This window comes from Halobacillus aidingensis (assembly GCF_900104185.1).
Classification (GTDB): Bacteria; Bacillota; Bacilli; order Bacillales; family Halobacillaceae; genus Halobacillus; species Halobacillus aidingensis.
In genome coordinates this window covers 57,672-115,342 of the sequence record NZ_FNIZ01000010.1, presented here as the reverse complement: position 1 = coordinate 115,342, position 57,671 = coordinate 57,672, and the positions used below count along the sequence as shown (strand labels likewise).

Here is a 57,671-nt window from a genome sequence, read left to right as displayed (position 1 = left end):
TCAACCGTACTCCGGAGGGATTGCTTGATTTCCGTCGCTTTGGTGGAACGCAGCACCACCGTACAGCATTTGCCGGAGCAACAACCGGTCAACAGCTTCTTTACGCTCTTGATGAACAAGTGCGTCGCCATGAAGTGAATGGCCTTGTAACGAAATATGAAAACTGGGAATTCCTATCCGCCATTGTCGATGATAAAGGTGTAGGTCGAGGTATTATTGGTCAGAACCTTAGTGACCACGAAATTAAAGCCTTCCCAGCAGATGCTGTCATCATGGCAACAGGCGGACCTGGAATCATTTTCGGTAAGTCAACGAACTCTGTCATCAACACAGGATCCGCAGCAGGTGCCCTTTATCAGCAAGGCGTAGACTATGCAAACGGAGAATTCATTCAAATTCACCCGACAGCGATTCCTGGGGATGACAAATTGCGCCTTATGAGTGAATCGGCTCGTGGTGAAGGTGGACGTGTATGGACATATAAAGATGGGGAGCCATGGTATTTCTTAGAGGAAAAATATCCGGCTTATGGAAACCTCGTACCACGTGACATTGCGACACGCGAAATCTTTGATGTTTGTGTCAATCAAAAGCTAGGGATCAATGGTGAAAACATGGTGTATCTTGACCTTTCCCATAAAGATCCGAAGGAATTGGACGTCAAGCTTGGCGGAATCATTGAAATCTATGAAAAATTCGTAGGAGATGATCCGCGTAAAGTACCGATGAAGATTTTCCCTGCGGTGCACTACTCCATGGGTGGAATGTGGGTCGATTATGACCAGATGACCAATATCCCAGGAATTTTCGCTGCCGGAGAATGTGATTATACTCAACACGGTGGGAACAGACTCGGGGCAAACTCACTTCTTTCTTCCATTTTTGGTGGAATGGTAGCTGGACCGAATGCTGTTAAATATATTGATGGATTAGAAACACTGGCGGATGATATGACATCCAAACTGTTTGAAGAGAAAGTAAAAGAAGAACAGGATAAATTCGAGGAAATTATGAATATGGATGGCGATGAAAATGCTTACCAAATTCATAAAGAGCTTGGGGAATGGATGACGGACAACGTTACGGTTGTCCGGGAAAACGAAAAGCTTCTGAAAACAGATGAAAAGATCGTAGAATTGATGGATCGTTACAAACGAATCAACATCAATGATACTTCTCGCTGGAGCAACCAGGGAGCCATGTTCACACGTCAGCTTTGGAACATGCTCCAGTTAGCGCGTGTTATTACTCAAGGCGCATACAACCGTAATGAAAGCCGTGGCGCCCACTATAAGCCAGAATTCCCTGAACGTAATGACGAAGATTGGCTGAAGACAACGGTTGCTAGCTTTGATAAAGAAAACAATAAGCCGGTATTCCGTTATGACGAAGTCGATACATCCTTAATCGAGCCTCGTAAACGTGACTACTCGAAAAGTAAATAAAGGAGGTAACGATCATGAGCGAAAATAAAACGGTCACGATGATCATTACTCGTCAGGACCACCCTGATGAATCATCTTATGAAGAGAAATTCGAGATTCCGTATCGTGAAAATATGAACGTCATCTCTGCGCTTATGGAAATTCGTCGTAACCCTGTCAATGCAGATGGTGAACCGACGACTCCTGTTTATTGGGATATGGGTTGTTTGGAAGAGGTATGTGGCGCTTGTTCCATGGTGATCAATGGCACACCTCGTCAATCCTGTACAGCACTTGTTGACCAACTCGAACAGCCGATCCGCTTGGCTCCTATGACGACATTCCCAGTCAACCGTGACCTGGCAGTTGATCGCAGCCGGATGTTCGATTCATTGAAGAAAGTTAAAGCCTGGATTCCAATTGATGGAACATACGATCTAGGTCCAGGACCTAAGATGCCAGAAAGTAAACGTCAGTGGGCTTATGAGTTATCCAAATGTATGACATGTGGAGTATGCTTGGAAGCTTGCCCGAACGTCAATAGTAAGTCGGACTTCATCGGACCTGCTCCATTGTCTCAAGTTCGTCTGTTCAACTCCCACCCTACAGGAGAGATGAATAAGAGTGAACGTTTGCAGACAATCATGGATGAAGAGGGTCTAATGGGTTGCGGAAACGCACAAAACTGTGTACAGTCATGTCCTAAAGGAATTCCTTTAACGACTTCCATTGCTGCCCTTAACCGTGACACAGCTATTGAATCTTTCAAAAGCTTCTTCGGAAGCGACCAACGCGTCTAATATTACTAAAGAAGTCTCCATTTTTTATGGAGACTTCTTTTTTTTTCATTTCTACTTCTTCCACAAACGCTCCCGCTTGTGGAAGACTCAGTTTCGAGACTTTTGTTGAGTGGATGGGGGCTGCGGGGAATAGCTCGCTTTCTTTAGGGGTGCAAGGAGCACCTAACAAAAATCCTTAAAGAAGGCCTTGCTTAGCTGAAATAATGAAAGACAAATCCTAGCCTTGGATACGGGGTCAGGGAAACGACGATTTGCAATGTTTTGAATCAGTCAGTAGAAAAACACACGCGTTTGTGTCTCCATTCTTTTTTCATGCGGACGTTTCCCAGACCCTGTTCCCACGCCTTATTCGTGCAGGATGTATGGTTGAAACAACTCTATAACGGCGTGGGTGAACAGGCTTTCGTTACAGAGATCGGCAGGTTACTGCTCAAGGGATTTCGAGAACCTCGTATGGCAAAGGGGCGGAGGGAAACGGTGAGACTCCTATGGGGTGTGCGGGACAGCTGAGACCCCGGAAGGCGTAGCCTGAGGAGGCTCAGCGCCCGCCCCATGGAAAGCGAACCTTTTCCCGTAGCCCCAAGAATTGCACAAACATCTCGAAATCAAGTCTTCAAGAATCCTGCCATATTGCTGAATAATATATGGAAAAAAGACTATGGGTTGTAGGCTGTAAGTTCCATAGTATAATAGACTTGGTTGAATAATGTACGAAGGTGGATTTATACATGTTTAATTTCAAATGGTCTCAGTGGTTGGTTCTATCCTTTTTCATTTTATCCGCTTGTTACATGATCGTATTATCCGTCACCCAGCCCTACCTTGGAATCGGCGTAAACGAAAGACAAGGAGAATGGGTGGTGACCTCTGTACACAGTGGAAGTTGGGGAGACCGTCATGGGTTTCCGCTTGGAGGAGAAATCCATTCGATAAATGATGAACCCCCAGAGGAACATCGTTCTGTTTCAATGTTCAATGAGCTGGAAGGAGCGAACTCATTTTCAATACAACATAATGGACAAGAGACTTTCTACAATGACATTGAAAATTCAAGTCCCATTCATTGGTTATTGTACATTGTCATTCCCGCTCTTTTCTTTTTAGTTATTCTGGGTATATCCTACCTTGTTCATAAACGAGTACCGAAGAGGTATTCAGCAGAACAGTTGATTTTGTTCTTTCTAGCTATTGCTACTGGATATTTAAGCAACAGTGGCGCGGTAAGGGATGATTTGTACGGTCTATTTTTAAACACAGGGTTATTTTTGTTTTCCCCTGTGATTTTAATCCATTTTTTATATAACTACTTTCAGGAATTGAACATTTATTGGTTTTCAAAAAAAATCGTGTATTCGCTATACCTCACTGTAGGGTTTGTATCGTTACTCGAAGGTTACTTCCTGACTATAGAATCTTATCCAGCATTCTTTGACCCGATCCCCGGCGGCTTGCTTTTGGTTTTGTATATTATCTCGTTTTTTATCATTTACCGGGGACTGTATATTCACAAGAGTGCAGCGGTGGGTCCCATTTTTAAATACATGGCCATAGGGATGACGATTGCGTTCTTTCCTTATATTTTTCTTTATTTGATTCCTGCCCTTGCTTTTGGAGTGAAGGTGATTTCACTTGAAGTTGGAGCTATGTTTCTTATCGCTCTACCGATTACCTTCATGTATTTGGTAACGAGAGAAAGATTGATTGATATTGACTTTGTCATGACGCGTGTCCGGTATTATATGATCCTGTCTGTCCTCCCGAGTTTAGCTCTGATGTTTACGATTGGCTGGCTAGTTGAAGAAGATTTATACGTGATCAGTTACATTCAAATGTTTTTGCTGTTCCAATCTGCTTTCGTCTTATTTTTATCAGTAAAAGAAGTGTTGGATTTCAAACTGCAGCGTTATTTGTTTTCTGCTCGTTATGGTTATCAGGAGAGTATGCACCGGATGGCTCAGGACATGAAGGACCAATCCAATGCGGTCGATTTAATGAAGGTCATGCGTGATGAAGTGAAAAATGTACTGAATGTTCGAGATATTTATATTTATTCCAAGCATAATAAACGCAATATGTACTGTGTGTATGACCAGATTCCCAGGGATATCATCGACCATTTTGATGAGCATCTGAACAATCACCATTATGATATCGGTTCAGTGATTGAAACGGAGAAAGGGTTTGGAGTCATTGTAGGCTACTCGTTAGAAAAGCTGACCATGATGTGGTGCAAAGGGAAGAAAGATTACACAACCTTGAACCGAGATGAGAAAACGTATTTGCAAACCATCTCTCATAATGCAAATATTGCGATTCAAAATATGAACACGATTGAAGATTTATTAAAAGAACTTCGTAAATTGAGAAGCGGCCAGACACAAAAATACCCAACATGGCTTTCAAGGTTATTGTTTACGATCGCTGAAAATCAAAGAAAGCAGCTTTCCATTGATTTGCATGATACGGTGCTGCAAGAGCAACTGTACCTTTATAGAAAGATGGATGATTTGATCAGGCACAGAAATGATTTAACCTCAAGTTTGCATGCAGAGTTGATGGTTTATAAAGAGTCTCTCCTTGACAGTATTCACTTGATTCGTGAGACATGTAATGAACTGCGTCCGGCATTCATTGAGGAAATGGGGCTTGTTCAATCATTAAAGAATTTGATTCATCAATATCAGCTTCGCTCGAACTTTACGGTCTATTTCTCGGATGAACGTTTTGATGCAGAACTGGATCAAGAGCGGATCTTAGCTATCTTTAGAGTTGTTCAAGAGCTTTTGACGAACGCTATGAAACACTCGGATGCAAAAATTGTCAAACTATCATTATCCAGCCAAGAGAATCAAGTGATGCTTTTATACTCAGATAACGGAAAAGGCATGGACTATTCCGTTCAACGTGATTTGTTCTCGCATATTGGGTTATCTGGGATCGAACAAAGGGTCAATGGTCTGAATGGACACCTGGAAATAGAAACCGCATTAGGCGAAGGGTTTAAAACCATGATTACGTTTCCAATTGAAATAAAAAGGGAGGTCCAAGTATGATGAATGTGTTAATCGTCGATGATCATCCTGCTGTAGGCGCAGGAACGAAATCGATGCTCGAGCAAGAAGGGGACATGCAAGTGGATGTCACTCATGAAAACCAAAAAGTAGAACCCCTTTTAAAAGAAAAAAATTATGATATCGTCCTATTGGATTTATACATGCCGGGGATAAACGGAATTGAGTTGGCGAAGAAAATCCGGAAGTCTTACCCTGATCTGAAGCTGCTTATTTATACAGGATTTGATTTGAACACCCATTTCAATATGTTGGTGGAAGCCGACATTAATGGTTTTGTCAGTAAAACGGCAACTAGTGAGCAACTGGTAACCGCGATTCGTTGTGCATGCAGGGATGAGGTGGTTATTCCTATTCATTTATTCAAACAGTTGAGAAGATCAGAGGCCAGTGTAAGCACTCCTTCTGAAACAGAAGAAGGCAACGGTTTTTCTTTGAATGAAAAAGAACAGTCAATTTTACAGGAAGTAGCGTCTGGTTATACGAACAGAGAAATTGCACAAACCCTTCACATGTCGCAGCGAAGTGTAGAATACACCTTAACTGGAATTTTTAATAAACTGAATGTAAGGTCGCGTACAGAAGCGCTCTTCAAAGCGCAAGAACTCGGGCTTGTGTCTAAATCATGAAAGCGTAGCACAGGGCGACCTTCCTGTTCATACGATACAGAGACTAAATAATTCCCCTCATATAAGCTCAGGGACAACAAGGAGGGGTACGCTTGTGAAGGAGGACGGCTATCGGCCAACACAAATTCTTACCAAGCGGGAGCGAGAAGTTTTCGAGCTTCTAGTACAGGATAAGACGACACGTGAGATCGCAAAAGAGCTCTTCATTTCAGAGAAAACTGTGCGGAATCACATCTCGAACGCAATGCAAAAGCTAGGGGTGAAAGGACGTTCCCAGGCAGTGGTAGAACTGCTGCGCATGGGAGAACTGGAATTGTGATCTCCATAGAACAGCTAACCATTGCTATTGAGATGGAGGGGGTCCTTTCAGGTAAGGTCGCGTTTAACGCAGCCATACCTGAAAGGGTTTTTCTTATAAAGAGAAGTTAGACCTTGAATTTTTCTGCTCAAACCATGAGAATGAGATTTATAAAGTATTTTCGTTAGGAGTGCTGAATGTGACAAAATCACAACAGACGACCATGATGGCTGATGTAGAGAAAGAGTTAAGATACATAGCCGGAATTATTAAACAAAGAGGACGAGTTATATTAAACCATTATCCAATTACAGCTCCACAATTCGTTGCTCTCCAGTGGCTTTTGGAGAAGGGAGACATGACGATAGGAGAGCTTTCCAACTATATCCACCTTGCCTGCAGCACGACGACAGACCTTGTAGACCGAATGGAAAAGAACGAGCTTGTAGAGAGAGTTCGTGACCCTAAAGACCGTCGTGTTGTCCGTATTCATGTCTTGGAAAAGGGAGAGAAAATCATCCATGAGGTGATTGAGAAACGGCAGAATTACCTCGAAGAAGTCTTGAAGGGCGTGCCGGAAGAGGATGTAGAAACACTCAACCGCTTACTCCACGTTCTCCATGAAAACATGAAAGAGACAGACAAGGAAACAGACAACTAAGAGATAAAAGAGGGATGCGAATTGAAACAACCGATAGGAGTCATAGATTCAGGCGTGGGCGGTTTAACGGTGGCAAGAGAGTTGATGCGGCAATTACCGAAAGAGACTTTTCTTTATCTAGGCGATACAAAAAGGTGTCCGTATGGTCCTCGCTCAGAGGAGGAAGTTCGAGCATTCACATGGCAAATGGTCAATTTCTTATTAGAGAAAAACATTAAGATGTTGGTGATTGCCTGTAATACAGCCACGGCCTATACGCTTACAGAACTTCAGGAGACGCTGAATATTCCTGTTATCGGTGTCATTGAACCCGGTGCACGTGCAGCGATTAAATTCAGTCGTAATAAACGAATTGGTGTGATCGGGACGGAAGGAACGATTGAAAGTAAAGCCTATCCGAATGCACTCGTAGTGATTGATCAAAACATCCGGGTCAATGGACTCGCCTGTCCTCCTTTTGTACCTATGGTGGAAGACGGAATTCTATCCGGACCAAAAGCTGAAGGAATCGTTTCCAATACCTTGCGGCCTCTGAAAGAAATGAATCATATCGACACTCTTATTTTAGGGTGTACCCACTATCCATTGATTAAGGATCTCGTGCAAAATGAGATGGGAAATCATATTCAAGTGATTAGTTCTGGTGAAGAAACGGCAAGGGAAGCTAGTTTGATCCTTGCTTACCATAAGCTTTTAGAAAAAGGGAACGCTTCTCCTGTTCATGAATTTTATACGACGGGAGATATCGAAAAGTTCCGCCTGGTCGCAAACAGTTGGTTTGAGGAACCCGTACAAATTCTTAAATCTGTTCGAATTGAACATGTTCCGAGCTCTGCTTACTAAAGCAGAGCTTTTTTAGAGTGTGTTATGTGAAATTGTGATCAAAAAGCCTGGTACCTCACAGAAATTTACCGGTGCCTGTCACTACTTTTAGAGCTAGGGTGCCAGGCACCGGTATACCATTTCGAGTGCCTGGCACAGATATTAAAAGTCAAAGATGAACCAGCCGGTGTTCACTTTTTTAAATAGAAGTCTCATTTTCATTCATAAAATTCTCTGGTCTAATCCTTCAGGGGGCTCGTATATATGGTAGTACAATCTATCTCAGGAGGGAAAACTATGAAGAATTACGGCTACAAACCCTTCATACTCGCGGTTTTATTACTGCTGAGTGTAGGGTTACTTTCAGGCTGCCTTTTTGAAGGAGAGCAATCATTAGAGAAAATGGATACACCTGAAGAGGCGGTTACAACAACGCCAGATCCGAGTAGTGATGAACCTCAACCTGAAGGAGAAGGTGAAAATACAGAAGGGGAAGAAGGAGAAGGGACAGAAGGTACAGAAGGTGATGCTTCTTCAGCCACAGTCGCTCGTGAAGTGTATTTAATGGACGCGAACGGCATGGTTGCCCCGCAGACACTAGAACTGCCGGCCTCAGAAGAGGTGGCAACACAGGCGCTTGAGTATATGGTAAAAGATGGTCCTGTGACGAACTTACTGCCAAATGGTTTTGAAGCGGTACTCCCTGCTGGAACAGAAATTCTTGGAGTTAACGCCAAAGAGGATGGAACGCTTGTTGTAGATGTGTCGGAAGAATTCAAAAATTATGCGGCTGAAGATGAAGAGAAAATTTTACAAGCCATGACCTATACACTGACTCAGTTCGAAAATGTGAAACGAATTAAGCTTTGGATCAACGGTCACGAACAGCAAGTGATGCCTGTCGACGGGACCCCGATTTCTAAAGGGGTCTCCCGTGCTGACGGGATCAACCACAGTGTCGGTAACAACACAGATATTATGAACAGTGAAGCAGTGACGGTATATTTCCCTGCCCAAAATGGGGAACAGGTTTATCAAGTTCCGGTGACTACTCGTGTAGCTAAAGGAAGTGACGAATATACCGCGATGGTACAGGCGTTATTGGAAGGTCCTGAACTCGGAAGTGCACTAATGAATCCTTTTAATGAAGGAGCGGAATTGGTTAACTCTAAGCTTGAAAACGGAGTGCTGACGGTTTCCTTCAATGAAAACATACTGACGAGTGTGGAGGAGCAGCCATCCTTATCTGATGCGGCGTTAGCGAGTCTTGTTATGAGCCTTACTGATCAAGCAGATATTGAATCAGTCGAAGTCCATGTAGATGGAACGGAGCATGTGTTCAATGAAGCTGGAGAGCCATTGGCTGAACCAGTTACAAGACAGGATATCAATGGCGCTGAAGCCATGTAGTCACAAAGTATAGTCAGGAAGCGCTTCAAAAGTGAAAAGCTTTTGAGGCGCTTTTCCATTTGAGCTTTAACTACCTCACGCATGTAATTTGTGTTAAGATGGGCAAGGATAATGGTGTAGGTAAAAGGAGGTCGTTACTGATGAGAAATGATCATCGGGAAGTCAACGAACTAAGAAAAGTAACAATCGAAACGGATTATGTGAAGCATCCAGAAGGGTCCGTGCTGATCAGTTTTGGAGATACGAAAGTAATTTGTAATGCCAGCGTAGAGGATCGTGTACCTCCTTTTTTACGTGGACAAGGAAAGGGCTGGATTACAGCTGAATATGCAATGCTGCCTCGTGCAACCGAACAAAGAAATATACGTGAGTCGTCAAAAGGAAAAGTTTCTGGGCGTACGATGGAAATCCAACGTTTGATCGGACGTTCTCTCCGGGCCGTTGTTGATTTAGATAAAATCGGCGAACGTACCATTTGGGTCGATTGTGATGTGATCCAGGCTGACGGAGGAACACGCACAGCTTCCATAACTGGTGCATTCGTTGCTGTCGTTATTGCTTTAGGCAAATTAGTGAATAAAAAAACGATCAAAGAGCTGCCTATAACAGATTTCTTGACTGCTATCTCTGTAGGTGTATTGCCTGATGGAAATGAGATCCTGGACCTTTGTTACGAAGAAGACAGCAAAGCACAGGTGGATATGAACGTCATCATGACTGGAAATGGTGAGTTTGTTGAATTACAGGGAACTGGAGAAGAAGCAACATTCTCCATGCAGCAGCTGCAAAAGATGTTGTCCCTCGCTGAGGAAGGCGTTACAGATCTAATCAAACTCCAGGAAGAAGCAATCGGAGAATGGTCAGACGTCATCCGTACAAAAGCGGAGGCGGCTAAGTAAAATGAAGGAACTAATAGTGGCGACGAAGAACCCAGGTAAAGTAAATGAGTTCCGCCAGATGTTTTCCAAGTACGACATTTCCGTAAAATCCCTATTAGATATTGATCGTTCCATAGACATAGAAGAAACAGGATCGACATTTGAAGAAAATGCGGTCATTAAAGCGGAAGCGATGGCAGAGCATTTTGAAGTTCCTGTGGTGGCTGACGATTCAGGCTTGGAAGTCGATGCATTGAATGGGGAACCGGGCGTTTATTCCGCCCGCTATGCAGGAATAGAAAAAGATGACGGCAAAAATACAGAAAAACTCTTAAAACAACTCTATGGCGTACCCGAAGAAAAGAGAACAGCACGCTTCGTATGTGCTGTAGCAGTTGCGAGGCCAGGAGAAAACACATTTGTTAGAAGAGGAACGTGTGAAGGCGTTATTGCTACCGAACCTCAAGGCACAAATGGTTTCGGTTATGATCCTGTATTCATACCGGAAGGGTCTTCCCGTACGATGGCTGAACACTCCTCTGAAGAGAAGAACGCAATCAGCCACCGTCACCACGCCATACAACAAATTGAAGAGTGGTTGAAAACTCAAAGCTAATCGAGGTGAGTCGTATGCCGAAAGTTTTAATTGTGAGTGATACCCATGGTTTGAAAAACGAAGTGATGGAAATCAAAGAGAGACATCAGGATGTCGATGCCATGATTCATTGCGGAGATTCTGAACTCGCTTATGATGCTGAAGAGCTTGAAGGCTTCACATATGCAAAAGGGAACTGTGATTTCGAACCAGAAATGGAGGAAGAGCAAACCCTTCAGGTAGGAGAAGTGAGGTTTTTGGTAGTTCATGGACATCTGCATCAGATCAAGTCAACGTTGATGCCCCTCTCTTATCGTGCAGAAGAAGTCGGTGCCCAAGTCGCCTGCTTCGGCCATTCTCATTTAGCAGGAGCAGAAAAAGTTGGCGACACACTTTTCATCAACCCAGGAAGCGCAAGGCTCCCGAGGGATCGAGAGGAACCGACTTATGCGATTATGGAATGGGAAGATATCAATGACATACACTTACAATTTTATCATGTGAATGGCGAACCTATGCCTGACTTACACATGACAACAGCACTTGCAGCGAAGAATTAATTTCTTTGCTGCAACCTGTTGACATTTCCCCGTATTCTTAATATAATAATTCTTGTCCGCTTCACAAGACAACAACAAAAACTTGTTTTCTTATAAACTAACTTTTTGATTATGCGGGTGTAGTTTAATGGTAAAACCTCAGCCTTCCAAGCTGATGACGAGGGTTCGATTCCCTTCACCCGCTCCATTACATATTTTAAACTTTAATGAGTATGTCCCAGTAGCTCAGCTGGATAGAGCAACAGCCTTCTAAGCTGTGGGTCGGGAGTTCGAATCTCTCCTGGGACGCTAAATGAAAAAAAGCTGCTACCTTTGCAAATGTAAAGGTAGCAGCTTTTTTATTCAAAATGTATAATAAACAGTGGAGTTCCTCTTTAGAAATAAGTAACAGAGAAAGCTTACAGTCCCAAACAATTTTAATATTGTAAGAGGGGAAGAAAGAAGAAATCCTTGGTAATTTTATATGAATCAGCTCTTTAGTCGTGTACTCAAAATTCTAATGGTAGGAAAGTGTTCCACTCTATCAATGGAACTCAAGCGTATGTAATTAAGTTCATGAATTCTAAGTGGATTATTGTTTTATATAACGAAGGAAGCGCCCTAAAAACAGGACGCTTCTTTTTTGTACCAAGAAGTTCATAAGAAGCGTTTCTTAATTTCTGGTGAAGGCAGTTCACAGGCTTCCAGTTTACCGAACCATTTGTAACGATTTTTAGCTATGAGATTGTAAGCCCGATCCCTTATCTTGTTAGGGACAATAATCAAGGCAAACCCGACCTTCCAAAAACCCTTCAAGGACTTACTTATTCTCAACGCAGCCGAGGATTGAAAGTAAGACTTTGAACCTTCAATCAGGACGATACTGTCCACTTCATTTGGAATTTTATATTTCATCATAAACGATTGTCCGACTTCGCTTTGTTGAGAAGCGAATTTGAAACGTCCTTTAGGATCTCTTTCAATAATGAACTGCACGCTTTGATTGCAAAAATTACATTCCCCGTCAAACAGGACAATCCGTTCCATATTCAATCACCTCTCCAAACATTTTATCATGTTTAGTATCAGAGGATCTAAAAAAGATTTGCCCAAGGTGAGGCACATATCATGTCTTCTTCATACGCTATGGTGTAGAGGAGTGATTCGTTTGATAGCCTTCGCTTATATCCTAATTGGTGTGTTTTTTTGCTTCCAACAAAAAGAACCGATAGACCAGAGTAGAGAAGAGCGGTCCTTATATATGTTTGTGTTATTAGGGTGGGTCATTCTTTGGCCGTTATTCTTATTCCATTTATTACTTAAAGGTAAATAAAGGATAGAGAACATGGTTTTAACTCACATACGTGGTCCTTCTCCCGCACACAATAGAAATGGCTATTAAGCCAAGCGATTTGAGGAGTGATCAGGATGGAGAAGAAGAATGTTCAGTGGTTGCCGATTGTCGCTTCTATCGGAATCGGTGCTGCCACCTACAGCATGATGACTGGTCAGGCAGGGCAGTTGCAGAACGTTATCCCAAGCATTGCTAAAATGTCTGGACAACGTCAAAGCAACCCAACCTCTAATCAATAAAAGAAAGGGTGTGCTTTTTCAGCACACCCTTTCTGTATTCCTCTATAATAACGTTCCCATTTCGAGCGAACGCTTGATGTCGATTCATGTAAGTTGGAGATTTTCTTTAGGCAATTCCATAGATCGCTTATCAATTTCTTTCGTCAATAAGTGGACGAATTCATCATCTAATTGAAGTTTCACGGACTCTATGTACGTTTCCAGCAATGTTTGATCATCTAGCAATGACAAAACGATACATCCCCTTAAATTTAATAATTCGGTGAAATTTTATTCACATTTATTTATTTTAGCAAAAAAAACGAAATCATCATGAGTATAAAGTCCTGTTTTTTGCTAATATGAAGCAAATTTGGATATTATATTGAGATAAAGTTCACGAATGCTTTTTGGAAGTGTTTTTTTGTGTCTGTCCATAACGAATGATGACGAATTTCCCTTTTAATTCAGATACAAAAGTGTTTTCTTTGTGTTTGTTGTGAATATACTTTAGTATATCCTAATAAGCTGAATGAATAGAGGTTTGAAAAATATACAATAAGGTTAAAATGAAGGAAGTATAAACTCTAGGGAAGGGTGTCTTATGGAAAATAAAAACGGGAACTTAGTGATGTTCCCAAAATGGAAAACCGCTCTGGAACGAGTGGGGTTGGAAGCATTGAAGGAAAAAAGGTATAAAGATGCTTCAGAAGCCTTGGAGCCCCTTGTTGAGTATGGCGTTGCAAATGCGGATGTCATTACAGGACTTCTGATGAGTTGGATTGAACTTGGATTGTTCGATGAAGCAGAAGAATTATGTCAAAAGCAAATGAAGGAAGATTACGAACAGTACTATCATTATTTACATATCTATATCACCATCTTATTTCAAAGTAACCAGTATGAAGAAATCATTAATCTTTTGGAAGAAGTATTCGAATCAGAGGATATTCCTCATCAAAGCCGTACTCAACTCTGGCAGATGTTTGAGGTGAGCCGGAAACTTTTGGAAGATCGTCATAAAGAAGAGGGTACGAAGTATTTTGATGAATTTATGCATGCATTGGATTCAGATGATATACATAAGCAGTGGCAAGCGATTGATCAATTGAAAAAACAATCCCCTGACCTTTTTGCAGATGAGTTTCAACGCGTCTTAATGAACGAAACGGTCCACCCGATCATTAAATCTTCCATTTTAGAATGGTTCAGAGATGCAGGTTGGAGTCAGGAGCTCACCATTAAGAAATTTGGCCAAACATCTACTGTCGTCCCTTCGGAATTAACACAGCTTCATTCTGATTACATCATTAAACAGATTCAAATGAGGCTCGGTCAAATTGAACAAAACAACCCGACGATGTATGAGATGATTAATCGTCTTTTATATCATTATTGCTATGTACGATATCCAATATTTCCTAATGAAAAGGAAGTCCCGATTCTTGTCGAAGCCCTTAAACAATTAGGGCATGAATATTTACAGCTTCCATTGTCTGTGAATGAAGAATTGGAAAACGTAGAGAAGTACAAATCTGAAATCGAACTATGTGAACAGCATTACGTATTGATCGTTGGGGAATAAATGAAAAAGGTCACGTCTTGAAAGGCTGTAGGATTATGTTATAATGTAGTGGTTGCAAACGAGATTCGTATGTAAAAAGAGTCATAGAATCATCAGATCATCGTCTTCGGACGAAAATGAATGAATAGATGTTGGAGGGAATTTTTTATGTCAGCAAAATGGGAAAAGCAAGAAGGCAATCAGGGGACTTTGACTGTAGAAGTACCTGCAAGTGAGTTCGATAAAGCACTTGACCAAGCCTTCAAAAAAGTAGTTCAACAGGTACAGGTACCTGGTTTCCGTAAAGGTAAAGTACCTCGTAAACTTTTCGAACAGCGTTTCGGAGTGGAGTCTCTTTATCAGGATGCACTTGATATTGTTCTTCCACAAGCTTACACAGAAGCTGTAGAAGAAACAGGAATCGAACCTGTCGATCGTCCAGAAGTAGACGTGAAACAAATCGAAAAAGGCCAAGACCTAGTATTCACAGCAGAAGTTACTGTGAAGCCTGAAGTTAAGCTTGGCGATTACAAAGGCCTTGTCGTAGAAGAGCAAGATACTGAAGTATCAGATGAAGATGTTGAAAACGAACTGAAGCAAATGCAAGAGCGTCAAGCAGAGCTCGTCGTTAAAGAAGATGCAGCTGTTGAAAATGGCGACACAGTCGTTATGGATTTCGAAGGTTTCGTTGATGGCGAAGCATTCGAAGGCGGACAGGCAGACAACTACTCCCTAGAAATTGGTTCTGGCTCCTTCATCCCAGGTTTCGAAGAACAGCTAGTTGGTAAGAAAGCAGGAGAAGAAACAGACGTTGAAGTAACTTTCCCTGAAGAATACCACGCGGAAGATCTAGCTGGTAAATCTGCAACATTCAAAGTCAAGATTCACGAAGTAAAAGGAAAAGAACTTCCTGAGCTTGATGATGAATTCGCGAAAGATGTCGACGAAGATGTCGAGTCTCTTGAAGAACTGAAGACGAAAACTCGCGAGCGTTTGGAAGAGCAGAAGAAGACAGATGCTGAAAACAGCAAGCGTGACACGCTTGTAACGCAGGCATCTGAAAATGCAGAAGTTGAAATTCCTGATGCTATGGTGGATACAGAGCTTGACCGCATGGTTCAAGAATTCGAACAACGCCTTCAAATGCAAGGCATGACAAAAGACATGTACTTCCAATTCACTGGTCAAGACGAAGATGCCCTTCGTGAGCAAATGAAAGAAGATGCAGCGAAGCGTGTGAAAACGAACCTGACTCTTGAAGCAATCGCAGAGGCAGAAAATGTTGAAGCTTCTGAAGAAGATGTGAATGCTGAACTTGAGAACATGGCTTCCATGTATCAAACAGACGTTGCTCAATTGACGCAAATGCTTGGCGGAAATACAGATATGATCAAAGAAGATCTTAAAGTCCGTAAAGCCATTGACGTTCTAGTTGCAAATTCCAAAGCTGAATAATAAACTAAGAAGACAAGGTGCATGATCGTACCTTGTCTTCTCATATATTTCTATATTATAGAGTATAGAGGTAAAGATTAATGGGGAAGATAGTTGATACTTCTCCAGCTGTTTACATACAATAGTAATGGTGCTCCATTGTTTGACTTATCTGCAGTTGAATTACATAATGAGGATGGTGCAAGAAAAGTTGCGCACACCTCTGAAAAGGTATTGCTTTTTTGTTTGAAGTTAATCTGATATGATGGGCAAAAGAAGTGAAGTGGAAGCGTAAGCGTCGTATCATGAAACTTCAGTCGCAACAATTGCGTCATTATAATAAGGGGTGAAACGAATGTTTAAATTTAACGATGAAAAAGGACAGTTGAAATGTTCTTTCTGCGGTAAAAGTCAGGAACAAGTCCGTAAGCTTGTAGCAGGGCCTGGCGTATATATATGTGATGAATGTATTGAACTTTGTACGGAAATCGTTGAAGAAGAGTTAGGTAATGAAGAGGAAGTGGAATTCAAAGAGGTACCGAAGCCTCAAGAAATCCGCGAAATTCTTAGCGATTATGTCATTGGCCAGGATCAAGCCAAAAAGAACCTGTCTGTAGCCGTATATAATCACTATAAACGTATCAATGCAGGTGTGAAAAATGATGATGTAGAACTTGCGAAAAGTAACATCCTCATGCTTGGACCTACAGGTAGCGGTAAAACCTTACTTGCTCAAACATTGGCACGTATTCTGAATGTACCATTTGCCATTGCTGATGCCACTTCCTTAACAGAAGCCGGTTACGTCGGTGAAGATGTTGAAAACATTCTGTTGAAGTTGATTCAAGCAGCAGACTATGATGTTGAGAAAGCAGAAAAAGGAATCATTTATATTGATGAAATCGATAAAGTAGCCCGTAAATCAGAGAACCCATCCATCACAAGAGATGTATCTGGTGAGGGAGTGCAGCAAGCGCTATTGAAAATCCTCGAAGGAACTCAAGCGAGTGTACCTCCCCAAGGTGGACGTAAACATCCTCATCAAGAGTTCATCCAAATCGATACAACTAATGTGTTGTTTATCGTTGGAGGAGCTTTTGACGGAATCGATCAAATCATTAAACGTCGTCTAGGACGAAAAGTGATCGGCTTCGGTTCTGAGCAAGCAGCGGATGAAGCAGAGAAGAAAGAATTGCTCACAAAAGTACTTCCAGAAGACTTGTTGAGCTATGGTTTGATTCCGGAATTCATCGGTCGTCTACCGGTCATCGGCAGCCTCGAGCAGCTTGATGAGGATGCGCTTGTAGAAATTCTTACAAAACCGAAGAATGCGCTTGTGAAGCAATATCAAAAGCTTTTCCAAATCGACCATGTCGAATTGGAAATGGAAGAAGATGCGCTTCGTGAAATCGCACGTCTAGCTATAGAACGTAAGACAGGGGCTCGTGGATTGCGCTCTATTATAGAAGGAATCATGCTGGATGTCATGTATGAACTTCCTTCACGTGATGATATTGAGAAATGTATCATTACGAAAGAGACAGTCACTGCTAAAAATGGGCGTCCTAAGCTGGTCTTGACAGATGGTACTGTTGAAGATGAGAATAAACAATCTCCTAAAGAGAGTGCGTAAACCTTAGGGAATAAAATCCAAGAAGCCGTGCTACGAAAATGTTGTAGCACGGCTTCTGTATTATTAAATTGACAGATGACTACATAAGCATGAAAGGCTGGTTTCTGTTCATAATAAAGTATTAGAGGAGTGAGCCCCTTGACAGTAATTGGTTAGGGGATTTCGGTGTTGGAATCATTTGGTGCCGTTTCGTTTACTTTCCAAGTACATTTATATATGATAAAAATACGTAGTTGCAATAATCGGAGGTGCAAGAAATGACGGACAAACAGAGAAAAAATATACCTCTACTTCCTCTCAGAGGGTTGCTTGTGTACCCTTCTATGGTCCTTCACCTGGATGTGGGGCGTGAAAAATCGGTACAAGCGTTGGAGCAATCCATGATGGATGACAATGAAATATTTCTCGTGTCACAAAAAGAAGTGAATATTGATGAACCCTCGAAAGATGACCTTTATGAGGTTGGAACAATTGCCAGGGTAAAACAGATGGTTAAATTGCCAAACGGCACCAATCGAGTCCTTGTAGAAGGTTTATATAGAGCCCGTGTTGAACAATTAGTCGATGATGAGGACTTTTATCACGCGAATATCTCAAAAATTGAGGATGAGCATGTAGGAGAAAATGAGGAAGAAGCTCTCATGCGAACGCTTATGGACCAATTTGAGAAATTCGTTAAAGTATCTAAAAAAGTAAGCCAGGAAACCTTTAATACCGTGTCCGATATCGACGAACCGAGTCATATGGCCGACATGATCGCTTCCCATTTGCCAGTGAAACTAAAAGAAAAGCAGTCAATTCTGGAAACAGTGAATGTGAAAGAGCGTCTTCAAAAGCTTGTCGACATGATTGGGAATGAACGTGAAGTTTTGCAAATCGAGCAAAAGATCGGCAAAAGGGTTAAAAAATCCATGGAAAAAACGCAAAAGGAATATTATTTGCGTGAACAGATGAAAGCGATCCAAAACGAACTTGGTGATAAAGATGGAAAATCAGGTGAGGTCGCTCAGCTTAAGGAAAAAATAGAGCAGGCCAATATGCCTGAACGAGTGGAAGAAATCGCTTATAAAGAGCTCGGAAGATATGAAAAAGTTCCACAAAGTTCAGCGGAAAGTTCGGTCATACGCAATTACATTGAATGGCTTGTGGCCTTGCCATGGTCGAATGAGACCGAAGATAACCTCGATGTGAACCGTGCTGAGAAGATTTTGGACGAAGATCATTATGGTTTGGAAAAGGTCAAGGAGCGTGTCCTTGAATACTTAGCGGTTCAAAAATTGACTCAAACGATCAAAGGGCCGATCTTGTGTCTGGCTGGACCTCCAGGGGTGGGGAAAACTTCCCTTGCTAAGTCCATCGCTCGATCCATCAATCGAAAATTTGTTAGAATTTCTTTAGGCGGAATCCGTGATGAAGCTGAAATTCGTGGTCATCGTAGAACTTATATTGGGGCAATGCCCGGACGTATTATTCAGGGGATGAAACGTGCGGAGACAGTGAACCCTGTATTTTTACTTGACGAAATTGATAAAATGGCTAGTGATTTCAGAGGGGATCCATCTTCAGCCATGTTGGAAGTCCTCGACCCAGAACAAAACGGAACGTTCAGCGATCACTTCATCGAAGAAAACTATGATTTATCAAAGGTCATGTTTGTGGCTACAGCCAATAATATTTCGAACATCCCTGGACCATTGCGTGACAGAATGGAGATTATCACCATTGCTGGATATACGGAAGTTGAGAAAGTTCATATTGCTAAAGAGCATCTGCTTCCTAAGCAAGTGAAAGAAAATGGTTTGAAGAAAGGCCAGCTGCAATTACGTGATGATGCGCTCTTGAAACTGATCCGCCGGTACACAAGAGAAGCGGGTGTACGTGGTTTAGAGCGTGAATTGGCGAGCCTATGCAGAAAAGCTGCCAAAATCATCGTTTCTGGTGATAAACAACGGGTGGTTGTGACGGAAAAACAACTGGAAGAGCTTCTCGGGCGTCCGAAATTCCGTTATGGACGTGCAGAACTGGAAGATCAGATTGGAGCAGCCACAGGCCTTGCTTATACAACAGCAGGTGGAGACACATTATCGATAGAAGTTTCAATATATCCTGGAAAAGGAAACCTTACATTAACAGGGAAATTGGGAGATGTGATGAAAGAATCCGCACAAGCGGCGTTCAGCTATATTCGTTCAAGAGCGAACGAACTGAACATCGACCCTGATTTTGTGGAAAAGAACGACATCCATATTCACGTACCTGAAGGCGCGACACCTAAAGATGGCCCTTCTGCCGGCATCACGATGGCGACTGCCCTCGTATCGGCACTGACAGGTCGTCCTGTCCGTAAAGAGGTGGGCATGACAGGTGAAATCACGTTAAGAGGCCGCGTTTTGCCTATCGGTGGTTTGAAGGAAAAATCATTGAGCGCCCACCGTGCAGGATTAACAAAAATTATCATCCCAGATCAGAACGAAAAAGATCTGGAAGATATCCCAGACAGTATCAAGGAAGGTCTGACTTTTGTTCCTGTGAAGCATTTGGATGAAGTATTAGAACAAGCATTAACGGAGGCAGTACATGAAAGTTAACTCGGCAGACATCGTCATCAGTGCGGCGAGCAAAAAGCAGTACCCAAAAGCACCGATTCCTGAAATTGCGCTGGCAGGAAGGTCGAATGTTGGTAAATCATCATTTATCAACCGGATGATTCAACGCAAAAATTTAGCGAGGACTTCATCAAAACCCGGAAAAACCCAAACGTTGAACTTTTACATCATCAACGATAAATTCCATTTCGTCGATGTTCCCGGTTATGGATATGCGAAAGTTTCCAAAAAGGAACGCGCGAAGTGGGGAGCCATGATGGAAGAATATTTTGCTGAACGTGAACAGGTGAAAGCAACAGCATTGATCATTGATATCCGTCATAAACCAACAGAAGATGATCAGTTGATGTATGATTATTTAAAGCATTTCGACCTGCCAGTCATGGTCATTGCGACAAAGCTTGATAAAATTAAAAAGGGTCAACGAAAGAAACAACTGAAAATGATTCAAGATGTCTTGGAAATGGAAGAGGAAGATGCATTGATTCCTTTTTCATCCGAAACAGGCGAAGGCAAGGATGTTGCATGGAAGACCATGCTCTCACACTTGAATCTCTAAGATAGAACCACTTCTCTATATAAGGGAAGTGGTTTTTTATGTCATAAAACATGTATATTCATACAAAAAACTATTATATTAAAGCAAATTCATGCATTTATAAGGAAAGTACTGCCTGTCGTAGGTCAAGCCTCTCATCAGCGTTATTCAGTATTTTTTGGACTATGTTTAATTTTGGGAATTGTTTGATAAATAGATATAATTTAAAGTGTCGCTATTATTACAGAAAAATGACAAATTGACGAAGGGGAGAATTTTTGGTTATGAGAAAATATTTATTTATGATCGCCCTGAGCATCTTCATGATCTTTGCACTTGCTGCCTGTGGCGGAAGTGAAGATGAAGGAGAAACGACAGGGGATACAAACGAAACGGATTCCAAGGATTCCTCAGAAGAAACAGCCTATGACCTTGTAGAGGGTGGACAGTTCACGTTTGCTGCTTCTGGTGAATTCAGCCCATTTAGTATGACAGATGCAAGCGGGGAAATGACAGGTTTTGATATTGATGTTGCGAATGCTATTGCGAAGGAGTTGGGCTTAGAGCCAAATCCTCAAAAACAGAAGTTTGCAAGTATCGTAGAAGGTGTGAAGACGGGCCGTTTTGATGCGGCGGTGGCAAGTCACACTATAACAGAAGAAAGACAACAGGAAGTTGATTTCTCAACACCTTACTATTATTCAGGCGCGCAAATTTTCACGCGTCCAGATAGTGATGTTGAAACACTAGAAGATCTAGAAGGAATGGAGATTGCCATTTCTAAAGGTTCGACATATAGCACGTATGCTGAAGAAGTCACTGAGAACATCAAGACTTATGACAGTGATGTTGTCGCTTTGCAATCCTTGGCAAAAGGTCGTCATGACGCTGTAATCACAGATTTCTTAACGGGTAAGGAAGCTTCAGGGAAAGGGCTTAAAATTGAAGCGAAAGAAATGATTGAGCGCAGTGAACAGGCGGTTGCTATTGCAAAAGAAAACGAAGCCCTACTTGAAGAAATCAATGCAGCTCTAGAAACACTTCGTGAAGATGGAACACTTGCTGAAATCAGTAAAGAGTACTTTGGTGAAGACATTACGACTCTGCCGGAGTAAACACTCGTTTTTCAGTTGAAGACCGAAGTTAAGAAGAGTGCGCAATGAGCGTGCTCTTTTTGACATTATAGAGGAGTTGAAGTGAATTGTATTTGTATTCTGCAAACTTTTGGACAGCACTTATAGATAGTCGGGGCATGTTTTTTGAAGCCGCCCAAATGACTCTGGCCCTTACAGCGGTCTCTATTTTAATAGCAATTGTCATCGGGTTAATGTTTGCTTTCATGAAAATATCCAAAATCAAGCCGTTGGAATGGCTTGCGAATATATACATTTATGTGGTGAGGGGAACTCCTCTGATTGTTCAAATCTTCGTGTTCTATTATGGTTTAACAGAAGTGTGGATGATCAGTGGATTCTGGTCCGTAGCGCTTGGACTTGCCTTCCACAATGGTGCCTATATTGCAGAGATTTTCCGAGGATCCATCCAATCGATTGGAAAAGGCCAGGCAGAAGCTGGTCGATCACTTGGAATGAGTGGTACCTTGACGATGCGTCGGATTATCTTGCCTCAGGCTTTTAGACGTGCATTGCCTCCGCTTGGGAATCAGTTTATCATTGGTTTGAAGGATTCATCGTTAGCTGCATTCATCGGTGTATCCGAGATATTTGCTGTAGCTACCACCCAAGGGGCCAATACATTCGACTATATGACCTGGTTGCTCGTAAGTGCTGTATGGTATTTGATTCTCGTATTCCTTCTGACCCTCGTTGTCAGTGCGATTGAGAAGAAAATGGCTGTGAGTGACTAACAGAGGAGGAAACACAATTGTCAGAGCAAATGATTCGAGTCAATAAATTAAATAAATCGTTTGGGGATCTACATGTACTGAAGGATATCGATTTCCATGTGGAAGAAAGTGAAGTGGTCGTACTCATCGGGGCCAGCGGGTCCGGGAAAAGTACAATGCTGCGCTGTTTGAATTTTTTAGAAATGAAAAACAGCGGGGAGCTCTTTATTAAAGGGAAACAAATTGATCCTAAAAGAGACAATTTGAACAAAGTAAGACAACAAGTAGGAATGGTCTTCCAGCACTTTAATCTTTTCCCACACATGACGGTATTAGGCAACGTGATGGAAGCACCTACCCAAGTCAAAGGAATAGCTAAAAGTCAGGCGAAAAAAGAAGGTCAGGAGCTCTTAGAAAAGGTTGGACTTGGCGATAAAGCCAATGATTACCCATCAAGACTCTCAGGTGGACAGAAACAAAGGGTTGCGATCGCTAGAGCTCTTGCAATGAAACCAGAAATTATGCTGTTTGATGAGCCAACTTCCGCGCTCGATCCTGAACTTGTCGGAGAAGTTCTTGCGACAATGAAAGACCTGGCGAAGGAAGGAATGACAATGGTCGTGGTCACGCACGAAATGGGATTTGCAAGAGAAGTCGCCGACCGCGTCGTTTACATGCATGACGGAAAAATAGTAGAGTCGGGAGCTCCGAAGGATTTATTCGAAAACCCACAAGAAGAACGAACCCAAGCGTTCCTAAGCTCCATTTTATAAGACACAAAACCCCAGAGGCTACCTCTGGGGTTTTGTGTCTTATTCCTTTGAAAAGTTGTTAAAGAAAATGGCAGGATTGTTGAAGACTTGATTTCGAGGTGCTTTGGGGGTCGTTGCTGAATTGAGCGTCAGGGGTGGCTGGGAAGCTACTCGCTTTCCTGTGGGGGAGTGGCAAGCTTCCTCGGACTTCGTCCTGCGGGATCTCGCCTATCTCCTTCTCCCACGGGAGTCTCGCAGCTTCCCAACCACCCCATTTGATAAGTGTGAAAAACGAACCTATTTAGCCCAGGATGAGTGTCTTCCACCATCCCTGTCCTAGATTGATAAAGCGCTCTGTAGCAGGCTTTTCATGAAAAATGTACACTCTTTAGTATCTACACGCTACTTTTGGAAGTTCCGCTATTTGTTGAAGTGGTTTCGAGACACTTATATGGCAAAGGGGCGGAGGGGAACGGCGAGACTCCTGCGGGAAAAAAGTGTATGGTGAGACCCCACAGGACGCAGTCCGAGGAGGCTCACCGCGCTCCCGCGGAAAGCGAGTCATTCCCCGCAGCCCCCATCCACTCAACAAAAGTCTCGAAACTGAGTCTTCAAGAATAGGGAGTTTTTGTGAATGAGTGGTTATTTCTTTTTTAGTAGATAAAAGCCAAAAGCGATAAGGACAAGTGGCCAGAAACGTTCGATCAACTGAAAAACGCCCTGAATCCATTGGAACCATGCAGGGTTGGTTGGGGCGAACATGGCAAATAATCCGATACCAAGAAATAAAAGGGCAGGAATCAAACCATTCTTTGTTTTTCTATAATGCAATAGAAAAGCAATGCCAACAATAATAAGATACATGCCCCAGTGATCCCGCCAGAAAGGGACGTGGTTAACGGCTAGGAAATGCAAACCGAATCCAGCCAGTATTACACCGGTGAACAAGGATGAATGATCTTTTGTCCAGTAGCTATGTAATAGAAAGGCCAGACCTATGAATATTACTAAAGTAGGCCATGAGTAAAATGGTGTCAATTCGGGAATATTGAGATGACGAAGCAAATAGTAAACACCTAAGCCGATAAATAATAGTCCGATAAGGGAATTTTGCTTATTCAGCATGAACACATCCTTTTCTATTGTACAAAAATGTCACATCCTTGCGATTATGCGTAGGTTTTGGTATATTACAATCGGATTATAATTTAAAGTTCTTCTAAATAAATCGTTATTATTTTCTATATCATCTAATTTCATCCTATCATAAGGGATTCAAAATCTGTTCATATTTCTAACGAAAACTCGTCCGGATTTTGTGCTATACTAATGGATATGTGATAAGTCTTGAACGTTTAATGGGGGTAGATGAAATGCACATTTTAGCTATCGGTCTTAATTACAGAACAGCCCCTGTGGAAATTCGCGAGAAGCTCACATTTTCTGAGGATGAGCTGACAGAAGCCATGCAGCGCCTCAACGTACAAAAAAGTGTGCTGGAAAATGTGATTATTTCTACATGCAACCGAACGGAAATTTATGCGGTTGTGGATCAAATCCACACAGGCCGTTATTATATCAAACAGTTTCTATCCGACTGGTTTAACATTGACAAAGAAGAGTTCTCTCCTTTTCTTTCCATATACGAAACCGATGGAGCGATCGAGCATCTATTGCGCGTCACGGCAGGTCTCGACTCTATGGTCCTTGGAGAAACGCAAATCCTCGGTCAAATGAAGCAGTCTTTCCTTCAGGCACAGGAAGCTGGAACAACAGGAACCATTTTCAATCAGTTGTTCCGTCAAGCGGTTACCATGGCGAAAAAAGGCCATAAAGAGACGGAAATCGGTGAAAACGCTGTATCTGTAAGCTACGCTGCGGTAGAGCTTGCTAAAAAGATTTTTGGTGATCTTGTCCACAAGCATATTGTCATCCTGGGTGCAGGGAAAATGGGAGAATTAGCTGCCAAGAACCTTCATGGTTCCGGTGTCCGAAAAGTTTCGGTCGTCAACCGCACGTTAGCTAAAGCTCAGAACGTAGCTGATCAATTCAACGGTCATCCGCATACGATGGACGAGCTTGAGGGTGTGTTGGAGGATGCTGATATCGTCATCAGCTCAACAGGAGCAACAGACTATGTCATTACGAAGGAAAAGATGGAACCTATTCATAAGAAACGAAAAGGGAAGCCTCTCTTCTTTGTAGATATTGCTGTTCCACGAGATTTGGACCCTGCTATGGAAGCTCTGGAAAGTGTATTCTTGTATGATATTGATGACTTGCAAGGGATCGTGGATGCTAATCTTGCACTCCGGAAACAAGCAGCCAAAGAAATTGAAATCATGATTGAAGCGGAAATTGTGGAGTTTAAGCAGTGGTTACAAACGATAGGTGTTGTTCCTGTGATTTCAGCTCTTCGTTCAAAAGCTTTGAATATCCAGGCAGAAACAATGAAGAGTATTGAAAGAAAGATGCCGGAGCTGACCGATCGTGAACGGAAAGTATTGAGTAAACACACGAAGAGTATCATCAATCAAATGTTGAAAGAACCGATCTCTCAAGCGAAGGAAATGGCAGCACAGCCAGATTCAGAGGAAACCTTGCGTTTATTCACTCAAATCTTTGGTATAGAAGAGCAGGTGAAAAAAGAGGCGGAAGAACAAGAAAAAAAGAACAGCGCGAAGGTGAAGAACGATACAGAGGCCAGTGATTCCATCTCTATCATCAGCCCTGTAGCCCATTCATAAGGTGGAAGTAAAATGCTTGAATTCAAATGGGTTTATGAACTTATCCTTTTTCTATATGGATTGAGTATCATTGGATACTTCATCGACTTTGTACAAAATAACCGGAAGGCGAACATTACTGCCTTCTGGTTACTTAGTATGGTTTGGGTTTTACAAACCTTCTTTCTGCTTTCGCAGGTTTTTGTCAAAGATGATTTTCCGATCATGACGGTTTATGATGGATTGTATTTTTATTCGTGGATTCTAGTGACGTTCTCCCTCATCATTAACAGACTTTTCAAAGTGGATTTTCTCGTATTCTTCACAAATGTGGTCGGTTTTTTGATTATGATTATTCACATATCTACGAGGGCTCAAAATGTTTTGGAAAATAGGGGAGTGGCTCTCGTTAATGAGCTGCTTGTTATCCATGTCAGTTTAGCGATCATATCTTATGGTTTCTTTACGCTGTCGTTTATCTTTTCCGTTATGTATTTGTTGCAGTACCGCTTATTGAAGAGAAAGAAATGGGATGCAAAATTATTCCGCCTTGGTGATTTAACAAAGTTGGATCACTTTTCTTATGTGGCTATCATATTAGGTGTCCCTCTGTTATTGATTGCCATCATTCTAGGTGTCGTTTGGGGATATGTCTCTACGGCAGCTTTTTACTGGTATGATTCTAAGACACTTGGATCGTTACTCGTATTACTCGTCTACATCGTTTATTTGACGCTGAGAGTTATAAAAGGGTATCAGGGACGGACGATCGCTATATTCAATGCAGCAGCATTCCTGTTTCTATTGATCAACTTCTTTTTATTTGGTTCATTATCTAACTTTCATTTTTAGTATCGAGGAGGAAATGTTTTGAGAAAAATCGTCATCGGATCACGCAAAAGTAATTTAGCGATTACACAAACAGAGTGGGTGATCGACCAGTTGAAACAGATCGATCCATCCTATGAGTTTGAAATCAAACGAATTTCGACGAAAGGTGATCAAATCCTTGACGTCACGCTCTCTAAAGTAGGCGGTAAAGGGCTATTCATTAAAGAGATTGAACAGGCCATGTATGATGGAGAAATCGATATGGCTGTTCATAGTATGAAGGATATGCCTGCAGTAATGGCAGAAGGATTGATGGTGGCGGCTGTTCCGATTCGTGAAGATCACCGTGATGCTTTTGTTTCGAATGGGAACGTTGCTCTTAAAGACCTTCCTGCCGGAGCGATCGTTGGCACGAGTAGTTTGAGACGCGGTTCTCAAATCAAGGCCGTACGCCCAGACGTAGAAATCAAATGGATTCGAGGGAATATCGACACACGCCTCCGTAAGTGTAAGGAAGAGGACTACGATGCTATTGTTCTCGCAGCTGCAGGGTTAAAACGTATGGGCTGGGATGATGATGTCGTAACCGAATATCTAGAGCCTGATGTTTGTGTTCCTGCTGTTGGGCAGGGAGCTCTTGCGATTCAATGTCGTGAGAACGACTCAGAATTACGCGACTTCCTTAAAAAGTTGAACCATGAGTACACTGAAACGACGGTGGCTGCTGAGCGTAAATTCCTCCATGATTTGAATGGAGGCTGTCAAGTTCCTATTGGTGGTTATGCCTACCGTAAAGGCGAGGAAATCGTTTTGACAGCGCTTGTCGGTACACCTGATGGAAAGACCATCTTGCATGAAACGGTTTCAGGTACAGATCCAATTGAAGTAGGGAAAGAAGCAGCGGATCGTTTGAAAGCACAAGGAGCGCAGGAGATTGTGGATCGTGCTAAAGAGGAGTATGACCAATAATGCAGCCATTGCAAGGGAAGAGAATTCTCGTGACGAGAGGACAGTCCCAAGCACGCTCATTTATTGAAAGAATAGAAGCAGAAGGGGGAGTTGTCTATCACACTCCCCTTCTCTCCTTCCAATTGAATGATTCTGAGTCTCATCAAGAGATTTTGAAACGACTTCACGACTATTCCTGGGTGTTTATCACAAGCGCGAATGGCGTGAAGTTTTTTTTCGAGCTTCTGAAAAAGTACAAGATTGAGGTTCCACCATCTCTTAAATTCGCCATCATCGGATCTAAAACCGAGAAACGTTTAAATGATTTTGGATTTAAGGCTGATTTCATCCCTTCAAAATATCATGCGTCTTCGATGGGGAAAGAGTTTCTTTCCAGCCAGCCTCAGCCTGGCAATATTTTGTACATAAGAGGAAATCGTTCAAGAGACGCTCTTCCTCGCATGTTTAATGACAAGGGTGTATTTTTCCATTCCATGACCGTGTATGATACGCTACTAGTGGAAGAAAAAAAGCCTGAACTCCTTGCGTGGATTCAGGAACGAGAGATTGATGCATTAACCTTTACAAGTCCGTCGACCGTACGTGCATTTGTGTCTATGGTCCAGAATCAAGGTGGAGAGATTCCTTGTTTCTGTATCGGTCCGACGACAGCTAAAGAAGCAAAAAAATGTGGGTTTACCAACGTTCACGTTCCCGATCAGTTCACTATCGCCCATATGTTAAAACAAATGACTTACTATTTTTCTAACGAAGGGAAAAGATAAATATGAAAGATTTGCAGTTCAAACGCCACCGTCGCTTGCGCCGAACGGATTCCATGAGAGCGCTTGTGAGAGAGACCCATCTTCGTACGGAAGATTTAATCTACCCGATCTTTGTTGTAGAAGGAGAAGACATCAAAAACCCAGTTGCTTCGATGCCGGGAGTCCATCAAGTCTCCCTCGATCACTTGAATGAGGAAATGGACGAGCTGGTAAGGTTGGGTATTAAATCTGTCATTGTCTTTGGTGTACCAGCAGAAAAAGACGACGTAGGAAGTCAAGCCTATCACGAAGAGGGGATTGTCCAACGTGCCATCCGTCAAATTAAAGAAGGTTTTCCTTCCTTAACCGTGATTGCGGATACGTGTCTATGTCAATATACCGATCATGGTCATTGTGGAATTGTCCGCGATGGAGATATTGCCAATGATGAGTCTTTAACTTACATTACGAAAACAGCGATCACTCAAGCGGAAGCAGGCGCTGACATCATTGCCCCATCGAACATGATGGATGGTTTTGTTGCGGCTATTCGTGAGGGCCTTGATGAAGCAGGGTTCAGTCACATCCCTGTCATGTCTTACGCTGTTAAGTATGCTTCTTCTTTTTATGGTCCATTCCGCGATGCGGCTCATAGCTCTCCTCAATTTGGTGACCGCCGTGCTTACCAAATGGATCCTGCGAACCGCCTGGAAGCATTAAGGGAGGCAGAGTCGGATGTCGAAGAAGGTGCAGACTTCCTGATCGTTAAACCGGCGCTTGCTTATCTTGACATCATGCGCGAAGTGAAAGATCGTTTCAACTTGCCACTGGTCGCCTACAATGTCAGTGGGGAGTATTCCATGATCAAAGCAGCAGCTCAAAATGGCTGGGTCAATGAAGAAGAAATGGTTCTTGAAAAACTCACCTCTATGAAACGAGCAGGCGCTGATCTCATTATTACTTATTTCGCTAAAGATGCAGCTCGTTGGTTAAATCAATAACGCGGACAGAAAGGGTGTCGTAAAATGAAAACATTTGATCGTTCAAAACAAGCCTATACGAAAGCAGTAGACTTAATGCCAGGTGGAGTGAACTCCCCTGTACGTGCATTTAAATCTGTGCAGATGGATCCGATTTTTATGGAAAAGGGTGCAGGTTCTAAACTCTATGATCTCGATGGCAATGAATACATCGATTATGTCTTAAGCTTTGGTCCATTAATTTTAGGCCATGCCGATGAAAAGGTGACAGAAGCCTTAACCAAAGCGACAGCGAATGGGACGAGCTTCGGTGCTCCTACAGAAATGGAAAACGAATTGGCTTCCCTTGTGAGAGAACGGGTGTCCTCTATTGAAATGCTGCGTATGGTGAACTCAGGAACAGAAGCGACGATGAGTGCCCTTCGTGTGGCTCGTGGGTACACAGGCCGCGATAAAATTTTGAAGTTTGAAGGAAATTACCATGGCCATGGAGATTCCTTGCTGATCAAAGCAGGCTCTGGCGTAGCGACTCTTGGACTGCCGGACTCTCCCGGTGTACCGGAATCCATTGCGCAAAATACGATAACGGTCCCTTACAATGACTTAGAAAGCGTCCGATACGTTTTCGAAGAGTTCGGAGACGATCTAGCTGCTGTCATTATTGAGCCTGTTTCCGGAAACATGGGTGTCGTCCCACCAAATGATGGCTTCCTGCAAGAGTTAAGAAAGATGACGGAAGACAATGGGACCGTCCTGATCTTTGATGAAGTTATGACTGGTTTCCGTGTTGGATACTACAGTGCTCAGGGCCACTTTGGTGTGACTCCTGACATGACTTGCCTTGGAAAAGTAATTGGGGGCGGTCTTCCTGTAGGCGCCTATGGTGGAAAGCGAGAAATCATGGAACGGGTCGCTCCTGTTGGAGATATCTATCAAGCCGGTACGCTTTCTGGCAACCCGCTCGCGATGACGGCAGGCTATGAAACCATCTCCGCTATGACGGAAGAAGCATATGCTTCCATTAACAAAAAAGTAGATCGCCTGATTGAAGGTTACGAGGAAGCCGCTGAAAAACACGACATTCCACTGACAGTGAACCGGGCGGGTTCAATGGTCGGGTTCTTCTTTACAAACGAACCTGTAACGAACTTTGAAACAGCCAACCAATCCGACTTGGAATTGTTCACGAGTTATTTCCAGGGAATGATTGAAGAAGGTGTGTATTTGCCGCCTTCTCAATTTGAAGGGTTGTTCTTGTCTGTCAAACATACGGACGAAGATATCGAGAAAACAATTCAAGCGGCTGAGAAAGTCTTTTCACAAATTAAAGGTAAATAATAAAAGCGCATGGGGAATCCCCATGCGCTTTCGTTATGTATATTACTCTAACTCTCGCATAAGGTGGTAATAGAGAAAAGTGTTTATTACCTTAGGGAGGGGACCGTACTTTGCAAAACAAACAAAATGTATTTTCCTTTTATTTAGATGAATCCATATGGTTCAAGGAAGGACAGGGCGTTCGCGAGTTAATCGGCATATCATTAGAACCTGAAATTACCATTGAAGAGCTTGGAGATGAGGTCCGGTTGAAAGGGACTGTCGATCTTGCAGGCGAATACATTCCAACTGGAAGCCAGGATGCGCAGGATGAAAGTCCTCTTGCACCTTCTGTTCGAACCATGGATGTAGTCGAACCATCAGAAGAAGGGATTCATACGTTCAGCCACTCTTTCCCAGTGGAAATCACTGTTCCATTAGAAAGGGTATCGAATTTGGAAGATGTGCTCATCGACATCGAAAGTTTTGATTACGAACTTCCAGCCAATCGTCAACTTCGCCTTCATGCCCATGTGAATATAAACGGACTGGAAGAAAAACAACAAGAAGCATCAAATGAACCGACGTTTGATGAATCCGCGACGGTCGGTCCGGTCAATTTCCAAGAACAAAGTCCAAAAGAATCTCCTGTCCTGCCAGAACGTGAAGCGCCTATTTTTCGGATTGATGAAAAAGATGAAAGTGAGCATAAAGAAGACGATGATGATGGCCGTTGGTTTTATAAGAAATCACAAAGTTTCCCAGAGTTTTTTGGTCATGCTCAGGAAAATACCCAGTTACCTCCTGAAGAGCCTTCCTATGATAGTAGCGAATGGGGCGAAGTCAGTGTAGAAGAGTCCAGCAGCGAAGAATCCGATCAAGAAAGTGCTCAGGCACCTGGAGGCATGGACGGGATCAAACAAATCTTCAAACACCTGTTCCCGAACAGGGAGGACACGTACACACAGATGAAAATGTATATTGCCCAGGAAGAAGAAACACTGTCCTCTATTGCGGAAAAGTATGAGGTATCTGTGAAACAATTAGAACGAGTCAACGATTATAAAGATGACGTTTCTCCTGGGCAGATTGTGTATATTCCGAACTAAATCCATTTATATTTGAAAGCGAGATACAAACCGAGGACCAATCCGAGAAGGAAGATATCGAAAGTAGTCGGGAAGATGATGGTTCGTAGTGCCTGGAAAATAACGATGGGAAGTAAGGATTTTTCAATGACAAACAACCAGGTTCTGCACCATGGAGGCAGACGATAACGATACAAACGACTCATAAAAAGCACCTCTTTTCATAGGAGAATAAAGGCTCCTGGGCAATCTGCTCAGGGGTTTTCGCCTTTTTCTTTGACAGAGTTGACTAAATGCCTCTTTTTTATATACAATATGTATTATAGTCTTTATACGTGAAATGCTTAGATAGGGAAGAGTACATGAACAATTCCTTCAGAGAGGAAAACAGTTGGTGAGAGTTTTCCAGGAACCCTGTTGATGGAAGGTCGCCCTTGATGCAGCTTCTTTGAACAACGAGTAGGAGAAGCCGGTTAGAAGCCGTTATTTTTATTTGAGTGTACAGGAATGACTTCCTGTAAATTAAAGGTGGTACCACGGAAATGAAACCCTTTCGTCCTTTTTAGGATGAAAGGGTTTTTTATTTTTATAAAGAGAATAAAAGGAGGAAGATCGAATGGATCAAAAAGATCTTTCAATGCCTACAAAGTACGATCCGGCAACCGTAGAAAAGGACCGGTATCAATACTGGGTAGATGGTAAATTTTTTGAAGCAACAGGAGATAAAAACAAGGAACCTTATACAATCGTCATTCCACCGCCGAACGTTACAGGGAAGCTGCACCTCGGCCACGCGTGGGACACGACATTGCAGGATATCTTGACACGTGTGAAGCGGATGCAGGGATATGATGTACTCTGGCTACCGGGCATGGACCATGCGGGAATTGCTACACAAGCAAAAGTAGACGCAAAACTTCGTGAAGAAGGCATCTCTCGTCATGATCTCGGCCGTGAAAAATTCCTCGAAAAATCGTGGGAGTGGAAGCATGAGTATGCGAAATTCATCCGTGCCCAGTGGGAAAAGCTTGGACTTGGACTTGATTATTCTCGTGAACGGTTCACTCTTGATGAGGGTCTTTCAGAGGCTGTTAAAGAAGTTTTTGTAACTCTTTATGACAAAGGCCTGATCTACCGCGGAGAATATATCATCAACTGGGACCCTGCCACGCAGACGGCTTTGTCTGATATCGAAGTGGAGTATAAAGATGTGCAAGGTGCGTTTTACCATATGCGCTACCCGTTGAAAGATGAAGAAGGCACGATTGAGATTGCAACCACTCGTCCTGAGACGATGCTTGGAGATACAGCCATTGCCGTTCATCCGGAAGATGAACGTTACAAGCACCTGATCGGTAAAAAAGCGATCCTGCCGATTGTTGGTCGGGAAATCGAAATTGTCGCTGATGATTATGTCGATATGGAGTTTGGTTCTGGGGCTGTGAAAATCACTCCAGCACACGATCCTAACGACTTTGAAATTGGGAACCGTCACAATCTAGAACGAGTTCTTGTCATGAATGAAGACGGAACGATGAATGAAAATGCCGGTAAGTATAAGGGTATGGATCGCTTTGAATGTCGTAAACAAATTGTTAAGGACCTCCAGGAGGATGGTGTTCTCTTTGAAATTGAAGAACACTTGCACTCCGTTGGTCACTCTGAGCGAAGCGGAGCCGTCGTTGAACCTTATCTTTCCACGCAATGGTTCGTTGATATGAAGCCACTTGCTGATGCGTCGATCGACTTGCAAAAGGGAGACGATCAAGTACAGTTTGTTCCTGATCGATTTGAAAAGCCATATCTACACTGGATGGAGAACACAAGAGATTGGTGTATTTCCAGACAATTATGGTGGGGCCATCGTATTCCTGCCTGGTACCATAAAGAAACGGGCGAAATTCATGTCGGTAAAGAAGAGCCGAAAGATCCGGAAAACTGGAAACAGGATGAAGATGTCCTGGATACTTGGTTCTCTTCCGCCTTATGGCCTTTCTCTACGATGGGATGGCCTGATGAAAACAGTGAAGATTATAAACGTTACTTCCCAACCAACGTACTCGTTACAGGATATGACATCATTGGTTTCTGGGTAAGCCGCATGATTTTCCAATCCCTAGAGTTTACAAACGAGCGTCCATTCAACGATGTTCTTATTCACGGTCTTGTTCGTGATGCTGAAGGACGCAAGATGAGTAAATCGCTTGGAAATGGTGTCGATCCGATGGATGTCATTGATAAATACGGGGCCGATTCACTTCGTTATTTCTTATCCACTGGTTCATCTCCTGGTCAGGACTTACGCTTCCACTGGGAGAAAGTAGAATCAACTTGGAATTTTGCCAATAAGATTTGGAACGCTTCCCGTTTTGCCTTGATGAACATGGGCGACTTAAAGCATGAAGACATTGATATCACAGGTGAAAAATCAGTTGCTGATCAATGGATTTTGACTCGTCTCAACCAGACGATTGAGCAAGTGACGACGAACATCGATAAATATGAATTCGGTGAAGCTGGCCGTCACCTATACAACTTCATTTGGGATGACTTCTGTGATTGGTATATTGAAATGGCGAAACTGCCATTGTATGGAGAAGACGAAGCGCGTATCCATACGACCCGTTCCATTCTTGCGTACACGCTCGATCAGACGATGCGTATGCTGCACCCATTCATGCCATTCATTACAGAAGAAATCTGGCAGCACCTTCCTCATGAAGGAGAGTCAATTACACAGGCTTCATGGCCGGTGGTAAGAGAGGATTTCCATAATGAAGAAGCGGTTGAAGAAATGAATCGTCTTGTTTCCATCATCCGATCTGTGCGTAATATCCGTTCAGAAGTGGACACACCGATGTCCAAGGAGATCCAGTTGATGATCCAGGCGAAAGACGACGATATCGTCAAAGAGCTTGAGAAGAACCGTGACTATTTAGAAAGATTCTGCAACCCTAGTGAACTGACGATTGCAACAGACTTGCAGGCACCTGAAAAAGCGATGTCTGCCGTCATTACTGGTGCGGAATTGTATCTTCCATTAGCAGGATTGATTAACATCGAAGATGAAATCAAGCGTCTTGAGAATGAATGGAAGAAATGGGATCAAGAAGTCACACGTGTTCAAAAGAAACTTTCCAACGAAGGTTTCGTAAGCAAAGCCCCAGGACATGTCGTTGAAGAAGAACGCAAAAAAGAAACAGACTATCTTGATAAGCGTGCCAAAGTAGAAGCACGAATCAAAGAGTTAAAAGCATAAAGAAGGAGGAGGGTATTCTACGGAGTACTCTCCTTTTTTGAAAAGAGGGAATAGAAATGGATTATGAAGATGCAATTGCTTGGATTCACTCTAGAGAAAAATTCAAAGTGAAGCCAGGGTTGAAGCGAATGGAATGGATGATGGAGAGGCTGGATCATCCCGAGAAAAAATTCAAAGCGGTCCATATCGCGGGAACGAACGGGAAAGGGTCCACGCTCTCTTTTCTCCGGTATATCCTAAAAGAGCAGGAAATGTCCATCGGTACTTTCACCTCACCTTATATAGAGAAGTTCAATGAGAGAATCAGTGTGGATGGACGTCCGATTGAAGATGAAGAATTGGCTGAACTAGTTCTCAGAGTCAAACCTTTATCTGAAGAATTGAGACAAACCTCTTTAGGAGAACCCACGGAATTTGAAATCATAACAGCGATGGCCATGCTTTATTTTTCCGAGGCTCCGCTTGATATTGTATTGATTGAAACAGGTTTGGGAGGAAGGTTTGATTCTACAAATATCCTAACCCCTGTGCTATCCCTTATTACAAATATCGGACATGATCATATGAATGTTCTAGGTGCTACAATAGGAGAAATTGCAGTAGAAAAAGCGGGAATCATCAAACCTGACATTCCTGTAGTTACTGGAGTCAAGCAGCAGGAAGCTATAAACGTAATCACTAAAAAAGCGCGGTCATGTGATTCAAAGGTGTTCAGACTTGGCATGGATTTTGAAGTTACTCATCGATCTAGTAGTGATGAAGGAGAGAGTTTTGTTTTCTCAAATGAAACGTTCCATTCTGAAACCTATGTAAGTCAGATGAAAGGTCCTCATCAGGTGGAAAACGCGGCGTTGGCCCTTCAGGCCGCAGAAGTGTTAAGGTCTCTTGGGGTTCGAATTGACCGTAGTCTTTATGGAAAAGGCACGGCATCCACACGTTGGCCCGCAAGGTTTGAGAAAGTTAAGGACGCGCCTTTGACGATTATAGATGGGGCCCATAATGAAGAGGGGACGAGCGCTCTTGTAGAAACGGTGAAACGTCATTACGCAGGTAAAAAAATTGTCCTCGTCTATTCTGCCTTAGAAGACAAGCCTGTAAAAAAAATGTTGAAACAACTGGAGAGTGTTGTCGATAATGCTTATATGACAACATTTGAGTTTCCTAGAGCGTTGAAAGGCCATGAGCTTGCTGAATACTCGGAGATAACGGAGACCATCGCTATTGAAGATTACAAGCAGGCCATTCGTAAAGCCTCTTTCAATGTTGGAGAAGACGGCGTTCTGCTCATTACAGGATCGCTATATTTTATATCTAAAGTCAGGAAATATTTTGAAAGTAAAGAAAATTCGTGATAGGATAGTAATGTTCTGAATTTCTCATGGTAAAATAGTCGTGCGTAAATGTAGGTCCTTAGGGTGGGGTGGTAGGATGACGAAGCAAAAGAAATATGGCGTTTGGTTTGTGTGGGCAGCTATTTGGCCTGCTAGTTTAGTTTACTTGTACTTATGGTTATCCCCCGTTATAGAAGGAAACAGGGTAGAAATTGCTGCCTTTATCATCCTTGCTTCCATCGTAGCTTTATTTCCGCTGCAAATCGGAGACCACCCCGTATTTTTTACGCAGGGGATCGCATTTGCAGTTTTTTTATATTATGGACTTTTCATAGAGATCATTGTTTCTCAGGTGGCTATTTTAGCATTAATGGCAAAAATGAGACTCGGTCGGACAAACCTGCACCGATTACCGATAAATTTGTTTATGTTTTTACTGATTTCAGTGGTCTCCGCGGGAATCTATTACGCCCTCGGAGGAACACACGGCCCATCAGCTGTGAATGATAGAGGCGATGCCGTACCCATCGTGAGTTATGCACTCTCCCAAATTGTCCTCAACCAATTCTCAATAAAATTTGTAGCAAAAGTACTTTATAATAAAGAGATAAAATGGCTCGATAAAGGTTTTGCCTGGGAATTGTTGACGTCAAGTCTTGTCCTGCCCATTGGCTTTGTCCTTTATATGGTTTACTCAGAGTTTGGAATGAGTGGAATTTTCTTTGTCGGCATTCCTTTCGTTTTTATTTCAGGGATGTTGATGCTTTACCATAACAGTAATCAGGTGAATACATATCTAAGAAAGACGAGTATCATCGGACATGAGCTGACAGGAAAACTCGGAGTTAAAGAAGTGCTTGATATTTTTGTCGATCGATTGAGCGAACTCCTTCCTGTGGATTATATTTATGTCTATGACGTTAAAAAGAACAAACGGATGGAGCTGATCCGTTTCTTTGATCGATCGGGTGAAATCGATTTTCCTCATATTCAACTTTCCATGGGGCAAAGCATCAGTGGCAATACATGGCAGGAAGGAAAGAGTGTCTTTTATAAAAAGAAATCGGAATGGTCCCACTTAGAAAATCAATATACTCCTGACCGTGCTGAAACGGTATTGTCTGTACCCGTTGAGAGAAATGGAGAAATTGTTGGGGTCATTACCATTTACTCAACCAAAAAGCGAGCTTTCCTACAATTTCAGTTTATGATTTTAAATATACTGGGCAACTATTTAGGTGTGGCGATAGATAATGCTCGACATTATGAGAAAACGAAAGCAGAAAGTGAGCGTTGTGCTCTTACTGGCCTATACAATTATCGTTATTTTGAGGACCATATCGTGAACATCTTTAAAATGAATCAAAGGCAAGAAAGAGGAGCGCCGATTTCCCTCGTTTTATTGGATATTGATCACTTTAAGCGTGTGAACGATACATACGGACATGAAAGTGGCAATGAAGTCCTCGCTTCACTATCAGATAGACTTCAGGAGGTAGTGGGTGGACATGGGACACTTGCAAGGTATGGTGGAGAGGAATTTGTGATTCTTTTGCCAGGGTATTCTCAAAGTGAGGCATTAAAAGTAGCCCATTCCATACGCGCGAGGATCATACAAAAACCTTTTATTTCTAAATTACATATTCATGAATCGCATGAGCCTGTATCTATCTCAGTGACAGCGAGTATTGGGGTAGCTACTTATCCTGATCATTGTGAAGAAGCTTTTGATTTAATTCGTCAAGCGGATCGAGCGATGTACATAGGTGCGAAACAAAGAGGGCGAGATCGTGTGGCAAGTTACAAAGAACTGATTGAAACTGTTCAATGAATAATGTTGGACAGTTTTTTTGTAAGCTTAATAGGTAATTTGTCGAATTCTCACAGGACAAAGTCCTATATTTACGATATAATTTTGATAATAGATGCAAAATGGGGGAGAAGGCGAATGCCTGATTTTGGGGAAGAGAAAGCATTCTCACTTGTAGAAGTGATTGTTGCCATGGCCTTACTTCTTGTCATATTCATTGTTTCGACACAAATCATTATGAATACAATGACACAATCAAATACGATTGATGGGGACTTTACTACCATGGAAATTGCAGACGGTGTACTGAAAGCCTATCAATCCAAATCTCTCGAAGATTTGGACGATCATAAAGGCAAGGGAGAAATACCAGTGAACATCCCTGATCTGCTAGAATTGCCAGCCGGCAAAAAAGTCGAACAATATGAAGGGCATGTGCTGGTGACAGATCCTGATGAGACTAGTTTGACTAACTACTTAACGAAAATCGTCGTTACGGTCTCGGCGAACAATAAAGAGACTCAATTAGAAGGATATGTAGAGAGATGAATATCAAAAGCGAAAAAGGTATGACATTAGTAGAACTTTTAGCCGTAGTCAGCCTCTCCATGATTGTTATGGTAGCTGCTTATCATGCATTTTATTTTGTCACAGGTGCCGTTGAAACGTCATCGACTAAAACGGAGCTAAGAAAAGAGGCAAATATACTCATCTTAAGTTTAGAGGAAAACTTGATCAACGTCGATTCCGTTAAAGTCCAAAATGCGGATACAACGATCTTTCAAACATTCACTGCAACAGCGGCTCGTTTAAATGGCATGGGTGAAGATTCAACCTTTACTTACATAGAAGAAACGACAGATGTCTCCATTCAAAATGGTCATTTACTTATAGACGATATCCAACAAAATGCTGATGATATGGACTTATCCAATACAACATTCGAGCTTAATGGTGATAAATTGACGGTCCATTTAGAAATTTTTAAAGAAAATACAGATGATACCTACAGCCTGGTAAAAATCTTCCGCTTAGGGACTGAGTGATAAAAATGAGAAATTCTTTTAAAAATGAAGATGGCTACGTTCTTGTTACCGTCCTAATCATGTTTGTCATCTTTAGCATTTTAGGCTTGAGCTTAATGAGTTATACAATCGGTTCTCAGCAATTTTCTTCTGCCAATACCGATTTTATAGAGACGAAAGCGGATGCTGAAATGACAGTGCAGGAAGCTCAGGCCCATATCATGAAAGGTGTCGATGAAATCAATGATGATCTTGCTGAAGCGACCCCTGGTTTAGGTGGAGTCATCAGTAGAATCAATAGTGTTATTCATCAAGCAGAGCAAAGACTGGGTGATGAAGGGCTTATTAAGAAAAAAGTCTTGAAAGATGGCGAGAATGGTGTGTTTTTGCAAAGGGTCGATATAGAGGTTGATGTAGAAAGTTCAGATAAAACGTTAGTCCGTACATTTACGATTTCTACGATCGCTGATGTATTCAGGTATGGGGCAGTAACTCCAGGGGATATGCGTTTGAACGGAGCGCCTTATATTAAGGGTGATGTATTCGTTGGTAATGATTTAAGGTTACATGATGAAGCATATTTCAAATCTGGCTATGGTCGTTGGGCTGAAACTTCCTATCCATCTATCCAGGGTGACTTATCAGTAGAGGGACGCTATGAAGTTCCGGGATGGCTTTGGGAATGGAGAATATTAGAAGAGGATTTGGACTCTTACTTTGAGATAAAACCTAGAATAGTAGATGAAAACCCAGATGTTGCCCCGTTAAAGGTATTAAAATATATCACTGAAAAAAGAAACGATCCAATGGGCGATATAACCACGAGAGGTTACCCTGGCAACATAGATGAGATTGATGGTTATCAGGTCATTAAAAGAGGTTACGAAAGACAGGGGAAATCTCCAAAAGCTCCTGATCGGTTCTATGGTGATACTTATATTCGTGGGGACCTTAAACTAAAAGGGTCTAACTTAAAAGTGGATGGGAACTTAATTGTGGCCGGAGATATTACTATTGAACCAGATGGAAATGATGAGTCCTCTCTCACCGTTGATGGATCCATATATGTTCATGAGAATGCTAAATTAACTGGAACAGTCTTGTTGCCAGAAAATAAATTCATGTATATCAGTGGATATCCCAAAAATGAGAATTGTAATGGAAACAATACTCAAAACAACAAGTGCGGTATTTATATAAGCGACTTGACCTTTCAAGGAAGCATTTACACAAACCATGAGATTGATATAAGTGAAGACTTAAATATGAACGGAACGCTTTACACTCGTTTAGGCGGACGTATTGAAAATTTATCTAACGAAAGTGGCGGAACACTCGTTGTAGTAAGTGAAGGTGAATTGACGATTGCTAACAATAATTTGTATAACAATGAACCGAAAGTCATAAATGCCTTCTTTTATACGAACAGCGATTTGGATATCTACGGTGTTGGCTCAAACTTGAAAATCCGTGGAGGCGTATATGGAAGGAATGTAACATTAAATGCCGTTAAAGGATCATCCAGTGATGAATATTTTTCTGGTTCCACCAATTTCTCAAGTAGTCGTGATCCATTGTATGTACAGAACAATCAAAATTCTATAAATTCTCAATTATCCAGGCTGACTATAGAGTACGCTCAAGAACTTATTCTAAATCCACCTGATGGCATACCTACTGTCGATAAAGTCACAGTAAAACAAATAGATTCTCACTTTTATGATCAATAAGGGAAGGAGGAGCAATCATGACAGACATATACATATGGTTAGTTACAATTGCTTTAGCATCTATCATCCTTCGATTTATACCCATAAACCTGCCTATGAAGGGACGGATGATTTTGTGGCTTACAGGATCATTAATTAGTTCTTTAGCTCTTCTAGCAACGATTACATATACTTTCTGGATGGGAATTCTTGCAACGCTTGTACTCGGGTTTGTGTTTACTGTTCTCTTGCAAGAAAAAGCATCTCAGGTGTTTGCTGGCCAAGATAACACTGGCGAAACACCAGGTGTACAAAAGAATACCCCTCATACAGAAGACTATGATTATGGATACCAGAACGAAGAGGATGAAGAACATATTTTAGAAGGTGAGAATTCGGAAGAGTTTGCGAGTCCTATATCTGATAAAGGATCTGTTCGGATTGAAGATTTGTCACATGAAAACCTTGAAATGAAAGAAGAACAAGGCATTCCCGCGCTTGAAACAACAGGGGGAGAAGGAGAACATTCACGGTCAATCGAAGTTGAAGTTAACTGGAATGAGTCTGAAGAAGCCATTCTAGAGAATGATGATTTAACTGAAGATTCATCTGTAGAAGATATACAACCCCAGGAAGATAAGTTCAATTTCTCCGAGGGCGATGAAGAAGCTCTTTTATTAGATGAAGAGCTTGCCCAGTTAAGAATGGAAGAAGAAAGTGAAGGATATGGAGAGGACCTTGAGAATTCGGAGGACGCTACAGAAGAAGAGTTAATGGCGGAAAGAAATTTTCATTTAGATATCGAAGAAAACGATCTCGAACTTGAACTCATTAAGGCTGAAGAGCTTCCAAGTGATATAGATGATACACACGACAGTATTGTTGAAGAAGATTTAGAATCTGAAGAAGAAATCATAAATGAAATCAACGAATCAACAGATTCTGACAAAGATATTACCCGGGAAATGAACAAACAGGAAGAAGAAATGTCTGTAGATAATCAGGAAGAAATCATATACCCGATCACTAATCATGATATAGACCCAGATATTGAAGATAACGAAGATAGTCTTGCTCTTGAAGAAGATTATGAAGAAGAACTGATAGCAGATGAAGCGTTAAGGAAACAGTTGCTTGAGTTAATGATTGAAAAGATTGAATATATGGAAGAACAAATGACAGGAGTGGAGTACGAGAATTATGTTAAAGCTCATCTATCTGAGAAACTACCAGATTTGGAATACTACTCAATCTCTAAATTCTTAATAAAGTATTACATTAAGAACGGAAAAACAGATGAGCTTGTACTTTTTGTAGGTGAGTTGATTGATAAGTTCGCATCATACTCGCTGCTTATCGAAGAGTTAAGGTATGTACTTCAACAACAAGTTCAATATACAAAATAATGATGGGTGTGTAGAGAGAACATGAAAAAGAGCATAGAAATTATCGGATTTCCAATTATCAGCATCTCAGCCGGTAAAGAAATCGGTCGTGTGAAATCAATCGTAATCAATCCAGAAAAAGGTTCTGTTGATTTTTTGACGGTGGAGCATGAAGACTGGCAAGTGAGCGTAAAGGCGATTCCATTCCAAAAAATCATCGGAATCGGAAAATATGCGATTACGGTAGAGAGTACGCATTCCATTTTGGATTTAAATGAGATCCCGATTGCGAATCAACTGATTAACAAAAAGGTTTATATTAAAGGTGCTCAAGTTATGACTCGTGTTGGGGAATTAGTGGGAGAAATCACGGAGTACTATGTAAATGAAACGAATGGACAAATTATTTCTGTAGATGTGACAACAGGAGATCAAGATAGTATAGAAGTTTCATCTGAGTACATTATTACCTATGGTGAAAACCTGATCATACTGAACGAAGAGTTTTCAACAGGAGAAGTGGAAGCTAGTAGTCCAAAAGAAGCTTCCGCACCAGTAGAAATAAAGAAATCTTTCCATTTCTCAACAACCGCTAACCAGGAGCGTGTGAATGATCTCGATCGTAAGCAGGATGAATTGTTGGAAGGCAAACAAGCGACAAAAAACATTGTGAATTCTCAGGGTGAAACCGTAGTCACAGAAGGAACGGTTTTAACCAAGACTGAAATTGATCAATTAAAACAGTACGGTCCAAGCGTCATGGTTGAATTGAGCATGAATGTGAAGTAATGCAAATAGATCCAGAGGAGATGTTAAAAGTTGAAACAATCATTGAATCTTAAGCTGCTTTTTTTAGTGGTTGCTGTTGGTATGTCGATGTTTCTTTTTACAATCGGAAGTTCAGCAGCTATTCAATATGTCACCACTGGAAAACACCTCCCGGAGAATACTGTGATTGCTTCCGTCAATGTATCAGAAAAAAGTAAAGAAGAAGCGGTACAACTGCTTTCAGAAAAAGTACAGAACTGGAAAGAAAACCATTCGATTGTAGTTAAATTGGATGGGAAAGAACTGACCGTTGATCCGGACATGATCCAGTTCGATGTAGCATCAACTGTTGAACAAGCTATGGATACAACCATTCGAGATTTGCAGGTTACCGTTAATGAGTCTTATGTGACGGATTTGAAATCTTATATGAATGATTCACTTGCTTCAGTGTTTTCTCAGGAACAATTCATTGAAACTGTGAAAAGAGATGCAGCACAATTGGTAGATTCCCCTTTAGAGTATGTCGCTTATGACTTTGTTGAGGGAAATACGGCCTCCCTTTACGAGAGCATTGGTAGTCAAACGGTCGCCGTGCCACAAGAAACAAGCATGGATCGGGCTGTGAAACTATTTGATGAAGAAGAGCTTGAAGATGGCGCTGTCTTTTCCTTCAACCGCTTGTTAAATATTGATGGAGTGTACGATGAAGTTTCGCTGGATGTGTTGGCTTCTGCGATTTATGGAGCGAGTGTTAAAGCAGGAATGATCATACAGGAAAGACATATCAGCCACCGATTGCCCGAGTACGCAGAAATTGGCATGGAAGCGAATGTAGACGTTAATCAAGGCCAGGATCTGAAAGTGTACAACCCATTCTCTGGGGACTATCAACTGTCTGTAAGTGTAGAAGGTGGAAATGTTGATGTCCAATGGATCGGATACCCGACAACCTCAGATTTTCATGTTCAGTTGTTGGATCGTGAAAAAATATCTCCTAAAACGATCATTCAGTATTCTTCTCTTGTTAATAGAGGGACATACAATCTTTTACGAGAAGGGGAAAATGGTGAGGTTGTGTCCGTTTATCGTATTGACAGATCTTTATCCGATGGAGTAGAGGAGTTTATTTCAGAAGACTATTATCCACCGGTAGCTAGAGTGGAAGAACACCCTCCTGCTTCAGAGGCGAGTCCAACAGAGAATTCAGGATCGAATAATGGAGACAGCAGCTCTAATTCTAAAGATGGAAAAAATAGTGCCGAAGAAGGCGATGAGGAAGGAAATTCCAGTGATTCTAAATCATTGCAAAAGAATGAGGATGGCATTTGGGAGGTCGTTCCTGATGGAGAATCTAAGTGATGGACGAAAAAGGATGAGCCGGTCATGATCAAGAGAAAAAGGTTAGGCGATTTGTTAAAAGATGCAGGAATTATTGAAGAAAATCAGATTCAAGAAGCGCTGGAAAGCAAAATGCCGGACCAGAAGCTTGGGGACGTTCTTGTAGAAAAAGGTTTTGTGACGGAAAAGCAATTGATTGAAGTGTTGGAATTTCAACTGGGAATCCCACATGTTTCTTTGTTTCATTTTCCTATCGATCCTCATGTCATCACAATCGTCAGCAAAGATTTCGCTATTCGTAATCTTTTAGTACCTATACAACGAAAAGGAGAAGAATTGACGGTAGCCATGTCGGATCCGATGGACTATTTTTCCATTGATGATTTGAAAATATCTACTGGGTTTATAATTTCGCCGGTCATTGCAACAAAGCATGAGATCCTTCAAGCCGTTAACCGTCATTATAATTTGAATGATTCGAGTCTTGTTGAAAATGAAGAAGACACGGATGAAGCACCTGCTATTAAGTTAGTGGATCAATTGCTTCAAGCAGGTGTCCAGCTGAAGTCGAGCGACATCCATATTGACCCCCAGGAATCGCGGGTTTTAATCCGCTATAGGATTGATGGTGTGTTAAGGACGGAGCGTACGTTACCGAAGTCTTTCCAAAACAGTCTGATCGCCCGTGTGAAAATCATGGCTAATCTAAATATTACAGAAAACCGCCTGCCACAGGATGGGCGGATCAAAACGAACGTTGATCGGTCACCGGTGGATTTAAGAATATCCATCCTTCCTACGGTCTATGGGGAAAAAATCGTCATCCGGATTCTAGACCTTTCTAATGCATTAAGTTCAATCGAAGACCTTGGTTTTAATAAAATTAATGCACAGAAATATAAGCAATTGATTGAGCAGCCGTCTGGTCTCATCCTTATCACAGGCCCTACGGGTTCGGGGAAATCATCTACTCTTTATGCATCCTTGAATCGTTTGAATACAGACGATGTCAACATCATCACGGTAGAGGATCCTGTTGAGTATCAAATCGAAGGACTGAACCAAGTCCAGGTAAACACATCCATTGGATTAACCTTCTCTAAAGGACTCAGATCGATTTTACGTCAGGACCCTAACATTGTCATGGTCGGTGAGATCAGGGATTCAGAAACAGCGGAAATCGCCATTCGTGCTTCTCTGACGGGTCACTTAGTTTTGAGCACGTTACATACGAACAGTGCCATCGCTACAATTCCTCGTTTATTTGATATGGATGTGGAACCATATCTTGTAGTTTCTTCCTTATCAGGTGTGGTCGCTCAACGGCTAGTCAGAAAAATATGCCGGGATTGCAGACACTCGCATGCACTTACGGAGATGGAGAAGAAACATTTTCAAAAACGTGGAATGAAGGCAGATACCATCTACAAAGGATCGGGTTGTGACAGCTGTCAAAACACGGGATACCGAGGCCGTATGGCCATTCAAGAAGTGTTAGTTATTGATGATGAAATCCGGACCATGATGATGAACAATGGCAGTATGGACCAAGTCCGGCGTTACGCATTGAAGCAGGGGATGCTTTTCCTATTAGACGATGGTTTGTTGAAAGTGAAGCAGGGACTGACGACGTTAGAAGAAGTGCTTCGCGTCGCCAAAGTCGACTAGCGAGGTGGTAAGACATGAGAGAGAAATTTGATCAGCTCCTGACGGTTGCGAACGAATATGAGGCCTCTGATATTCATTTAACAGTTGGAGTGCCTCCGATATTCAGGATCCACGGTCAGTTAAGAAAGTATGGAAAAAATTCACTGAAACCGGCAGATACAGATGGGATGGCGAAGGCGATCTTATCTGATGATTTACATGAACAGTTGATCAGTAACCGTGAAGTGGATGTGTCCTACGGAATTGCGGGTGTTTCAAGGTTTCGTATTAATATTTACTATCAAAGAAATTGCCTTTCAATGGCCGTCAGGATTGTGCCCCGGGAGATTCCTTCGATTGAAGACCTCCACATGCCGCAAGTGTTAAAGAAAATCAGCAGCTATGCCCAGGGTCTTGTTCTCGTCACAGGTCCTACAGGTTCAGGGAAGTCTACAACGCTCGCTTCGATGGTTGATTACATTAACCAAACCGCCCGCAAGCATATCATCACCCTGGAGGATCCGATCGAGTACACACATAATCATAAAAACTGCATCGTGGATCAGCGGGAAGTCGGGTTTGATACGAGAAATTTTGCCAATGGTTTACGCTCTTGTTTACGTCAGGATCCTGATGTCATTTTGGTTGGAGAGCTTCGTGATTTTGAGACGATTTCGACAGCACTGACGGCTGCCGAGACCGGTCACCTTGTATTTGGGACCTTACATACGACTAATGCTCCAGACACAATCGATAGAATCATTGATGTTTTCCCACCAAACCAACAGGGGCAGGTGAGGGTTCAGCTTGCAAACGTTTTGCAGGCAATTGTTTCTCAGCGCTTATTCCGGCGTTTAGATAAAAAGGGAAGAAGAGCTGCGGTTGAGATTCTGTTGAACACACCCGCCGTCAAAAATCTAATTAGAAATGAAAAGATTCATCAAATTGAAAATGTCATGCAAACGTCTAAGGCTCTGCAAATGCAAACGTTGGAGATGTCGATTCAGGAATTGCTTAGAGAAAAAGTCATTGATGAACGTGATGCGGCTCCATACTTGAAAGAAGGGGGCTTATAGAATGCCCTATTATTCCTATCAAGGCCGTAGTCTACTCGGTAAAGCTCAAAGGGGGAGGCTGCGTGCAAATTCTAGAAAAGAAGCGGTCATGTCATTAAAAGAGCGGGGCATTACCATATCGGAAATTAAAGAAATCGACAGTGTTCTCTTAAAAGATATCCAAATAGGAAACCCTGTAAAGCCTAAGGATTTTGTCATTTACCTCAGGCAATTTTCTACGCTCATGAGAGCGGGTATTTCCTTACTTGAATCGACAAAAATTCTTGCAAAACAATCCAATAGTCGTGCGTTGAGTGAAGCTCTCTATGATATCAGCGATCAGTTGGAAGGTGGACGTGCATTTTCTGAAGCAGCAGATTCCCATTCGAAAATCTTTTCCAACTTATTTATCAATATGGTACGAGCAGGTGAGGTTGGAGGTAATCTGGATGATATCCTGGAACGCTTAGCGGTTTATTATGAGAAACAATACGATACAAGACAAAAAATCATATCCGCTTTAACCTATCCTCTGGTAGTCGGACTCATTGCGATTGGGATCGTTATTTTCTTATTAACCTTTGTCGTTCCGCGATTTGCAAGCATGTTCGACACGATGGGAGGAGAACTTCCGTGGATCACCCAGCTTACGCTTAGTATGAGCCACTTTTTTCAAAATTTTTGGTACGTTGTGATCCTTATTCCAATTGTTTTATTTATCGCTTTTAAGTTGATCGTAGATAGGAACCCGAAACTGCAATACACAGTGGATGTACTAAAGCTGAAAATTCCTGTATTCGGACCATTAATACAAAAAGCCGCTCTAGTGCGGATGACAAGTACATTGAGTTCTTTAATGAATAGTTCTGTACCCATTTTAAAATCACTACAAGTGACACAAAACGTAGTCGAAAATAAAGTGGTCGAACGAGCGATTATGAATAGTTATAAATCTTTGGAAAAAGGAAACAACCTTTCCGATCCATTGAGGGAGTATCCAATTTTTCCACCATTGGTCATTCAAATGATGGCTGTTGGAGAAGAGACAGGCTCTCTCGATTACATGCTTTCAAAAGTCGCTGAATTCTATGAATCTGAGCTTGAATATACGACAGACCGATTGAAAACGCTGATCGAGCCTCTGATGATTTTAGCGCTGGCGCTTGTCGTTGGAGGAATCGTTGCAGCTATTGCTGTACCGATGTTTTCGATCTTCGACACGATCAAATAAGATTTTGTAAGAATGTGCAAAAATGCTAGTTTGCAAACATTTTATCCTTTATAATGAACATAGGACATTTTGCTAATGAAAAAAGTAGTACATAACCATTGGCAGAAAATCGAAAGTACTACAAAAGGAGAGAGAAAATGAAGAAGTTGAGAGAAATGTTAAAGAATGAGAAAGGTTTCACGTTGATTGAGCTTTTGGCTGTCATTGTTATTTTGGGGATAATTGCTGCAATTGCTATTCCTGCCATTGGAAGTTTAATTGCTAGTACAGAAGAGGATGCACACGATGCAAATGCACTCTCTTTATTAGAATCAGCTAGATTAGCTTATGTAAGCGGAGATATTACTGAAGACAACTCTCCAGTTTCAGCAGCTGATTTAGTTACTGCCGGATATCTTGATGGTGAGCCCCAAGACCCTGAGACAGACGGTACTTATGATACCGCCGAGGTTGCTATTGCGAAGGTTGATGGTTCTAATCAAGTAACTTATAAAGTAACCCTTGGAAACGATACAAATGGCAAGTATGTAGATGGAAAATCAAAATCTGATTTAAATGCTGCTGAATAAACTTAATCCATAAAACTTAAGTAAAATGAACCCGGGTTTACCCCCGGGTTTTCCCTGAGTTAAAGAAGGATGATTACATGAATTCTATTATATTACTTTACATATTCATCACTGGCACTATACTAGGCTCTTTCTTCAACGTCGTCGGTCTACGCTTACCAAGAAACATCCCTTTCACAACCTCACGTTCCGCATGCCCTCACTGTTCCACACCTCTACAAGCAAGAGACTTAATCCCACTCTTTTCTTACCTCATATCCAAAGGTAAATGTAGACACTGTCAGCATTCAATTTCAATAACCTACCCACTTGCTGAGCTAATCACGGGTTTCCTTTTTTTATTGGCATACATAAATCTAGGTTTAACATTGGAGTTCGCAGGAGCATGTCTCTTGATTTCCCTAGCGGTTATTGTGACAGTGAGTGATGTCAACTACATGTTGATCCCAAACAAACTGTTATTATTCTTTGCGGTAGTCTTTATTATTTTCCGGATTATTGACCCTTTGCACCCATGGTACGACTCCATATACGGTGCTCTAACCGGGTTTGCCATCATCCTTGTGATTATTGTCCTTAGTAAGGGTGGCATGGGAGCGGGGGACATGAAACTATTAGGAACGCTAGGAATCCTGATGGGTTTAAAGTTAACCTTGCTCACTTTGTTCTTAGCCACTTTAATTGGAACGGTTATCAGTCTGACTTTATTGAGCTTCAAAGTGATCGGCAGGAAAGATCCCTTTCCATTTGGTCCGTCGATAGTACTTGCTGCTGTCATTAGTTACCTGTTCGGTTTTGATCTGTTGCAACTTTATTATGAAACGTTTTTCTTATAGGAGGAGGGAAGACTTATGTTTCGTTTTTTTAAATCAAGCGGTCGTGTGAACTTCGTAATTAAGAACCACTGTATTCGATACGTGTTTTCAAAGTCTGAGAATGCATGGGAAATCGACGACACCGGCGAAATTGTTCTCCCTCCTCATGTTATGGAGGACGGGAAAATCAAAGACTCCAGGGAGCTTACCAGAATCGTTGAAAACTTCATTGAAAATAAAGGATGGAGTAATAAAGCCCTTTATTTTACCGTACCGGATCACTCGGTTGTCGTCCGTCCTTATGAAGTACCAGCTCATTTGAAGATTGAGGAGATTAAAGGATATCTATATATGCAATTGGGCGAAACGCTGCACCTGCCTTTTGATGATCCTGCTTTTGATTTCAGTGTTATGAGTGAGAGTGAAGAAAAGAAAAAACTGCTTCTTTTTGCTTTTCCGGAAGAACAAATTCGCATGTTAGACCAGGTTTTCGGTGATGCCAAGCTGAAAACCAAAGCGGCAGATATTAGTGCTCTTTCTATTTATCGTCTATACGAATATTTGGATTTGACTTCAGATGGAGAACACCTTTTATTAATCGACTGGAACCTGGATGGCTGTGTGTTGACGGTCTTTAGTGAACATGTACCGGCATTTATCAACCACACACGAAGTCCGCTTTCTATGACGTTGTGGAAAAGGGAAAATGGCCGCTACACATGGCATGGTGATGAAGGAGAACCAGCCGAATTTACCTATGATCAGGTAAACGAAGTGGAAAGAATTATGGATTTTTATAGGTTTTCGGTGATGAACGGAAAAGCCTCTGTCTCGAAGATTCTGCTTACTGGAGATTGGCCGGAGAATAACCTGGTTAAGGGATTACTTGAGGAAAAGGGTGTACAGGTAAATACTTTGAAGGAAACAGATGTTTTCGTAGAAACAGACCAACCTTCCAGCGTTGAATACATAGATGCGATTGGATTGTCCATCAAGCCATAAAGGATGTAGGGGATGAAAGAATGGTAGTAGAAATTAATTTACTAGAACAGAAAGAAAAGAGAAATATTCTGCCGTACTTAGTTGTTGCTTTCTTTGCTCTCCTTTTATTGGTCTTGTCAATCGTGTTCAATGCTCAAAAGTCTAACCTGGTCGAAGAATCATCTCGCTTAGATGAGCAAATCTCACAGGTGAAGGTTGAGCAGGAAAGCATTGCAACCACATCTGGAGGAGAAGGTACCGAAAGAGAACAGTTGAACAATTCTCTTGAGCAGCTGAAAGGTACGGTTGTCCCTGTCATTCCTGTGGTGGAAGGGCTTGTTTCCTTGCTGCCAGAGCGTGGGTTCTTTGAATCATTTGCTTTAACAGGCACTTCTGAAATAACAGTGAATGTAAGGTTTGACACCATCCAGGAAGCAGCGAAATACACCAACACCCTTCTTCAACAATCGTTTATCTCTGATGTTGAATTAGCTGGTGTAGACACATATGTAGTGGACGATACAGAGGATTTGTATGATTATCAACCTCGTTACATTGCGAGTTATTATATCGTTCTCGAAGAATCGACGCTCACTAATGAGGGGGTGTCTACCCAATGAAAATCGAATGGAGTCGTTCGAGTTTATGGATCATTATCGCAGGAGTTGTCCTTATCCTAGCGTGTTTCCTACTAGGCCAAAGAGTCATTCTTGCCCCCTACCAGGAAGAGGTAATGGAAAAGGAAGCTAATTTAACCCAAGAACAAAAGATTCTTTCCGCTATAGAGAACAATCAGGAAGAAAGTGAAAGAGAACAAATCCTCACTTCCCGTACGATTCAGCAGCAATTGCCAGTCGTTCCTCTCATTGATCAACTGTTAATTGGCCTTGACCGGGCAGGGAATGCCTCCAAAAGTCTGATCAACAGTATTGCTATTTCTGATTCAGAGTCATCCGTACCTATTATAGAACCAGAAAATGAGTTAGAGGAAAATGGTGTAAATAACGAAGATGAAGAGAATGTAGATGAAGATGTAGTTGATGAGTCAGTAGAAGATGAGGCAGAGCAACTGATTGAAGGGCTGCATACTCTGCAGTTCACGGTCGATGTAACTTCTGAGAACTATGAAGAGATGATCTCATTCATGAAAGAAATTCAATCGCTCTCCCGTGTAATTCAAATCGAATCCATCCAGTTTGATGCACCTGAGAGCGAAAATGAACTCGGCTATTCTATCGTCATGAATAGTTATTATCAGCCATTATATGCCAATCTTGCTAATGAAGCGCCACAATACCATTATGGTGGAAGTCCGAACAAGGCAGATCCTTTTGCTATCGAACAATGGGACGATCAGAATCCATCTGTATCTACTAGTACAGAGGAAAAAGATGATGAAGAGTCTTTGGATGAGGAAGATCAGGACCGTGTAGAAGAAGACGGGGAAGAATCTTCTGATACTGAACCTGAAAGTCAATTGTAAGCCGAAATTGTCGAAGGGCTGATGACAAATTTCAGCGTGGTTTTCAAAACTGCTGTGATAGGGTTGGAACAAACCTTGCAGGAGTGATCAAACCATGGATTCTAAAAATAAGATCTCCATCTCTTTTCGGAATGAACATCAGCAGGAAACGAAAAATGAAGTTGTTCGGACACAAAAGGAACAAGCCGCTGCAGTAGAAGAAGATAAGGAAGACGAACGTCCGGCCACCCGGGTGTACCACATTCCTTTTAAAAAGAAACGCTTTTCTTCAACACCCGTCAGACCGTTAATTACAACCGCTCTGACTGCCCTTTTTGTGAGTCTTGGCCTTGGTTTCTTACTGCTTCGTATGTTTGTATCATTAACGGATTCATCCACGACAGGAACGGAAACCGTGCCAGCGTCTGGGGAGGCGAACACAGACACCGAGGTGGTCGCTTCCGAAGAGGAGCCGATGTCTGAGCTCCCGAGTGGTCCTACGCAGACGTTTGATACGTATATCGTTCAAGCAGGGGCCTTTTCAACGGAAGGAAAAGCGAATGAATGGCAGAGTAAACTTACAGCTCTTCTTATACCCTCAGTCGTCTGGCAAAGGGATGGTCAATATTACTTGTTTGTTGGGAGTGCACCGAATAAACAGGAAGCGGATCAGATTGCAGATCGTCTTGCGGGAAAGAGCATTGAAACTTATGTGAAGCCATTTGTTGTAACGATTGAAAAAGAAATCCCACAAGAACTGGTTACTCCGATAGAAACACATGAAATGAAAGATTTGTCTGAGAATGAACGGAAGAAACTCATGGATGAAGTAGGAGAGAATACATTCCTTGGACAAGCCTTAAATGAATGGGAATCTCAGGATGATACGAACATCAATTGGTTAAAAGTTGCTCAATCATTAGAATAAGGAAAACATAACGTGATATTCTATGAAAAAGAGAGTTTTCTTAAAGGAAAGCTCTTTTTTTATATTTTTTTCTTGCGGAAGATAATTTTTTCTATGATCCTCGGTTTCATGGAAATCTTGTAGTATAGAAAGAGCCCCATGTTTAGAAAGGATGATGTTTGGAATGAAGCGCTTAGTTTTAGGATCACAGTCTCCAAGAAGGAAGGAACTGCTCGAGCTTGCAGGCTATGAGTTTGAGGTCCGTCCTTCCAATGCTGATGAGGTGATTGAGGAAGGGATGCCCCCCGAAGAGGCCGTCCTTCATTTAGCAAGGGTGAAGGCTGAAAACGTAAAGGTTGATGAGAATGAGGTGCTCCTCGCTTCGGATACTGTTGTTGTTTACAATGGTGAAATCCTTGGGAAACCGAAGGATGATCAAGAAGCAAGGAAGTATCTAAGATTGTTAAGTGATACGACACACGAGGTTTATACAGGGGTATGTTTAAAAACAAATCAAACAGTGGATACGTTTGATGTTAAGACAGAAGTGACATTTTTCAGGTTGTCAGAAAATGAGATCGATGCTTACATCAGGACAGGAGACGCTTGGGATAAGGCTGGAGGATATGGCATCCAAGGCAAAGGGTCCTTGTTCGTTGAAAAAATTCATGGAGACTATTACAGTGTAGTCGGTCTGCCACTGTCACGGGTCGCACGTGAACTTAAGAGGTTAGGCATCTTCCCCGAGTGATTCCTTCTTGCATGGGGACTTAGAAGGAAAGGATGCGAATCATTGACCCAAACGAGTGTAATGATCAAAGATGTTCCGAGGCAAGACCGGCCGAGAGAGCGGCTGATTGAACTCGGAGCTTCCCATTTATCGAATCAAGAATTGTTTGCCATCCTGTTAGGAAGTGGAACGAAACGTGAGTCCGTCATGGAGCTTTCCAACCGGCTTCTTGTTCATTTTGAAGGAATCATGCTTCTTAAAGATGCAACGATTGAAGAACTGACAGCTATTCGAGGAATTGGATCAGCAAAAGCTGTCTTGCTCCTGGCAGCGATAGAATTAGGGAAACGAATGCAAAAAATGAAACCTGTGGAACGTTACATGATCAGAAGTCCGGAAGACGGGGCGGACTTTATTATGGAAGAAATGAGAGATTTAAAGCAAGAACACTTCATCTGTTTGTTTTTGAACACGAAAAACCAGGTCCTCCATAGACAAACCATCTTTATCGGCAGCTTGAATGCTTCGATTGTCCATCCAAGAGAGGTGTTTAAAGAAGCGGTGAAAAGGTCTGCCGCCTCTATCATTTGCGCCCACAACCATCCTTCCGGTGACCCAACTCCATCTCAAGAAGATATCCAAGTGACACGCAGGTTGAAAGAATGCGGAAAGATGATTGGCATAGAATTGCTGGATCATCTTGTCATTGGTGATCGTAAATTCATTAGTCTTAAAGAAAAAGGCTATTTGTAACACTATCTATTTTTGTGGATTTTTCGTATAATTGAATAGATGAAAAAGAAAAAGCGCCATTTATAGGACTTCCTTATAAATAGGCGCTTCTTCTAATCATGATTCTATATAGATGCCTAACCCCCGTTGATAGGAAAGCGGGTTTTAGAAAGGAAGATATTATTGGGGATTTTTGGATTCTCTCAAGATTTAGGAATTGATTTGGGCACTGCAAATACACTTGTCTTTTTGAAAGGTAAAGGAGTCATTGTTCGAGAGCCTTCGGTTGTTGCCAAAAATACACAAACCGGTGACATTGAAGCTGTCGGAAATGATGCGCGGAACATGATCGGGCGAACGCCAGGTTACATAAATGTTATCCGACCGATGAAGGATGGCGTGATTGCCGATTATGATACGACTGCTCAAATGATGAAATATTATATAAAAAAGGCGTTAAAAACGCGTTCCTCTTTTGCAAGTAAACCAAATGTCATGGTTTGTGTACCCTCTGGCATTACGATGGTTGAAGAGCGTGCGGTCATTGATGCAACAAAACAGGCAGGAGCCAAAGAAGCTTATCCGATTGCGGAGCCATTTGCGGCTGCCATCGGTGCAGGCCTTCCAGTATGGGAACCAACCGGAAGCATGGTCGTTGATATTGGTGGTGGCACGACAGAAGTTGCCATCATCTCTCTTGGTGGAATCGTTACAAGCCAGTCTATCCGCATCGCAGGAGACGAGATGGATGACAATATCATTCAGCATGTACGCAAAAAGTACAACTTGATGATTGGTGAACGTACGGCTGAAGAAGTGAAGATGGAATTGGGTGGAGCAGGAGACGTCTCTGAAGTTGACGAAATGGATATTAGGGGACGGGATTTGCTCAGCGGTCTGCCGAAAACCATTACGATTCAAAGCGACGAAATTGTAAGTGCTATGAAAGATACGATTGATTCAATTATAGAAACGGTCAAAAATACATTAGAAAAAACACCTCCAGAATTAGCGGCGGATATCATGGAGCGCGGGATTGTCCTTACCGGGGGAGGCGCCTTGCTAAGGAACATCGATACAGTCATCAGTGAAGAAACGAACATGCCCGTATTTATTGCCGACAATCCCCTGGATTGTGTCGCGGTTGGAACAGGGAAGTCTTTGGAGTATATCCATCATTTCCGTTCTCAACCGAATGTAGCAAGCCGGGCGAAAATGGAGTAGTTTAGCTCGTTATGCCTTCGTTATTTCGTAGAAAAAGACTGATGATTGTATTAGTAGGATTTATCGTACTCGTAGCATTAATCGGCTTTTCAATCCGTGACCGTGATTCGTTAAGCACACCCGAGAAGTTTCTCCAGGATTCGGTCGGTTGGATGCAAACCATCTTCCATAAACCGGTCAGTCTTGTGGACAATACCATTGAAAATATTCAAGATATGTTTGGTGTTTATGAACAGAACGAAGTATTGAAAGCGAGGCTCTCTGAATACAAGGGGGTCATACAGGAAAATCAAAGACTTCGTAGTGAAATTGGTGAGCTTCAGCAAACTTTGGATAAGTCAGATAGTTTAAGTGATTATTCTCCTGTGCAGGCAACGGTCATTGCAAGAAGTTCAGACCGTTGGTTTGAGCAGATGACCATCAATAAAGGGGAAGAGCACGGCGTTGAAAAAGATATGGCCGTCATGACAAGTGACGGTCTAATCGGGAAAATTAAGTCTGTTGGTGCTTTTCATTCCACGGTTCAATTATTAAGTGGGTTTGATCGTTCAAATAAAATTTCTGCCTGGGTCGTTCGGGAGGATCAGGATGAAGCCTTTGGTCTGATTGAAGGCTATGATGATGAAACCGGACGCCTATTACTAGAAGAAATCAAATTGGATGAAGAGCTTAAGCCAGGAGACACTGTGATCTCATCTGGGTTGGGAGGGGTTTTCCCGAGCAACTTGAGAATCGGAACGGTTGAAGAAGTTGTCAATGATCAGTTTGGGCTGACACAAACCGCCTATGTAGAACCGTTTGCCGATTTGTTTGATATCAATCATGTGATGGTCGTCGATCGTACAGCAGAAACGGTGGATACGGGAGCTGAACAGGAGGAAGAAGCATCATGAGTCGATATTTCATTGCGCTCTTATGTTTGTTTTTCTTGATCATGCAGGGAATGGCCATGAGTATGCTGCCGGCTAATCTTGTATACTCTGATTTGCTTATGACCCCCCATTGGATATTGATATTCCTTTTGATTATTGCCATTTTCTATGACAAGGACGATACGTACAATGCTGTCTGGTATGGTCTTGCTTTCGGCTTATTAATTGATGTGATCTACACAGGTGTGCTTGGGGTATATATGATTACATATACCCTGATCATATATACCGTGCATGGTTTAAACAAATGGCTGCATGCCAATTTTTTTGCGGCATCCTTATTGGCTGTCGTCGGTGTGGCTTTGGCTGATACGATGCTGTATATCATTTATTCATTCGTACAAATTACATCCATGACTTGGGGAGATTACGCTCTATTGAGGTTGCTGCCAACGCTGGCAGCGAATATGATTTTCTTCATCATTCTATATCCACTCGTGAAGGAAAAAGTCTATGCCTGGGGAGAAGAAGTGAGCAATATCTAATCTGGTGGAAATGTTTGAGGTTTGAGGTGAAAGAGCCTATGGCTGCTAATGTGCAAAAGGTGATGATTAAAGGTACAAGGGACGGTCTGACATTGCATTTGGATGATCAATGTTCCTTCTCATCCCTTTTAAAAGAATTACAAAACCAATTGTCAATGAACGGATTGACAGACGAACATCCGATGATCCGTGTGACGATTAAGCTTGGCAACAGGTATTTGAATGAAGAACAAAAAGAAAAGCTCACAGAGGTTGTCCGGGAAAAACAGAAGCTCGTCGTTGAAAAAATCGAGTCGGATGTTTTGACGAAAAAGGAAGCTCTTGAGTGGAAAGAGAATACGGAAATCACCCCTTTAGCTAAAACCGTCCGTTCCGGGCAGTTAGTTGAAGTCAAGGGGGATCTGCTTTTGATTGGTGATGTGAACCCTGGAGGACAAATCAAAGCCACAGGCAACATTTTTGTCATGGGAAGTTTGCGCGGGATTGCGCATGCAGGATTCGAAGGGGATACGAATGCAGTGATTGCATCCTCCTACATGCAGCCGAG

At 42.1% G+C, this 57,671-nt stretch carries 55 protein-coding genes, 2 tRNA genes, 1 pseudogene and 1 other annotated feature (2 of these 59 cut by a window edge); of the genes and pseudogenes, 54 read left to right on the top strand and 4 right to left on the bottom strand.

Annotated features, from left to right (window positions below; all coding sequences use genetic code 11):
- From sdhA to BLS23_RS11510, 13 genes are all read left to right on the top strand, one after another.
- Positions 1 to 1,445: the 3' portion of a succinate dehydrogenase flavoprotein subunit gene (gene sdhA, locus BLS23_RS11570; protein ID WP_089652711.1), read on the top strand. Its footprint begins 307 nt before the window's first position; only the last 1,445 of its 1,752 coding nucleotides appear in the window; its start codon lies beyond the left edge, outside the window; it ends in the stop codon at positions 1,443 to 1,445.
- A 14-nt stretch (positions 1,446 to 1,459) separates the two neighbouring features.
- The gene (gene sdhB / locus BLS23_RS11565) at positions 1,460 to 2,224 is read left to right on the top strand and encodes a succinate dehydrogenase iron-sulfur subunit (RefSeq protein WP_089652710.1); all 765 of its coding nucleotides are present in this window, start codon (positions 1,460 to 1,462) and stop codon (positions 2,222 to 2,224) included.
- 728 nt (positions 2,225 to 2,952) lie between these two features.
- A complete protein-coding gene (locus BLS23_RS11560) occupies positions 2,953 to 5,277 on the top strand; it encodes a sensor histidine kinase (protein WP_089652709.1) in 2,325 nt (774 codons plus the stop codon).
- On the top strand, positions 5,274 to 5,924 hold the full coding sequence (locus tag BLS23_RS11555) for a response regulator transcription factor (RefSeq protein ID WP_089652708.1): 651 nt from the start codon (positions 5,274 to 5,276) through the stop codon (positions 5,922 to 5,924). The genes BLS23_RS11560 and BLS23_RS11555 overlap by 4 nt, the downstream gene beginning before the upstream one ends.
- Before the next feature lie 94 nt (positions 5,925 to 6,018).
- Complete coding sequence (locus BLS23_RS11550) at positions 6,019 to 6,243, top strand: helix-turn-helix domain-containing protein (protein ID WP_008635211.1); 225 nt, start codon at positions 6,019 to 6,021, stop codon at positions 6,241 to 6,243.
- 202 nt (positions 6,244 to 6,445) lie between these two features.
- Complete coding sequence (locus BLS23_RS11545) at positions 6,446 to 6,883, top strand: MarR family winged helix-turn-helix transcriptional regulator (protein WP_089652722.1); 438 nt, start codon at positions 6,446 to 6,448, stop codon at positions 6,881 to 6,883.
- A 21-nt stretch (positions 6,884 to 6,904) separates the two neighbouring features.
- Positions 6,905 to 7,726 carry a glutamate racemase gene (gene racE / locus BLS23_RS11540; protein ID WP_089652707.1) on the top strand — a complete coding sequence of 274 codons (822 nt, stop codon included), beginning with the start codon at positions 6,905 to 6,907 and terminating at the stop codon, positions 7,724 to 7,726.
- Positions 7,727 to 8,002: 276 nt separating this feature from the next.
- On the top strand, positions 8,003 to 9,115 hold the full coding sequence (locus BLS23_RS11535; protein ID WP_089652706.1) for a GerMN domain-containing protein: 1,113 nt from the start codon (positions 8,003 to 8,005) through the stop codon (positions 9,113 to 9,115).
- Between the two features lie 140 nt (positions 9,116 to 9,255).
- Positions 9,256 to 10,014, top strand: a complete 759-nt coding sequence (gene rph / locus BLS23_RS11530) for a ribonuclease PH (RefSeq protein WP_089652705.1) — start codon at positions 9,256 to 9,258, stop codon at positions 10,012 to 10,014.
- A gap of 1 nt (position 10,015) precedes the next feature.
- A complete protein-coding gene (locus BLS23_RS11525) occupies positions 10,016 to 10,609 on the top strand; it encodes an XTP/dITP diphosphatase (RefSeq protein WP_089652704.1) in 594 nt (197 codons plus the stop codon).
- A 14-nt stretch (positions 10,610 to 10,623) separates the two neighbouring features.
- The gene (locus tag BLS23_RS11520) at positions 10,624 to 11,148 is read left to right on the top strand and encodes a metallophosphoesterase (RefSeq protein ID WP_089652703.1); all 525 of its coding nucleotides are present in this window, start codon (positions 10,624 to 10,626) and stop codon (positions 11,146 to 11,148) included.
- Positions 11,149 to 11,261: 113 nt separating this feature from the next.
- Positions 11,262 to 11,335, top strand: a tRNA-Gly gene (locus BLS23_RS11515).
- A 27-nt stretch (positions 11,336 to 11,362) separates the two neighbouring features.
- Positions 11,363 to 11,436, top strand: a tRNA-Arg gene (locus BLS23_RS11510).
- Between the two features lie 348 nt (positions 11,437 to 11,784).
- Here BLS23_RS11510 and BLS23_RS11505 read toward each other — a convergent pair.
- Positions 11,785 to 12,174, bottom strand: a complete 390-nt coding sequence (locus tag BLS23_RS11505) for a thiol-disulfide oxidoreductase DCC family protein (protein WP_089652702.1) — start codon at positions 12,172 to 12,174, stop codon at positions 11,785 to 11,787.
- 381 nt (positions 12,175 to 12,555) lie between these two features.
- Between BLS23_RS11505 and BLS23_RS21760 the strand changes: the two genes are divergently transcribed.
- Positions 12,556 to 12,720: a hypothetical protein gene (locus tag BLS23_RS21760; protein ID WP_167356075.1), complete on the top strand. Its 165-nt coding sequence runs from the start codon at positions 12,556 to 12,558 to the stop codon at positions 12,718 to 12,720.
- A gap of 84 nt (positions 12,721 to 12,804) precedes the next feature.
- On the opposite strand, the gene sda is transcribed toward BLS23_RS21760, so the two are convergent.
- Positions 12,805 to 12,951: a sporulation histidine kinase inhibitor Sda gene (gene sda / locus BLS23_RS11500; protein WP_202410038.1), complete on the bottom strand. Its 147-nt coding sequence runs from the start codon at positions 12,949 to 12,951 to the stop codon at positions 12,805 to 12,807.
- Between the two features lie 352 nt (positions 12,952 to 13,303).
- Between sda and BLS23_RS11495 the strand changes: the two genes are divergently transcribed.
- The 8 genes from BLS23_RS11495 (at position 13,304) to BLS23_RS11460 (ending at position 23,093) form a co-directional block, all read left to right on the top strand.
- The gene (locus tag BLS23_RS11495) at positions 13,304 to 14,284 is read left to right on the top strand and encodes a tetratricopeptide repeat protein (protein ID WP_089652700.1); all 981 of its coding nucleotides are present in this window, start codon (positions 13,304 to 13,306) and stop codon (positions 14,282 to 14,284) included.
- 147 nt (positions 14,285 to 14,431) lie between these two features.
- The gene (tig, locus tag BLS23_RS11490; protein ID WP_089652699.1) at positions 14,432 to 15,718 is read left to right on the top strand and encodes a trigger factor; all 1,287 of its coding nucleotides are present in this window, start codon (positions 14,432 to 14,434) and stop codon (positions 15,716 to 15,718) included.
- Positions 15,719 to 16,052: 334 nt separating this feature from the next.
- Positions 16,053 to 17,330 carry an ATP-dependent protease ATP-binding subunit ClpX gene (clpX, locus tag BLS23_RS11485; protein WP_089652698.1) on the top strand — a complete coding sequence of 426 codons (1,278 nt, stop codon included), beginning with the start codon at positions 16,053 to 16,055 and terminating at the stop codon, positions 17,328 to 17,330.
- A gap of 257 nt (positions 17,331 to 17,587) precedes the next feature.
- On the top strand, positions 17,588 to 19,918 hold the full coding sequence (gene lon / locus BLS23_RS11480) for an endopeptidase La (RefSeq protein WP_089652697.1): 2,331 nt from the start codon (positions 17,588 to 17,590) through the stop codon (positions 19,916 to 19,918).
- Positions 19,908 to 20,495, top strand: a complete 588-nt coding sequence (yihA, locus tag BLS23_RS11475) for a ribosome biogenesis GTP-binding protein YihA/YsxC (protein ID WP_089652696.1) — start codon at positions 19,908 to 19,910, stop codon at positions 20,493 to 20,495. The genes lon and yihA overlap by 11 nt, the downstream gene beginning before the upstream one ends.
- Positions 20,496 to 20,758: 263 nt before the next feature.
- The gene (locus BLS23_RS11470) at positions 20,759 to 21,589 is read left to right on the top strand and encodes a transporter substrate-binding domain-containing protein (RefSeq protein ID WP_089652695.1); all 831 of its coding nucleotides are present in this window, start codon (positions 20,759 to 20,761) and stop codon (positions 21,587 to 21,589) included.
- 137 nt (positions 21,590 to 21,726) lie between these two features.
- Positions 21,727 to 22,341 (top strand): amino acid ABC transporter permease, encoded by a 615-nt coding sequence (locus tag BLS23_RS11465; protein ID WP_089652721.1) that lies wholly within the window; start codon positions 21,727 to 21,729, stop codon positions 22,339 to 22,341.
- A gap of 29 nt (positions 22,342 to 22,370) precedes the next feature.
- Positions 22,371 to 23,093: an amino acid ABC transporter ATP-binding protein gene (locus BLS23_RS11460; protein ID WP_167356076.1), complete on the top strand. Its 723-nt coding sequence runs from the start codon at positions 22,371 to 22,373 to the stop codon at positions 23,091 to 23,093.
- 621 nt (positions 23,094 to 23,714) lie between these two features.
- On the opposite strand, the gene BLS23_RS11455 is transcribed toward BLS23_RS11460, so the two are convergent.
- Complete coding sequence (locus BLS23_RS11455; RefSeq protein WP_244157178.1) at positions 23,715 to 24,197, bottom strand: LiaI-LiaF-like domain-containing protein; 483 nt, start codon at positions 24,195 to 24,197, stop codon at positions 23,715 to 23,717.
- 248 nt (positions 24,198 to 24,445) lie between these two features.
- On the opposite strand from BLS23_RS11455, the gene hemA reads away from it, so the two are divergent.
- The 7 genes from hemA (at position 24,446) to BLS23_RS11420 (ending at position 31,747) form a co-directional block, all read left to right on the top strand.
- Positions 24,446 to 25,819 carry a glutamyl-tRNA reductase gene (gene hemA, locus BLS23_RS11450; RefSeq protein ID WP_089652693.1) on the top strand — a complete coding sequence of 458 codons (1,374 nt, stop codon included), beginning with the start codon at positions 24,446 to 24,448 and terminating at the stop codon, positions 25,817 to 25,819.
- Positions 25,820 to 25,831: 12 nt separating this feature from the next.
- Positions 25,832 to 26,650, top strand: coding sequence for a cytochrome C assembly family protein (locus tag BLS23_RS11445; RefSeq protein WP_089652692.1), 819 nt, complete (start codon positions 25,832 to 25,834; stop codon positions 26,648 to 26,650).
- Positions 26,651 to 26,668: 18 nt separating this feature from the next.
- On the top strand, positions 26,669 to 27,598 hold the full coding sequence (gene hemC / locus BLS23_RS11440; RefSeq protein ID WP_089652691.1) for a hydroxymethylbilane synthase: 930 nt from the start codon (positions 26,669 to 26,671) through the stop codon (positions 27,596 to 27,598).
- The gene (locus tag BLS23_RS11435; protein WP_089652690.1) at positions 27,598 to 28,362 is read left to right on the top strand and encodes a uroporphyrinogen-III synthase; all 765 of its coding nucleotides are present in this window, start codon (positions 27,598 to 27,600) and stop codon (positions 28,360 to 28,362) included. The genes hemC and BLS23_RS11435 overlap by 1 nt, the downstream gene beginning before the upstream one ends.
- Positions 28,363 to 28,364: 2 nt before the next feature.
- A complete protein-coding gene (gene hemB, locus BLS23_RS11430) occupies positions 28,365 to 29,342 on the top strand; it encodes a porphobilinogen synthase (RefSeq protein ID WP_089652689.1) in 978 nt (325 codons plus the stop codon).
- A 24-nt stretch (positions 29,343 to 29,366) separates the two neighbouring features.
- Positions 29,367 to 30,659, top strand: coding sequence for a glutamate-1-semialdehyde 2,1-aminomutase (gene hemL, locus BLS23_RS11425; protein WP_089652688.1), 1,293 nt, complete (start codon positions 29,367 to 29,369; stop codon positions 30,657 to 30,659).
- 110 nt (positions 30,660 to 30,769) lie between these two features.
- Positions 30,770 to 31,747: a LysM peptidoglycan-binding domain-containing protein gene (locus BLS23_RS11420; protein WP_089652687.1), complete on the top strand. Its 978-nt coding sequence runs from the start codon at positions 30,770 to 30,772 to the stop codon at positions 31,745 to 31,747.
- Here BLS23_RS11420 and BLS23_RS11415 read toward each other — a convergent pair.
- Entirely contained in the window at positions 31,744 to 31,932 is a 189-nt protein-coding gene (locus BLS23_RS11415; protein ID WP_089652686.1) for a hypothetical protein, read from the bottom strand. The two genes, BLS23_RS11420 and BLS23_RS11415, sit on opposite strands and share 4 nt — an antisense overlap.
- Positions 31,933 to 32,062: 130 nt before the next feature.
- Positions 32,063 to 32,290, top strand: a binding site (T-box leader).
- Positions 32,291 to 32,342: 52 nt separating this feature from the next.
- Here BLS23_RS11415 and BLS23_RS11410 point away from each other — a divergent pair.
- The 25 genes and pseudogenes from BLS23_RS11410 to minC all read left to right on the top strand — a co-directional run.
- Complete coding sequence (locus BLS23_RS11410) at positions 32,343 to 34,985, top strand: valine--tRNA ligase (protein WP_089652685.1); 2,643 nt, start codon at positions 32,343 to 32,345, stop codon at positions 34,983 to 34,985.
- 56 nt (positions 34,986 to 35,041) lie between these two features.
- Complete coding sequence (locus BLS23_RS11405) at positions 35,042 to 36,337, top strand: bifunctional folylpolyglutamate synthase/dihydrofolate synthase (protein ID WP_089652684.1); 1,296 nt, start codon at positions 35,042 to 35,044, stop codon at positions 36,335 to 36,337.
- A gap of 76 nt (positions 36,338 to 36,413) precedes the next feature.
- Positions 36,414 to 38,147 carry a sensor domain-containing diguanylate cyclase gene (locus BLS23_RS11400; protein WP_089652683.1) on the top strand — a complete coding sequence of 578 codons (1,734 nt, stop codon included), beginning with the start codon at positions 36,414 to 36,416 and terminating at the stop codon, positions 38,145 to 38,147.
- Positions 38,148 to 38,264: 117 nt separating this feature from the next.
- Positions 38,265 to 38,675, top strand: coding sequence for a PulJ/GspJ family protein (locus BLS23_RS11395; RefSeq protein WP_089652682.1), 411 nt, complete (start codon positions 38,265 to 38,267; stop codon positions 38,673 to 38,675).
- Positions 38,672 to 39,172 (top strand): PulJ/GspJ family protein, encoded by a 501-nt coding sequence (locus BLS23_RS11390; RefSeq protein ID WP_089652681.1) that lies wholly within the window; start codon positions 38,672 to 38,674, stop codon positions 39,170 to 39,172. Before BLS23_RS11395 ends, BLS23_RS11390 begins: the two co-directional genes overlap by 4 nt.
- A gap of 5 nt (positions 39,173 to 39,177) precedes the next feature.
- Positions 39,178 to 40,881 (top strand): hypothetical protein, encoded by a 1,704-nt coding sequence (locus tag BLS23_RS11385; protein WP_089652680.1) that lies wholly within the window; start codon positions 39,178 to 39,180, stop codon positions 40,879 to 40,881.
- 17 nt (positions 40,882 to 40,898) lie between these two features.
- On the top strand, positions 40,899 to 42,266 hold the full coding sequence (locus tag BLS23_RS11380; protein WP_089652679.1) for a hypothetical protein: 1,368 nt from the start codon (positions 40,899 to 40,901) through the stop codon (positions 42,264 to 42,266).
- Positions 42,267 to 42,287: 21 nt separating this feature from the next.
- The gene (locus BLS23_RS11375; RefSeq protein ID WP_089652678.1) at positions 42,288 to 43,034 is read left to right on the top strand and encodes a PRC-barrel domain-containing protein; all 747 of its coding nucleotides are present in this window, start codon (positions 42,288 to 42,290) and stop codon (positions 43,032 to 43,034) included.
- A 30-nt stretch (positions 43,035 to 43,064) separates the two neighbouring features.
- Positions 43,065 to 44,375, top strand: a complete 1,311-nt coding sequence (locus BLS23_RS11370) for a VanW family protein (RefSeq protein ID WP_089652677.1) — start codon at positions 43,065 to 43,067, stop codon at positions 44,373 to 44,375.
- Between the two features lie 24 nt (positions 44,376 to 44,399).
- Positions 44,400 to 46,022, top strand: coding sequence for a GspE/PulE family protein (locus BLS23_RS11365; RefSeq protein WP_089652676.1), 1,623 nt, complete (start codon positions 44,400 to 44,402; stop codon positions 46,020 to 46,022).
- A gap of 14 nt (positions 46,023 to 46,036) precedes the next feature.
- Positions 46,037 to 47,077 carry a type IV pilus twitching motility protein PilT gene (locus BLS23_RS11360; RefSeq protein ID WP_089652675.1) on the top strand — a complete coding sequence of 347 codons (1,041 nt, stop codon included), beginning with the start codon at positions 46,037 to 46,039 and terminating at the stop codon, positions 47,075 to 47,077.
- A 1-nt stretch (position 47,078) separates the two neighbouring features.
- On the top strand, positions 47,079 to 48,287 hold the full coding sequence (locus BLS23_RS11355; RefSeq protein WP_089652674.1) for a type II secretion system F family protein: 1,209 nt from the start codon (positions 47,079 to 47,081) through the stop codon (positions 48,285 to 48,287).
- A gap of 137 nt (positions 48,288 to 48,424) precedes the next feature.
- On the top strand, positions 48,425 to 48,856 hold the full coding sequence (locus BLS23_RS11350; protein WP_089652673.1) for a prepilin-type N-terminal cleavage/methylation domain-containing protein: 432 nt from the start codon (positions 48,425 to 48,427) through the stop codon (positions 48,854 to 48,856).
- A gap of 77 nt (positions 48,857 to 48,933) precedes the next feature.
- Positions 48,934 to 49,200: pseudogene (locus tag BLS23_RS22215) on the top strand (prepilin peptidase); the annotation flags it as partial.
- A gap of 48 nt (positions 49,201 to 49,248) precedes the next feature.
- A complete protein-coding gene (locus tag BLS23_RS22210; RefSeq protein ID WP_341845045.1) occupies positions 49,249 to 49,692 on the top strand; it encodes a prepilin peptidase in 444 nt (147 codons plus the stop codon).
- Between the two features lie 15 nt (positions 49,693 to 49,707).
- On the top strand, positions 49,708 to 50,673 hold the full coding sequence (pilM, locus tag BLS23_RS11340) for a type IV pilus biogenesis protein PilM (protein ID WP_089652671.1): 966 nt from the start codon (positions 49,708 to 49,710) through the stop codon (positions 50,671 to 50,673).
- A gap of 20 nt (positions 50,674 to 50,693) precedes the next feature.
- Positions 50,694 to 51,272, top strand: coding sequence for a hypothetical protein (locus BLS23_RS11335; protein WP_089652670.1), 579 nt, complete (start codon positions 50,694 to 50,696; stop codon positions 51,270 to 51,272).
- Positions 51,269 to 52,135 (top strand): hypothetical protein, encoded by an 867-nt coding sequence (locus BLS23_RS11330; protein WP_089652669.1) that lies wholly within the window; start codon positions 51,269 to 51,271, stop codon positions 52,133 to 52,135. Before BLS23_RS11335 ends, BLS23_RS11330 begins: the two co-directional genes overlap by 4 nt.
- A 94-nt stretch (positions 52,136 to 52,229) precedes the next feature.
- A complete protein-coding gene (locus BLS23_RS11325; protein ID WP_089652668.1) occupies positions 52,230 to 53,042 on the top strand; it encodes an SPOR domain-containing protein in 813 nt (270 codons plus the stop codon).
- Between the two features lie 163 nt (positions 53,043 to 53,205).
- Positions 53,206 to 53,772, top strand: a complete 567-nt coding sequence (locus tag BLS23_RS11320) for a Maf family protein (RefSeq protein ID WP_089652667.1) — start codon at positions 53,206 to 53,208, stop codon at positions 53,770 to 53,772.
- Between the two features lie 60 nt (positions 53,773 to 53,832).
- The gene (gene radC, locus BLS23_RS11315; RefSeq protein ID WP_143015261.1) at positions 53,833 to 54,504 is read left to right on the top strand and encodes a RadC family protein; all 672 of its coding nucleotides are present in this window, start codon (positions 53,833 to 53,835) and stop codon (positions 54,502 to 54,504) included.
- A 162-nt stretch (positions 54,505 to 54,666) separates the two neighbouring features.
- Positions 54,667 to 55,707, top strand: a complete 1,041-nt coding sequence (locus tag BLS23_RS11310) for a rod shape-determining protein (RefSeq protein ID WP_089652665.1) — start codon at positions 54,667 to 54,669, stop codon at positions 55,705 to 55,707.
- A gap of 11 nt (positions 55,708 to 55,718) precedes the next feature.
- Positions 55,719 to 56,600, top strand: coding sequence for a rod shape-determining protein MreC (gene mreC, locus BLS23_RS11305; RefSeq protein WP_089652664.1), 882 nt, complete (start codon positions 55,719 to 55,721; stop codon positions 56,598 to 56,600).
- The gene (mreD, locus tag BLS23_RS11300; protein ID WP_089652663.1) at positions 56,597 to 57,124 is read left to right on the top strand and encodes a rod shape-determining protein MreD; all 528 of its coding nucleotides are present in this window, start codon (positions 56,597 to 56,599) and stop codon (positions 57,122 to 57,124) included. The genes mreC and mreD overlap by 4 nt, the downstream gene beginning before the upstream one ends.
- A 38-nt stretch (positions 57,125 to 57,162) precedes the next feature.
- Positions 57,163 to 57,671, top strand: partial view of a septum site-determining protein MinC gene (gene minC, locus BLS23_RS11295; protein WP_089652662.1) — the 5' portion only. The gene runs 178 nt beyond the window's last position; 509 of the gene's 687 nt are visible here — the first part of the coding sequence; it begins with the start codon at positions 57,163 to 57,165; the stop codon falls past the right edge of the window.

What these genes read in the sequence shown, in the direction of transcription:
- BLS23_RS11545 (WP_089652722.1), top strand. Translation starts at nt 6,446, where the DNA reads ATGATGGCTGATGTAGAGAAAGAGTTAAGATACATAGCCGGAATTATT.
- BLS23_RS11495 (WP_089652700.1), top strand. Translation starts at nt 13,304, where the DNA reads ATGGAAAATAAAAACGGGAACTTAGTGATGTTCCCAAAATGGAAAACC.
- BLS23_RS11385 (WP_089652680.1), top strand. Translation starts at nt 39,178, where the DNA reads ATGAGAAATTCTTTTAAAAATGAAGATGGCTACGTTCTTGTTACCGTC.
- BLS23_RS11390 (WP_089652681.1), top strand. Translation starts at nt 38,672, where the DNA reads ATGAATATCAAAAGCGAAAAAGGTATGACATTAGTAGAACTTTTAGCC.
- hemB (WP_089652689.1), top strand. Translation starts at nt 28,365, where the DNA reads ATGAAAGATTTGCAGTTCAAACGCCACCGTCGCTTGCGCCGAACGGAT.
- sdhB (WP_089652710.1), top strand. Translation starts at nt 1,460, where the DNA reads ATGAGCGAAAATAAAACGGTCACGATGATCATTACTCGTCAGGACCAC.
- hemL (WP_089652688.1), top strand. Translation starts at nt 29,367, where the DNA reads ATGAAAACATTTGATCGTTCAAAACAAGCCTATACGAAAGCAGTAGAC.
- BLS23_RS11320 (WP_089652667.1), top strand. Translation starts at nt 53,206, where the DNA reads ATGAAGCGCTTAGTTTTAGGATCACAGTCTCCAAGAAGGAAGGAACTG.
- mreC (WP_089652664.1), top strand. Translation starts at nt 55,719, where the DNA reads ATGCCTTCGTTATTTCGTAGAAAAAGACTGATGATTGTATTAGTAGGA.
- BLS23_RS11360 (WP_089652675.1), top strand. Translation starts at nt 46,037, where the DNA reads ATGAGAGAGAAATTTGATCAGCTCCTGACGGTTGCGAACGAATATGAG.
- BLS23_RS11560 (WP_089652709.1), top strand. Translation starts at nt 2,953, where the DNA reads ATGTTTAATTTCAAATGGTCTCAGTGGTTGGTTCTATCCTTTTTCATT.
- tig (WP_089652699.1), top strand. Translation starts at nt 14,432, where the DNA reads ATGTCAGCAAAATGGGAAAAGCAAGAAGGCAATCAGGGGACTTTGACT.
- BLS23_RS11460 (WP_167356076.1), top strand. Translation starts at nt 22,371, where the DNA reads ATGATTCGAGTCAATAAATTAAATAAATCGTTTGGGGATCTACATGTA.
- BLS23_RS11525 (WP_089652704.1), top strand. Translation starts at nt 10,016, where the DNA reads ATGAAGGAACTAATAGTGGCGACGAAGAACCCAGGTAAAGTAAATGAG.
- BLS23_RS11400 (WP_089652683.1), top strand. Translation starts at nt 36,414, where the DNA reads ATGACGAAGCAAAAGAAATATGGCGTTTGGTTTGTGTGGGCAGCTATT.
- BLS23_RS11555 (WP_089652708.1), top strand. Translation starts at nt 5,274, where the DNA reads ATGATGAATGTGTTAATCGTCGATGATCATCCTGCTGTAGGCGCAGGA.
- BLS23_RS11355 (WP_089652674.1), top strand. Translation starts at nt 47,079, where the DNA reads ATGCCCTATTATTCCTATCAAGGCCGTAGTCTACTCGGTAAAGCTCAA.
- BLS23_RS11435 (WP_089652690.1), top strand. Translation starts at nt 27,598, where the DNA reads ATGCAGCCATTGCAAGGGAAGAGAATTCTCGTGACGAGAGGACAGTCC.
- BLS23_RS11465 (WP_089652721.1), top strand. Translation starts at nt 21,727, where the DNA reads ATGTTTTTTGAAGCCGCCCAAATGACTCTGGCCCTTACAGCGGTCTCT.
- clpX (WP_089652698.1), top strand. Translation starts at nt 16,053, where the DNA reads ATGTTTAAATTTAACGATGAAAAAGGACAGTTGAAATGTTCTTTCTGC.
- BLS23_RS11335 (WP_089652670.1), top strand. Translation starts at nt 50,694, where the DNA reads ATGGTAGTAGAAATTAATTTACTAGAACAGAAAGAAAAGAGAAATATT.
- pilM (WP_089652671.1), top strand. Translation starts at nt 49,708, where the DNA reads ATGTTTCGTTTTTTTAAATCAAGCGGTCGTGTGAACTTCGTAATTAAG.
- BLS23_RS11415 (WP_089652686.1), bottom strand. Translation starts at nt 31,932, where the DNA reads ATGAGTCGTTTGTATCGTTATCGTCTGCCTCCATGGTGCAGAACCTGG.
- rph (WP_089652705.1), top strand. Translation starts at nt 9,256, where the DNA reads ATGAGAAATGATCATCGGGAAGTCAACGAACTAAGAAAAGTAACAATC.
- BLS23_RS11365 (WP_089652676.1), top strand. Translation starts at nt 44,400, where the DNA reads ATGATCAAGAGAAAAAGGTTAGGCGATTTGTTAAAAGATGCAGGAATT.
- BLS23_RS11380 (WP_089652679.1), top strand. Translation starts at nt 40,899, where the DNA reads ATGACAGACATATACATATGGTTAGTTACAATTGCTTTAGCATCTATC.
- yihA (WP_089652696.1), top strand. Translation starts at nt 19,908, where the DNA reads ATGAAAGTTAACTCGGCAGACATCGTCATCAGTGCGGCGAGCAAAAAG.
- hemA (WP_089652693.1), top strand. Translation starts at nt 24,446, where the DNA reads ATGCACATTTTAGCTATCGGTCTTAATTACAGAACAGCCCCTGTGGAA.
- BLS23_RS11520 (WP_089652703.1), top strand. Translation starts at nt 10,624, where the DNA reads ATGCCGAAAGTTTTAATTGTGAGTGATACCCATGGTTTGAAAAACGAA.
- mreD (WP_089652663.1), top strand. Translation starts at nt 56,597, where the DNA reads ATGAGTCGATATTTCATTGCGCTCTTATGTTTGTTTTTCTTGATCATG.
- BLS23_RS11395 (WP_089652682.1), top strand. Translation starts at nt 38,265, where the DNA reads ATGCCTGATTTTGGGGAAGAGAAAGCATTCTCACTTGTAGAAGTGATT.
- BLS23_RS11410 (WP_089652685.1), top strand. Translation starts at nt 32,343, where the DNA reads ATGGATCAAAAAGATCTTTCAATGCCTACAAAGTACGATCCGGCAACC.
- BLS23_RS11325 (WP_089652668.1), top strand. Translation starts at nt 52,230, where the DNA reads ATGGATTCTAAAAATAAGATCTCCATCTCTTTTCGGAATGAACATCAG.
- BLS23_RS11445 (WP_089652692.1), top strand. Translation starts at nt 25,832, where the DNA reads ATGCTTGAATTCAAATGGGTTTATGAACTTATCCTTTTTCTATATGGA.
- lon (WP_089652697.1), top strand. Translation starts at nt 17,588, where the DNA reads ATGACGGACAAACAGAGAAAAAATATACCTCTACTTCCTCTCAGAGGG.
- BLS23_RS11505 (WP_089652702.1), bottom strand. Translation starts at nt 12,174, where the DNA reads ATGGAACGGATTGTCCTGTTTGACGGGGAATGTAATTTTTGCAATCAA.
- BLS23_RS11455 (WP_244157178.1), bottom strand. Translation starts at nt 24,197, where the DNA reads ATGCTGAATAAGCAAAATTCCCTTATCGGACTATTATTTATCGGCTTA.
- BLS23_RS11405 (WP_089652684.1), top strand. Translation starts at nt 35,042, where the DNA reads ATGGATTATGAAGATGCAATTGCTTGGATTCACTCTAGAGAAAAATTC.
- radC (WP_143015261.1), top strand. Translation starts at nt 53,833, where the DNA reads ATGATCAAAGATGTTCCGAGGCAAGACCGGCCGAGAGAGCGGCTGATT.
- BLS23_RS11350 (WP_089652673.1), top strand. Translation starts at nt 48,425, where the DNA reads ATGAAGAAGTTGAGAGAAATGTTAAAGAATGAGAAAGGTTTCACGTTG.
- BLS23_RS11330 (WP_089652669.1), top strand. Translation starts at nt 51,269, where the DNA reads ATGAAAATCGAATGGAGTCGTTCGAGTTTATGGATCATTATCGCAGGA.
- BLS23_RS11470 (WP_089652695.1), top strand. Translation starts at nt 20,759, where the DNA reads ATGAGAAAATATTTATTTATGATCGCCCTGAGCATCTTCATGATCTTT.
- BLS23_RS11375 (WP_089652678.1), top strand. Translation starts at nt 42,288, where the DNA reads ATGAAAAAGAGCATAGAAATTATCGGATTTCCAATTATCAGCATCTCA.
- BLS23_RS21760 (WP_167356075.1), top strand. Translation starts at nt 12,556, where the DNA reads ATGGAGAAGAAGAATGTTCAGTGGTTGCCGATTGTCGCTTCTATCGGA.
- BLS23_RS11535 (WP_089652706.1), top strand. Translation starts at nt 8,003, where the DNA reads ATGAAGAATTACGGCTACAAACCCTTCATACTCGCGGTTTTATTACTG.